Source organism: Bifidobacterium pseudolongum subsp. globosum (assembly GCF_004155535.1).
Taxonomy (GTDB): domain Bacteria; phylum Actinomycetota; class Actinomycetes; order Actinomycetales; family Bifidobacteriaceae; genus Bifidobacterium; species Bifidobacterium pseudolongum_C.
This window is the reverse complement of record NZ_RYUH01000014.1, coordinates 57,672-115,342: the sequence shown is the minus strand read 5'-3', so window position 1 is coordinate 115,342 and position 57,671 is coordinate 57,672. Positions and strand designations below refer to the sequence as shown.

The following is a 57,671-nucleotide window of genomic DNA, read 5'->3' as shown; positions in this document are numbered from 1 at the left end:
GGTGCTGCTCACGTGCCTCGGCTGGATCCTGTTCGGCCTTGGCCCGCTCGCCGCGATTGTCTGGTCGATCGTCGAAGGCGTGCAGATCCTCACGTCGGACTACGGCACGCCGGCCCACCGCGACGCCCGCGGCGTCGAACTCGTCGACTGACCATCCCATGCCCGCAATCGGCGAAGTCAAGATTCCCGGCGGCAAGCTCGTGCGCGTGACGGTTGCAGACGCGGCCGGCACGCGCACGTGCCATATCGACGGCGATTTCTTCGCCGCCAGCGAGCAGGCGTCCGCCGCGGCGATCACGCAGGCCGAAGCGGTGCTCGCGGCGCGTCTCGACGCGCTCGATGCGCCCGGCACGGCGATCGAACCGTGGTACCGCGCCACCGTGCGCGCGCTCGAACCGATCGTCGAGCGTGCGCTGATCGGCGCGAACGCCCAAGCCATTGCGCTCGCCGCATTGCGCGCCCATGCACAGCACGCGCCCGAGCTCGCACGGTTTGAGGCCGAGCGTAGCGCGCGCATCCGCCGCCAGTGGCAGGCCGCGCAGCACGACGAGCGGACCCAGCCGCCGTTGATCGACCCGCGCAATGTGCGCGAGCGCTGGCGCGCGCTCGCCCCCGTGCTCGTGGAGGACGGCCCGCGCATGCCCGAAGAGCAGATGCGCGTGGAGCGCGCGTGGTCGAGGGAAGTGGCGCGCGGCGAACGCCCGGCCACGCTGCGCGTGTGGGATTGGGCCGCGCCCGCGGTGGTGTGCGGGGCGTACCAGTCGATCGAAGACGAAGTGCGCCTCGACCAGGCGCGGGCGCGCGGCGTGCATGTGGTGCGCCGCGATTCGGGCGGCGGCGCGATGTACATCGAGCCCGCGCGCACGATCACGGTCTCGTTGTACGCGCCACTCGGTTTTGTGCACGGGCTGAGCATGGCGCAATCGTTCCAGTTGTGCGACATGTGGCTCATCGAGGGGCTGCGCGCGTGCGGTGTGCGCGCGCGGTTCGCCGGCCTCAACGACATCGCTGGCCCGCGCGGCAAGATCGGCGGGTCGGCGCAGCAGCGCGTGCATGGGGACCCCGGCTGTGTGCTGCACCACACGACGCTCGCGTACAGCATCGACGCGCGCGCGATGGGCGCCGTGCTGAACACGAGCGCTGAGAAGATGTCTGACAAAGCGGTCAAATCGGCGGCGAAACGCGTGGAGCCGCTATGCGCGGGCACGCGGCGCACGCGCGCGCAGGTCGTGGCGCGCCTCGTGCGCACGGCACGCGAATTCGGCGCCGTGTGACGCGCGGCTGGACTACAATGGGACAACCGTGCGCCCATGGACGGCCAGGGCGCAGGCACACGGTTCGAGCATGAGGTGGTCATGGCGACGCACAACGACGATCAGACGCACAACCCGCTGCTGCACACGGCCCTGTTCAAGCAGGTCTCCGCGCAACAGGCGGAGGAGCTGCTGCCGTATATGCACAGCGCTGTGGTGAACAAAGGCGACACGATCTTCCGCGAAGGGGACACCGATCACCGCATGTATGTGATCGAGCAGGGGCGCGTGAAGCTGATCCGGCAGTCGGCGGACAACCGCGTGCAGCTGCTCAGCATCCACACGCGCGGCGAGATGCTCGGCGAGATCCCGGTGTTCGACCCCGACGGCGGCCCGCGCACGGCGACCGCGGTGGCGATGGTCAACGGCACGAAAGTGGTGTGGCTTGAACACGACGCGCTGTTCGCATGGCTCAACGCGCACCCGCGCGTGGCGGTCGACATGTTGCAGGTGCTGGCGAACCGGCTGCGTCTGAACAACGAGCGGATCGCGGACCTGGTGTTCATGGACGTGCCCGCGCGCCTCGCGAAGACGCTGCTCAACCTGGCGGCGCGCTTCGGCAAGCCGGTGGAGGCGGGGCTGCAGGTGCCGCACGACCTGACGCAGGAGGAGATGGCGCAGCTCGTGGGCTCGTCCCGCGAAACGGTGAACAAGGCACTGATGGACTTCGCCAACCGCGGTTGGATCGCGCGCGAAGGGCGCACGATCATCATCTACCAGCCGGGCAAACTGATCCGCCGCTCGCAGCGCTAGCGCGCGTGGCGGGCCGGTTGCGTGCATTGCGTGAGCATTGTGGGGAAACTGTGGACGCAGTAGAGCCGACCATTTAGAATGGTCAGCATGCCGAAGCCGAACAAGAAGAAATCCTTGACTGGAATGCGCGTGCTTGCGCTTGCGCTCGCGTTCATCACCCTGTGCATCGCGGGTGGTGTGACGACGAGCGTGCTGTTCCTGCCCGCCGTGATGGGCGCGAACAATGTGGCCAAAGCGGTGGCCCCCTCGATGCAGGTGGAAGGCATCGACTTCGATGTGACGAACCTGCCGCAGAAATCGACGATGTACGCGAGCGACGGCAAGACCGTGATCGCGGAGTTCTATGCGCAGAACCGCGAAGTGGTGCCGCTCAAGGACATCTCCAAGCCGATGATGCAGGCCGTGGTGGCCCGTGAGGACAAGCGTTTCTGGGAGCATTCGGGCGTGGACGTGCAGGGCGTGATGCGCGCGTTCGTGCAGACCTACATGCGCAAGGGCGATCAACAGGGCGGTTCGTCGCTCACGCAGCAGTACGTGAAGAACGTGCTCGCCACCAAGGCGCGCGACAACGACGACCCGATCGCCGCATACCACGCCACTGAGGATACGATCGCGCGCAAGCTGCGCGAGATGCTCATCTCGGTGCAGATGGAGAAGAAGTACTCGAAGCAGGAGATCCTGCAGGGGTACCTGAACATCGCGCAGTTCGGCAGCAATTCGCTCTACGGCGTGCAGGCGGCGGCGGAACGGTACTTCAACACGACCGCGGACAAGCTCAATGTGGTGCAGGCGGCCACGATCGCCATGATCACGAAGAACCCGTCGAAATACGACCCCTCGATCCCCGAGAACCAGGAAGAGGCGCAGAAGCAGCGCAACATCACGCTCCAGCTGATGCACGACCAGGGCTTCATCACGCAGCAGGAGTACGAGGAGGCCGTGAACACGCCGCTCGTCGACACACTGCACCTGACGAGCGTGAGCCGCGGCTGCATGGCCGCCAAGTACGACGCCGGCTATTTCTGCGATTACGTGGTGCACAAGATCGAGAACTCGCCCGAATTCGGCAAGACGGCGGAAGACCGTGAGCGCCTGCTGCAGGAAGGCGGCCTCAAGATCGTGACGACGCTTGACCTTGACGCGAACGCGGCGATGATGGACGTGGCGAACGCCACGATTCCGGCGGCCGATTCGAGCGGCATGGAGATCGTGATGGCATCGGTGAAGCCCGGCACCGGCGAAGTGCTCGGCTTCGGCCTCAACCGCACCTACGACGCGACCGATGCGGCGGCGACCGACCCCACCCGTTCGTCGATGAACTACGCGGTGGACCAGATCGACGGCGGCGGCCAGGGCTTCCAGATCGGTTCGTCGTGGAAGCCGATCAACCTGGTGGCGTGGATGCAGCAGGGCCGTTCGATCAACGAAAGCCTTGTGGCGCCCACCGACTTTTTGACCAACAAGTTCTCGTGCAACGGCTACCAGGGCGGCACCGACAACTGGCATGTGACGAACGCGTTGACGAACGGCACGGTGAGCCCGGAAAGCCCGTTCCTCGGCCTGGTGCATTCGCACAACACCACGATGGCGGCGATGGGCGCGCAGATCGGCCTGTGCGCGGTGGCCGACGCCGCGAAGTCGCTCGGCTACCACAATTCGAAGATCGGGCAGGAAGACGTCTACAGCGACATCTCGATGCACCCCGCGCTGCTGATCGGCGGCACCACCTCGGTCTCGCCGCTCACGATGGCCAACGTGTACGCCACGATCGCGGCGGACGGCGTGGAGTGCACGCCGGTGGCGATCAAGTCGGCCGAGGACTCCGACGGCAACAAGCTCGACGTGCCGCAGGCGAACTGCCATCAGGCGGTGGACAAGGAGATCATCCAGACGCTCGCGTACACGATGAACCAAGGTGTGACGCGCCCTGACGGCGCCGCCCGCGCGGCCCAGCTGGCCGACAACCGCAAGACCTTCGCCAAGACCGGTACGAACGAGAACATGTATGTGACCACGGGCGGGTTCATCCCGCACCAGATCGCCACGTTCGTGCTCGTCGGCGACGTGCAGGACCCGATCAACCACCCGATCGAGAACATCGCGATCAACGGCGAATACCACGGTTACTGGGACGGTTCGACGATCGCCGCGCCTGCGTTCAGCAAGACCGTGAGCCAATACGCGGCGAAGAAGAACCTGCCGATGGACAACGACTACGGCCACGCCGCGGACAAGTACATGAAGCAGGTGGGTGTGTCGAGATCGCAGAACGGCAACACCCTGCAAGGCACGCAGCAGGGGCGGTTGCAGCAGCGACAGAACCAGCAGACCCGGTGACCCCGGTTCTGTGAGCCCTGTCAACAGTGATTGAGGTGGCGGCGCATCCAAGCGGGTGCGCCGCCACCGCCATATGCGGTGTGGTAGGGTGGCGGGGTATGGGCAAAGCACAACCACATACCAAGAACATCAAGAAATCCAAGCAAACCAAAGCGGTGCAACCAGCGGCCGCGGCAACGGAGCCGGCGCTGTTCACCCCGATCACGCTGCGTGGCATGACCGCGCGCAACCGCGTATGGCTGCCGCCGATGGACATGTATTCGGCGTTCGCGTGCGACGGCCGGCCCACCGACTTCCACTACCAGCACTATGTCTCCCGTGCGATGGGCGGCTTCGGCCTCATCATCGTCGAAGCGACCGCGGTCACGCCTGACGGGCGCATCTCGCCGTGCGACCTGGGTTTGTGGGAAGACGGGCAGATCGACGCGTACCGGTGGGTCACCGACGGCATCAAACAGGCCGGCGCCGTGCCCGCGATCCAGCTCAACCACGCTGGGCGCAAAGGCTCGACCGGCTGCTTCGCGATCGGATACGATGGGCAGACCGTGCCGGTCGACAAAGGCGGTTGGCACACCGTGGGCCCCTCCGACCTGCCGTTCGGCGATCTGCAGGCGCCGCGCGCGTTGAGCGTGGACGAGATCCACGGGATCGTGCACCGCTTCCGTGACGCCGCATGGCGCGCGATGGCCGCCGGGTTCGAGGCGATCGAGATCCATGCCGCGCATGGGTACCTGCTTTCGGAGTTCCTCGATCCGCTGATCAACACGCGCGACGACGAGTATGGCGGATCGCTCGCCAACCGCATGCGCATGCTCGTGGAGGTCGTGGACGAGGTGCGCGGCGTGATCCGCGACGACATGCCGCTCTTCGTGCGCATCTCGGCGACCGACTGGACCGAGGGCGGCTGGGATGCCGACCAGAGCGTGGAGTTGGCGCGCACGCTCAAGGACCACGGCGTGGACCTGGTCGACGTGTCGACGGGCGGCCTGATCGACGGTGTGACGATCCCGGCCAAGCCGGGCTATCAGGTGCCGTTCGCCGACCGCATCCGCGCGAAGGCCGGTGTGCCGACGACGGCGGTCGGCCTGATCACCAAGCCCCGGCAGGCGCAGAAAATCGTGGCACACGGGCAGGCCGACGCCGTGGAGATCGGACGCGCCGCCCTGCGCGACCCGTACTGGCCGTTGCGCGCCGCCGCGAAACTGGGCGTCGGGCGCGCGCGGATCCCATACCCGCCGCAGTACTTGCGCGGCGCGTGGTGATCCGCGCGGTGGTCAGGCGTCGATGCCGACGGCTTCGCCCACGTGCGCGAAGCCGTCGCGCTTGAGCAGCTTCGCCAAGCCGCGCTTGAGCACGGTGATCTGCTGAGGCCCGCGGTACATGAGCGCGGTGATGAACATGACGAGCGACGAGCCGGCGCGGATCTTGTCGTAGGCCTGCTGCGGCGTGAACACACCGCCGACGCCCGCGATCGCGAAGCGCTGGCCGTAGTCGCGGTAGACGCGGCGGATCAGCTCGGTGCTTTCCACGGTACACGGGCCGCCCGAAAGGCCGCCGAGCCAGTCGCGCGGGATGTTCATGCCGGTGCGGTCCTTCTGCAGGTTGGCGATTGTGACGCCCTGCACGTTGTGCCCGGCGAGCACGTCGAGGAGCTCCTTGAACTCGGGCCACGTCTTGTTGAGCGGCATCTTGACGAGCGTGGGCTGCGGGCGGTCGATCTTGTCGAGCTCGGTGAACAGGCGGTCGAGCGCGTTGGGGTCCGCGGTGAACGGTTCGCCCACCGTGGTGTTGGGGCACGAGATGTTCACTTCGACCATCGCGGTGCGGCCGGCCGCGCGGCGCATCGAGATGCAGTAGTCCTCGATGCCTTCGTTGAGGTCGCCCACGAGCTGGTCGTTCGTGCGGGCGATCGACACGGACATCTGCATCGTCTTCGTCTTGCTCCACGCCTGCTGCGCGCGTGCGATCACCTCGTCCGACCCCAGGTTGGCCAGACCCACGTGCACCATCATCGAATCGTATTCGGGCAGGCGGTGGAACCACGGGCGCGCGTTGCCCTGGCACGGGCGTGACGTGGTCGACCCCACGGTCTCGAAGCCGAAGCCGGCGTTGTCGAGCAGCGTGGACATTTCGCAGTTCTTGTCGAGGCCGGCGGACAGCCCGAAGGGGTTGGCGAAGTGCACGCCCATCGCCGTGGTCTCGAGCACCGGGTCGGTGTAGTCGAGCATCGTGCGCAACAGCCACATGAGCGGCGGCACGCGGCGCGTGACATCGCAGAAGCGGATCATCTGGTCGTGCGCCACATCGGGCGTGTGGTTGAACACGGCGTACGGTTTGACCACGTTTTTGTAGGCGAAGGTGAAAAGGTCGGTCGTGGCCTTGTTGACGGCGTCGTGCAGACTATGCTCAGATACATAAGACATGCGTCCATTGTGCCACGAACGGCCGCGCGCGTCGAGGCCCGAGGGGCCGTGTGGCAGGCAGGGCGGCCGGTTCACGCCGGGCGGACCGCACCGCGACGCACTACAGTCGTGGCATAGCCGAAAGCAGGAGGTGGGGCAGATGACGGATCGCGTATGCGTGGTCATGCCAACGTACAATGAGCGCGACAACCTGGAGCCCACGCTCACCGGCGTCTTTGTGCAGAACCCGGGCGTGGACGTGCTCATCGTCGATGACGCCTCGCCCGACGGCACCGGCACGCTCGCCGACGTGATCTCGAAGGCCACGAACATGGCGCCGCAGCTGAGCGTGCACGTCGCGCGCGGCGCGCAGTCGAAGGACACGGGCTTCGAACGCGCAGGCAAAGACGCCAAGGTGCTCTCCGACGCGCATGTGAGCACGACTGACCTGAAGATCGCGAACCGCATCAACGGCTGCACGATGGATTCGCGCGTGTTCGTGCTGCACCGCAAAGGCAAGCTCGGGCTCGGCTCGGCGTATGTGGACGGCTTCACGTGGGCGCTCGACCACGGGTACACGCTGATCTGCGAGATGGACATGGACGGCTCGCACCGCCCCGACGACCTCAAGCGCATGCTCGACCGGATCGAGGGGAACGCGAACATCGACCTCGTGGTCGGTTCGCGGCGCGTGCCCGGCGGCACGACCGAGAACTGGCCGTGGTACCGCGACCTCATCAGCCGCGTGGGCTCGCAGTACGCGCGCCTCATGCTCGGGCTCAAGGTGCGCGACATGACATCCGGGTTCCGTGTATACCGTGCGGGCATCCTGCGCAAGGTGAGCCTGCACAGCATCGAAGACAACGGCTATGTGTTCCAGATCGACATGACCCGGCGCGTGATCGCAGCCGGCGGCACCGTGGTGGAGATGCCGATCGTGTTCCCCGAACGCGCGCGCGGCGAATCGAAGATGGATGGGTCGATCGTGCGCGAGGCGATGGACAAGGTGACGCGCTGGGGGTTCGCGCGCATGCACCGCCAGCTGCACGACCCTGACGAGATCCCACGTGAGATCACCGATGCGAAACGCCAGATTGAGGACGGCCCCGACGACGTGCTCGACGACGAGCTTGTGGACGAGGCAGAGGCGGGTATCGACTGATTGCGTGCGTGTGCGGAGCCGTGCGGTGGAAAATGTTCGAGTTGCAGGCGTGTGGATGTGCGATTACGTGCGGTTTTGTTGGAAAACACGCCGAAGCTCTCAAACTGAGTTGGTGTTTGGGAGATAATGTGCGATAATGTTCGCATGATTTCCTCACAACGTCAGCATCTGATCCTGAGCCGCCTGCGTACGCGCGGTGCGGTGCGCATCACCGCGCTTTCGAAGGAACTCGGTGTCTCGGCCATGACGATCCGCCGCGACATCGCCGACCTGGCCGACAAAGGCCTGCTCAAGCGCGTCCACGGCGGCGCCGTCTCCACGAGCACGCTGCTGAGCGAGCCGCTGTTCTCCGTCAAATCGCAGATGGAGCTCGGGCTCAAGGACGCAATCGCACAGCGCGCGATCGAGTATGTCTCGCCCGGCGATGTGATCGCGATCGGCGGCGGCACGACCGCCTACGTGTTCGCCCAACACCTGCTCGAATCGCAGCGCGCCAACGGCATCACGATCCTCACGAACTCGATCCCCGTGGCCGAGCTCGTGCAGGCGCTCGAATCCAAGGACGTCGAGGTGATCGTGACCGGGGGCGTGATCACACGCTCCAATTCGCTCGTGGGGCCGATCGCCGACAAGGTGATCGCCTCGCTGCGCGTCAACACCGTGTTTCTCGGCACGCACTCGGTCTCGGTGCCGCGCGGTTTCCTGATGCCCAATTCGCTCGAAGCGGCCACCGACATGGCCATGATGGACATCGCGGACCGCACGATCATCCTGACCGACCACACGAAGTGGAGCAGCACATCGCTTTCGCTGTTCGCCCGCTTCGACCAGGTGGACACGGTGATCACCGACGACGGGCTCGACCCGGACTCGGCGACCAAGACGCGCGACCTCGTCAAGGAACTCGTGCTCGCCCACGGCGTGGACGAGGCCGACGATGAGCTGCCCGAAGACTGAGAGACCACACCAACCCAAGTCCGGCGCCGCCTTCGCGGTGCGCCGGCAACACCACAACCAGCAGCACAACACAAGAGGACATCGATGTCTCCATTCGCCCACTACCAGCCGGGTGAATATGCTCAGGAGCATATTCGCATCACTCCCACCACGCTGTCCGACGGCCGCGAGTTCTTCTACCTGGACGACGAGCCCGACTACGTCTCCGGCAAGAAGACGCGCCAGCTCGTCGACCCGCGCGACCTGCCCTACCGCTTCGCGCCGCATCTGGACGTGGACGGCAACGAAGTGCCGTACGCCGCCCCGCAGATGCGCCGCGACCCGCTCACCGGCGACTGGATCCCGATGGCCACGGCCCGCATGAACCGCCCGATCACGATCGGCCCCGGGGCCACCGCCACCGGCAACCCGCTCGCCGCGCGCAAGTCGGGCGACCCCTACCAGGACGGCGAAGTGCCGGGCACCGATTACGACGTGGTCGTCTTCGAGAACCGCTTCCCCTCGATGGTGCAGGTGCCGGGCGTGTCCAACGAGACGGTGGAAGTGGACGGCAACCCGCTGTGGCTCCAGCGCCCGGCGTCCGGCCGCTGCGAGGTCATCTGCTTCGACCCCAACGAGCACGGCCTGCCCGCCGACCTGCCGGTCGAACGCCTGCGCACCGTCGTGGAGGCATGGGCGTTCCGCACCGCCGAGCTGAGCGCGATCGACGGCCTCGAGCAGGTCTACGTCTTCGAAAACCACGGCCAAGAGATCGGCGTCTCGCTCGCGCACCCGCACGGCCAGATCTACGCCTACCCGTTCATCGCCCCCAAGCTCGAGCAGGAGCTCAAGCACACCGAGGCCTACCACGAGTGCACCGGCGGCAATCTGCTCGCCGACATCATGCGCGCCGAGATCGACGCCGGCGAGCGCGTGATCATGCGCAACGGCAGCTGGGTCGCCTACGTGCCGGCGGCCGCGCGCTGGCCCCTCGAGGTGCAGGTGCAGCCATTGCGCGACGTGCGCACGCTCGACGAGCTCAACGACCGGGAGCGTTGGGACCTGGCGCAGATGTATTCGCAGCTGCTCAAGCGCGGCAACATGTTCTTCGACACCGGCGACGGCAAGGGCATGGACCTGCCGTACATCGCCGCATGGCACCAGGCGCCTGTGCACGACCCGCGCGGGGAGCACTACCGCCTCAACCTGCAGTTCTTCTCGTTCCGCCGCGCGGCCAACAAGATCAAGTACCTCGCCGGTTCGGAATCGGGCATGGCCGCGTGGGTGAGCGACACGACGCCCGAACTCATCGCCCAGCGTTTCCACGAACTCGGCGCGGTCGACCTCGACTAGGCGCGCATCCGCACAACAGACGACAGAAGGGACCATCATGGCCACTGCAGTGGAATTCATCGAGCCGATGGGCGACGCCGACGGCGCCGCCCGTGCCGCCGCGCTGTTCGAAGCGCGCTTCAGCACTGCGCCGGCCGGCGTGTGGGCCGCGCCGGGCCGCGTGAACCTGATCGGCGAGCACACCGACTACAACGGCGGCCTGTGCCTGCCGATCGCGCTGCCGCACCGCACATATGTGGCGCTCGCCCCGCGCGATGACACGACCGTGCGCGTTATCTCCGACATGACGCCCGACGAGATGACCATGGCCGATCTGGACGGCCTGGCCGCGGGCGGCGTGGATGGCTGGGGCGCCTACCCGATCGGCGTGGCCTGGGCGCTGCGCGAAGCCGGGTTCGACCAGGTGCGCGGGTTCGACGCCGTGTTCAGCTCGTGCGTGCCGCTCGGCTCCGGCCTGAGCTCGTCGGCCGCGATGACCTGCTCGACCGCGATCGCGCTCGACGATGTGTATGGACTCGGGTTCGGCGGCAGCGACGAAGGGCGCATCACGCTGATCGACGCGGCCGTGATGGCCGAGAACGAGATGGCGGGGGCGTCGACCGGCGGCCTCGACCAGAACGCCTCGATGCGCTGCACGGTGGACCACGCGATCCGCCTCGACTGCATGCCCGGCCTGACCGCCGCGCAGAGCGTGCGCCAGGAGCCGTTCGACCTGTCCGCCTATGGGCTGGAGCTGCTCGTGCTCGACACGCAGGCGCCGCACCAGCTCAACGACGGCCAGTACGAGGCGCGGCGCACGATGTGCGAAGAGGCCGCGCACATCCTCGGTGTGCCGAACCTGCGCGTGGTGGCCGACCAGATGAACGCTGCGGCCGACCCTGCGGCGGCGCTCGAGGACGTGCTCGCGCAGCTGGACAATGAGACGATGCGCCGGCGCGTGCGTCACGTCATCACCGAGATCGGCCGCGTGGACGATTTCATCGACGCGTTCGGCCGGGGCGACATCGAGACGGCCGGCGCGCTGTTCAACGCGTCGCATGATTCGCTGCGCGACGATTACGAGGTGACCGTGCCCGAACTCGACGTGGCCGTCGACGTGGCGCGCAACGAGGGCGCGTACGGCGCGCGCATGACCGGCGGCGGCTTCGGCGGCTCGATCATCGCGCTCGTCAACGCAGGCGAAAGCCGCCGCATCGCGCAGGCGATCGCCGACGAATTCGCGCGCCGCGGATTCGACGCGCCGCGCGCATTGCCGGCGCGCGCCTCACAGTCGGCGCACCGCGTGGACGACTGACACGCGCGCATGCACGGCGGCCGTGCGGGGGAGACCCGCACGGCCGCCGTGCATTATGCGTGGTGAGAAGTCGTGAAGATTTGGGACGCCCCATGGTGCCAGGCGCGCAAAGCGATTATGCTCACAAGGCAGAAGAGTGCCGTGGGGCGTGCGCAAGCGCGCCCCAAGAAGACATGCAGCAGGGGTGACGCACGCCAGATGAACGAACAGCCGAACGACGCGACCACACACACCACGCAGAACATGGGGCTTGACGAGTTGCCGCAGTTCGCCGACAGCCCGCAAGGCGATGTGCCGCCGGAGCCGGCGTCGCCCGAGGCCAAGGCCGCCGCGAAACGACGCAGCAACCGGCAGTTCATTGCGATCCTCGTGGCGATGAGCGTCATGCTCGTGGTGGGCGTGGGCCTGATCCTGTACCCGACCGTGGCCGACGCGTGGAACCGCCATGTGGCGAGCCGCGCGGTCGCCGGCTACGTGGAGCAGGTGGCCGACACTTCCAAGGAGGACCGCGAGGCCCAGCTCGCCCGCGCGCGCGAATACAACGAATCGCTCGTGGGGCGCGGCGTGACGCGCTTTCTGCCCAACGAAGAGGAGAAGAAGGAATACAATTCGATCCTCGACATCACCGGCACCGGCATCATGGGCTATGTGACGATCCCGAAGATCGACGCGCGCCTGCCGATCTACCACGGCACCGACGAAACGGTGCTGCAGATCGCCTCGGGGCATATGGAAGGCTCGAGCTTCCCGATCGGCGGCGAATCCACGCACGCCGTGCTCACCGGCCACACCGGCCTGCCGAGCGCGATGCTGTTCACCGGCATCGACACCCTGGAAAAGGGCGACACGTTCACCGTCACCGTGTATGACGACGTGCTCACGTACGAGGTCGAGGAGACGAACGTGGTGCTGCCCGACAACGTGAAGAACCTCGAGATCCAGGAGGGGCGCGACCTTGTCAGCCTCGTCACCTGCACGCCGTACGGCGTCAACTCGCACCGCCTGATTGTGACCGGCACGCGCATCCCCACGCCGGAGGAGGCGAAGCACGCGACGTACGAGAACAAGGCGCTGAAGCAGGACATGCTCATCACCGTCATCATCACCGTGGCCACGATCGCCGCGCTCGTGACGGTCTTCACCGTGCAGCGCAGGCGCCTGCGCGGTGCGGGCAAGCCGTCGCGCCACGCCAGGGGCAGGCACTAGAGCATTGCTCGCGCCGGTGGGCGCTGTGCACACGGCGCCCACCGGCGCGTTGCGTTCTGACATGCGGGAAAAGCGCGTGGTTGGCGCAAGCGTTCCCTATACTGGGGCATTGCCGTATAGTTTGCGACCAGGGAGTTCCATGAACAAGGCAATCATCACCGTCGTCGGCCAAGACACCGTCGGCATCATCGCGCGCGTATGTACGTACCTTTCCGAGCACCACACGAACGTGCTCGACATCTCACAGACGATCATCGACGGGTTCTTCAACATGATGATGATCGTCGATTATTCGGACGCGGACGTGGCGTTCGAGACGATTGTGGAGGACCTCGAGGCGCTCGGTGAGGACATCGGCGTGCGCATCCGCTGCCAGCGCGAGGAGATCTTCACCAAGATGCACCGCGTCTGAACGCACGGGAACGGAAGGGAAGAACCATGCTGAATATCATGGAAGTCCATGAGACGAACCAGATGATTGAGCAGGAGAAGCTCGACGTGCGCACGATCACGATGGGCATCAACCTCATGGATTGCGCGCGTGCCGACGTGGACGAGACGTGCGAGGCGATCTACGCGAAGATCACACATTACGCCAAGGACCTCGTGTCCACCGGCGAATCGATCGAACGCGACTTCGGCATCCCGATCGTCAACAAGCGCATCACCGTCACGCCGATCGCGCTCGTCGGCGCCAGCTGCTGCAAGACAAGCGGCGACTTCGTCAAGATCGCGCACGCGCTCGACCGCGCCGCGAAGACCGTGGGAGTCGACCTGATCGGTGGCTATTCCGCGCTCGTCTCGAAGTCGATGACCCCGGCCGAAGAACTGCTCATCCGGTCGCTGCCGGCCGCGCTGAGCGAGACCGACATCGTCTGCTCGTCGGTCAATGTCGGATCGACGAAGACCGGCATCGACATGAACGCCGTCGAGATGCTCGGCCACATCATCAAGGAGATCGCCGAGGCGACCGCCGACATCGATTCGTACGGCTGCGTCAAATTCGTGGCGTTCTGCAACGCGCCCGACGACAACCCGTTCATGGCGGGCGGCTTCCACGGCGTGACCGAAGGCGACGCGGTCATCAACGTGGGCGTCTCCGGCCCGGGTGTGGTCTCCCGCGCGCTCGACGCCGCGGAAGGCAAGGACTTCGAGTTCCTGTGCGAAACGATCAAGCGCACCGCGTTCAAGATCACGCGAGTCGGCCAGCTCGTGGCCCAAGAGGCCTCGAAGCGCCTCGGCCTGCCGTTCGGCATCATCGACCTTTCGCTCGCGCCCACCCCGGCCGTGGGTGATTCGGTCGGCGAAGTGCTCGAGAAGATGGGCCTGGCGCAGGTGGGCGGCCCCGGCACCACGGCGGCGCTCGCCATGCTCAACGACCAGGTGAAGAAGGGCGGCATCATGGCGTCGTCGTACGTCGGCGGCCTGTCCGGCGCGTTCATCCCGGTCTCGGAAGACAAGAACATGATCGATGCCGCGGAATCCGGCTGCTTGACGATCGAGAAGCTCGAGGCCATGACGTGCGTGTGCTCGGTGGGCCTCGACATGATCGCGATCCCCGGTGACACGCCTGCCTCGACGATTTCGGGCATCATCGCCGATGAATCGGCGATCGGCATGGTCAACCAGAAGACGACGGCCGTGCGCATCATCCCGGTCGTGGGCAAGACCGTGGGGCAGATGGCCAATTTCGGCGGCCTCATGGGCTATGCGCCGATCATGCCGGTCAACACGGCGAGCTGCGAGGCCTTCGTGACCCGTGGCGGCCGCATTCCGGCGCCGATTCACAGTTTCAAGAATTGAGCAACACCCCACAATGCGAATTGGGCGCACATCAAACGGTTGATGTGCGCCCAATCGCGATTGTGGGGTGGTTTGGTTATTGACCTCCCCTAAACCCCAATTGCCGCCACGCCTCGTAGATCGCGATCGACGCGCAGTTCGTCAGGTTGAGGCTGCGCAGGCTCGGGCGCATTGGCAGGCGCACCTGTTCGGCCACATGCGGGCCGAACATGATGTCGGTCGGGTCGGGGATGTTGCCTGGTTCGGGCCCGAACAGCAGGATGTCGGTCGGCTTGTACTCGACATCCGTGTACAGCTTGGTCGCATGCGCCGTGAACGCGATGATGCGCGACTCGGGCATCGACTCGACGAGGTTGTCGAAATCCGGGTGCAGCACCACATGCGCCATGTCATGGTAGTCCAGCCCGGCGCGGCGCAGCTTGGTGTCGCGCAGGTTGAACCCCAACGGCTCCACAAGGTGCAGGATCGTGCCGGTCACCGCGCACAGGCGGATCGCCGACCCGGTGTTGCCGGGGATGCGCGGCGAGTAATAGCACAGGTGCGGGGTCGTCGTCTCCATCGTGGCCGCGGCCTCGGGCGAGAGCATCGCGTCGACGACCGAGATCGGGTTTCCGTGCGCGTCAGTCACCAGTTCGTCGGGGCCGTAATTCGACTTGCGGTAGCCGTATTCGAACATCTTCTCCACGCGCGCCTCGGGCGCGGTATTGTCTGCATTCGTCACGCGGTCCACGATATTGCGCTCAAGCGACAGCGCGGCCTTGTGCACGGGCGGTGCGCCCCGCTAGAATAGCGGTTTTATGACAACACAGACCCGTTCCGCACTCGACGAGGCGTTCGTGCGCGAACTCGCCCACGCCGGCGTTCGTGCGCCGCTGTTCGCCTGGTGGGACGAGCACGCGCGCGCCCTGCCATGGCGCAACGGCCAGACGACGCCGTGGGGCGTGCTCGTGTGCGAAGTGATGAGCCAGCAGACGCAGATGAGCCGCGTGGTGCCGTATTGGCAGGCGTGGATGAGCCAATGGCCCACCGCGCGCGCCTTGGCCGGCGCACCGAAGGCCGACGTGATCCAGGCGTGGGGGCGCCTCGGCTACCCGCGGCGCGCACTGCGGCTGCAGGAATGCGCGCGCGTGGTGGCCAGTGAATACGACGACGAATTGCCGCGCGGATACAGCGAACTGACGGCGTTGCCGGGCGTGGGCGATTACACGGCGAGCGCCGTGATGAGCTTCGCGTACGGCGAGCGCATCGCCGTCGTCGACACGAACATCCGCCGCGTGCTGAGCCGCGTGTTTTTGGGCGAGGAGTCGCTCGGCGGCTCGGCGTCGCCGCTCGAGCGCGCGCTCGCCGATTGCGTGCTGCCGGCCGGCGCGCGCGATGCGACGACGTGGAACCAGGCGGTCATGGAGCTGGGGGCGATTGTCTGCACGGCGAAGCAGCCGCAGTGCGAGGTGTGCCCGGTGCGCGCGCAATGCCGCTTTTTCGCGGCCGGCTTGCCGAATCTGGGGGAGCGGCGCACGCGCCCGCGCCAGCGGTTCGCCGGTACGGACCGGCAGGTGCGCGGGCGTGTGCTGCACGCGCTGCGCGAACTGGAGCCTGAGGCGGGCGGCGTGCTCGTGTATGAGCGCGTGGCCGGGCTGTGGCCGGACCGCGCGCAGCTCGACCGGTGCATCGCCTCGCTCGACGAGGACGGGCTGATCGAGATCCTGCCGGGGCACGCGCTGCGGCTGCCGCAATAGCGGCGGCATGAACATGGCGGGCGCCCCCGGTAGACTGGTGCGCATGCCCAGCCAATCCTCCCCGCGCGCGACCAAGCCACGCAAACGCCGCCTGTCGAAACGGCAACGGCAGATGTACCGCCGCAGGCGCATCGCCGTGCTTGTGGGACTGGTGGTGTTCCTCGCGTTGGGCGTGTTCTGCGTGTACAGCCTGGTGCGCGGCGCCTCGCTTGTGCCGGCGTGGGTGGGCGCGGATGGGCGCATGGCGGTCACGCGCACCACACGACCGCCGGTGCCGGTGCGCAAGAGCAAGGTGCGCGTGTGCTCGGCGAACGACATCGAACTGGCGCTCGACCCGGCGTCGACGTCGGTGCCGGTCGGCGGTTCGCTGGAGTTCACGGCGCGCATCACGTACACAGGCAAGGACCCGGCCGGCTGTTATGTGGATGGCGCGGACGACGGGCGCGTGCTGCAGATCAGTTCGGGGAGCGACGTGGTGTGGCGTTCGGACGCGTGCGAGGCGGCATACCGGCCGCTGCTGATGATGCAGGGCGTGACCGACGAGCAGAAGATGACGTGGGACACCGTGCGCTCCGGATCCGAATGCGTGGCCGAAGGGGACCTGCCGCATGTGGACCGTGGCACGTATGTGGCGCAGCTCGTGCTCAAGGACGATCCAAAGGTGATAAGCAAGCCGGTCACGATCACCGTCGAATAGCGCCCCGCAATATGATATTCCTCACATTATGGAATGTGAGGGGTGTGTGAATCGTTGGAACTGGTAGTATTGTGTTTCCGTGTGTAAGTATGTCATATAGCGGGCATGCTGCCAAAGACGAAGCGCCCGCGATCAGGCATATGGTGGCCGCCGCGGCGCTTTCCCAGTTGAACAAGCAAGACAACTAGCAGCGATTAAGGAACGTCCATTGTCTGAGACTACGACGAACACCACTTCCATCATCGCGCGCGCCGACCAGCGGGACATCGACCTGCACAAGGCTTCGGATCGCGTGAACTTCGGCTCCATCGCCGAACCCATCAAGGTGCCATACCTGCTTGGCGTGCAGACCGACAGCTTCGACTGGCTCATCGGCAACGAGCGCTGGCAGCAGCGCGTGGCCGAGGACGAGGCGAACGGCACCAACACCGTGCCGCACATCTCCGGCCTCGACGAGGTCTTCCAGGAGATCTCGCCGATCGAGAACTTCGCCCAGACCATGAGCCTGACCTTCTCCGACCCGTACTTCGAGGAACCGCGCCACACGGTGCAGGAGTGCAAGGAGAAGGACTACACCTATTCCGCCCCGCTTTACGTGAACGCCGAGTTCGAGAACGGCGAGACCGGCGAGATCAAGTCGCAGACCGTGTTCATGGGCGACTTCCCACTGCAGACCCCGCACGGCACGTTCATCATCGGCGGCACCGAGCGCGTCATCGTCTCGCAGCTCGTGCGCTCCCCGGGCGTGTACTTCGACCGCCAGCCGGACCGCACGTCCGACAAGGAGGTCTTCGGCGCGAAGATCATCCCGAGCCGTGGCGCATGGCTCGAGTTCGAGATCGACAAGCGCGACTTCCTCGGCGTGCGCGTGGACCGCAAGCGCAAGCAGTCGGCGATCGTGTTCCTCATGGCGATCGGCATGACCCGCAGCGAGATCCGCAAGGCGTTCGAAGGCTACCCGCTCGTGCTCGACGCGCTCGAGAACGAGAAGATCGACACGCAGGAAGAGGCCCTCGTGGACCTCTACCGCAAGATCCGCCCGGCCGACGCCGCCACCCCGGAAGCCGGCAAGAACCTGCTCGACTCCTTCTACTTCAACACCAAGCGCTACGATCTGGCCCGCGTCGGCCGCTACAAGATCAACCGCAAGCTCGGCCTGGAGATGGACTACAACGACCGCAGTCTGAGCCGCGAGGACATCATCGCCACGATCAAGTACCTCGTCTCGCTGCACGCGGGCGCGGCCACGTTCCCGGGCAAGCGCGACGGCGAAGACGTCGAGCTGCGCGTGGACGTGGACGACATCGACCACTTCGGCAACCGCCGCATCCGCCAGGTGGGCGAGCTGATCCAGAACCAGCTGCGCACCGGCCTGAGCCGCATGGAGCGCGTGGTGCGCGAGCGCATGACGACGCAGGACGCCGAGGCGATCACGCCGCAGTCGCTGATCAACATCCGCCCGGTCAACGCGACGATCAAGGAGTTCTTCGGCACCTCGCAGCTTTCGCAGTTCATGGACCAGAACAACCCGCTCGCGGGCGTGACCAACAAGCGCCGCCTGTCCGCGCTGGGCCCCGGCGGCCTGTCGCGCGACCGCGCGTCGATGGAAGTGCGCGACGTGCACCCCTCGCACTTCGGCCGCATGTGCCCGATCGAATCCCCTGAAGGCCCGAACATCGGCCTGATCGGCTCGCTCGCCACCTTCGGCCGCATCAACCCCTTCGGCTTCATCGAGACGCCGTACCGCAAGGTCGTCAACGGCCACGTGACCGACGAGGTCGTGTACATGACCGCGGACCGCGAGGTCGAGCACGTGATCGCCCAGGCCAACCAGAAGCTCGACGAGAACGGCAACTTCGTGGAGAAGGAAGCGCTTGTGCGTGACGCCGCCGGCGAGGCGGAGGACGTGCCGGTCGAGATGGTCGACTTCATGGACGTCTCCCCGCGCCAGATGGTCTCCGTCGGCGCCTCGCTCATCCCGTTCCTCGAGCACGACGAGGGCCACCGAGCGCTGATGGGCACCAACATGCAGCGTCAGGCCGTGCCGCTCATCAAGTCGGAGCGCCCGCTCGTGGGCACCGGCGCCGAATGGAGCGCCGCGGTGGACTCCGGCGACGTGATCCTGGCCGAGAAGCCGGGCGTCGTGACCTACGTCTCCGCCGACATCATCCGCGTGATGAACGACGACGGCACGACGAGCTCCTACAAGCTCGCCAAGTTCCAGCGTTCGAACCAGACGACGTGCTACAACCAGGTGCCGCTCATCCACGACGGCGAACGCGTGGAGGAGGGCACGGTGCTCGCCGACGGCCCGGCCACCGAAAAGGGCGAGATGGCCCTCGGCAAGAACCTGCTCGTCGCGTTCATGCCGTGGAACGGCTACAACTACGAAGACGCCGTGATCATCTCGCAGCGCCTCGTGCAGGACGACACGCTCTCCTCGATCCACATCGAGGAATACGAGATCGACGCCCGCGAAACCAAGCTGGGCGCCGAGGAGATCACGCGCGACCTGCCGAACGTGGGCGAGGACGCGGTGGCGAACCTCGACGAGCGCGGCATCATCCGCATCGGCGCCGAAGTCGAAGCCGGCGACATCCTCGTGGGCAAGGTCACGCCGAAGGGCGAGACCGAGCTGACGCCGGAAGAGCGCCTGCTGCGCGCGATCTTCGGCGAGAAGAGCCGCGAAGTGCGCGACACCTCGCTGCGCGTGCCGCACGGCGAGACCGGCACCGTGATCGCCGTCAAGGAGATCACGCGCGAAGACGCCGAAGAGGACGGCGACGAGCTGCCGAACGGCGTGAACCAGATGATCCGCGTCTACATCGCCCAGCACCGCAAGATCACGCAGGGCGACAAGCTCTCGGGCCGCCATGGCAACAAGGGCGTCATCTCGCGCATCCTGCCGGAAGAGGACATGCCGTTCCTGGCGGACGGCACGCCGGTCGACATCATGCTCAACCCGTTGGGCGTGCCGTCGCGAATGAACCTGGGCCAGGTGCTCGAACTGCACCTCGGCTGGGTCGCGCACTCCGGCTGGGACATCTCGCTCGACCCCGACCTCGAGGCGGAGTGGAAGAAGTACGTGCCGAAGGGCGCCGAGAAGGGCGAGCCGGGCACCCCGGTGGCCACCCCGGTGTTCGACGGCGTGCGCCAGGAGACCCTCAAGGGCCTGCTGTCCACGACGCTCACGGACCGCGACGGCAACAAGCTCGTAGGCGACAACGGCAAGGCGCAGCTGTTCGACGGCCGCACCGGCGAACCGTTCCCCAAGCCGATTTCGGTGGGCTACATGTACATGCTCAAGCTGCACCACCTGGTCGACGACAAGATCCACGCGCGTTCCACCGGCCCGTACTCGATGATCACGCAGCAGCCGCTGGGCGGCAAGGCCCAGTTCGGCGGCCAGCGCTTCGGCGAGATGGAGGTGTGGGCGCTCGAGGCCTACGGCGCCGCCTACACGCTGCACGAGATGATGACGACCAAGTCCGACGACGTGGACGGCCGCGTGCGCGTCTACGGCGCGATCGTGAAGGGCGACAACCTGCCTCCGGCGGGCATCCCCGAGTCCTTCAAGGTGATGCTCAAGGAACTGCAGTCCCTCTCGCTCAATGTCGAGGTGCTCAACGCCGAAGGCGTGGCGATCGACATGAAGGCAGAGGATGACGATCCGGTCTCCTCCTCCAATGACCTGGGCTTCAACATCGGCGCCCGCCCGGACGCCGCCGCGAAGGCCGACCAAGTCGTTGATGAACCTGAATACAAGTGATTCACACGTCATTCAAGAGAACACAAGAACCTACAAAGACAGGAACAGTAAGTGCTGGACGTCAACGCATTTGACAAACTGAAAATCGGTCTGGCTACCGCCGACGATATTCGCGGATGGAGCTACGGCGAGGTCAAGAAGCCGGAGACCATCAACTACCGCACCCTCAAGCCGGAGAAGGACGGTCTGTTCGGTGAGCAGATCTTCGGACCGACCCGCGACTGGGAGTGCGCGTGCGGCAAGTACAAGCGCGTGCGCTTCAAGGGCATCGTGTGCGAACGCTGCGGCGTGGAGGTCACCCGCAGCCGTGTGCGCCGTGAGCGCATGGGCCACATCGAGCTCGCCGCCCCGGTGACCCACATCTGGTTCTTCAAGGGTGTGCCGAGCCGCCTCGGCTACCTGCTCGGCATCGCGCCGAAGGAACTCGAGAAGGTCATCTACTTCGCGTCGTACATGGTCACGAAGGTCGACGACGAGGCCCGCCACCAGGACCTGCCGGACCTGCAGGACGAGTTCGACACCGAGGTGAAGAACCTCGAGCGCCGCCGCGACAACGAGATCGAGGAGCGCGCCAAGAAGGTGGAGGCCGATCTGGCCGAGCTCGAAGCCGAAGGCGAGGTCAAGCAGAGCGCGAAGACCAAGCTGCGCAACGGCGCCGAGCGCGACATGGCGGCGATCCGCCAGCGCTACGACGACCAGATCGCACGCCTGGGCGCCGTGTTCGACAAGTTCAAGAACCTCAAGCCCGGCGACATGGAAAACGACGTGGACCTGTGGCGTGAGATGGAGGACCGCTACGGCGACTACTTCGAAGGCAGCATGGGCGCCGAGGCGATCAAGAAGCGCCTGCAGGACTTCGACCTCGAAGCCGCGGCCAAGGAGCTGCGCGAGGAGATCGAGACCGGCACGGGCCAGCGCAAGGCCCGCGCGCTCAAGCGCCTCAAGGTCGTGAACGCGTTCCTGACCACCGACAACAAGCCGGAGGCCATGGTGCTCGACGTGATCCCGGTCATCCCGCCGGACCTGCGCCCGATGGTGCAGCTCGACGGCGGCCGCTTCGCGACCTCCGACCTCAACGACCTGTACCGCCGCGTGATCAACCGCAACAACCGCCTCAAGCGCCTCATCGAGCTTGGCGCGCCCGAGATCATGCTCAACAACGAAAAGCGCATGCTGCAGGAGGCCGTCGACTCGCTGTTCGACAACGGCCGCCGCGGCCGCCCGGTGACCGGCGCCTCGAACCGCCCGCTCAAGTCGCTTTCCGACATGCTCAAGGGCAAGCAGGGCCGTTTCCGCCAGAACCTGCTGGGCAAGCGCGTGGACTACTCGGGCCGTTCCGTGATCGTCGTCGGCCCGTCGCTGCGCATGCACCAGTGCGGCCTGCCGAAGCCGATGGCGCTCGAGCTGTTCAAGCCGTTCGTGATCAAGCGCCTCGTGGACCTCAACTACGCGCAGAACATGAAGAGCGCCAAGCGTCTCGTGGACCGTGGCGACGCCGAGGTCTGGGGCGTGCTCGAAGAGGTCATCGCCGAACACCCGGTGCTGCTCAACCGTGCGCCTACGCTGCACCGTCTGGGCATCCAGGCCTTCGAGCCGATCCTCGTGGAAGGCAAGGCGATCCACCTGCCGCCGCTCGCGTGCGCCGCGTTCAACGCGGACTTCGACGGCGACCAGATGGCCGTGCACCTGCCGCTGAGCGCCGAGGCGCAGGCGGAGGCGCGTTCGCTCATGATGGCGTCCGACAACATCCTCAAGCCGGCCGACGGCCACACCGTGACGATGCCTTCGCAGGACATGATCCTGGGCCTGTACTACCTGAGCACCGTCGTGGACGGCGCCAAGGGCCAGGGCCGCGTGTTCTCGTCGCTCGACGAGGCGCAGATGGCGCTCGACAAGCACGAGATCGACATGCAGGCCAAGGTGCTCATCCGCCTGCCCGAGGACTTCGTGCTGCCAAAGGATTGGGAGCCGGGCGAGCTCACGGTCGTCGACCCCGAGCCGGGCAGCCCCGACGTGGTCAAGGAGGAGCGCTTCACCGACGGTTCGGTGCTGTTCGCCACCTCGATGGGCCGCATCCTGTTCAACGAGACGCTGCCGGTGGACTACCCGTTCATCAACGAGCAGGCGCCGAAGGGCAAGCTCTCCAAGATCGTCGACGACATCGCGACCCGCTACTCGACGCAGCAGGTGGCCGCGACGCTCGACGCCCTCAAGGACCTGGGCTTCACCCGCGCGCCGTGGTCCGGCGTGACGATGGCGTTCTCCGACATCGTCGCCCCGCCGGAGCGCACCGAGATCATCAAGGGCTACGAGGATGAGGCCGCCAAGGTCAACAGCCAGTACGACCTTGGCCTGCTCACGGAAGAGGAGCGCCGCCAGGAACTGATCAACCTGTGGACCGAGTGCACCGACAAGGTGGCCGAGGCCATGCGTGAGAACTTCCATGACGACAACAACGTGAACATCATGGTGCAGTCGGGTGCACGAGGCAACTGGATGCAGATCCGCCAGATCGCGGGCATGCGAGGCCTCGTGGCGAACCCGAAGGGCGAGATCATCCCCCGACCGGTCAAGTCGAACTACCGCGAGGGCCTGTCCGTGCTCGAGTACTTCATCTCGCAGCACGGCGCGCGCAAGGGCCTGGCCGATACGGCACTGCGTACGGCGGAGTCGGGGTACCTGACCCGCCGTCTGGTGGACGTCTCGCAGGAGGTCATCGTGCGCGAAGAGGACTGCGGCACCAAGCGCGGCCTGACGATGAAGGTGGCCGAGCGTGATGACGCCGGCAACCTCGTGCTCGTCAAGGCGGCCGACGGCGGCCCGTACTCGCGCCTGCTCGCGGCCGACGTGACCGACCCGGCCGACGGCGAGACCGTGCTCTACCACGCGGGCGACGCGCTGTCGATGGACGTGCTCAACGACCTTGTGGCGCACGGCGTCGAAGAGGTCAAGGGCCGCTCCGTGCTCACGTGCGAATCGAAGCGCGGCGTGTGCGCGAAGTGCTATGGCTGGTCGCTCGCCACGAACAAGCTCGTGGACGTCGGCGAGGCCGTCGGCATCGTCGCGGCGCAGTCGATCGGCGAGCCCGGCACACAGCTGACGCTCCGTTCGTTCCACTCCGGCGGCGTCGCCTCGGCGTCCGACATCACGCAGGGTCTGCCGCGTGTCACCGAGTTGTTCGAAGCGCGTACGCCGAAGGGCGAGGCGCCGATCGCCGAGTTCGCCGGCACGATCAAGGTCGAGGACACCGAGCGCGGCCGTCAGGTGATCCTGACGCCGGACGACGGTGCCGAAGAGCCGATCACGTACGGCGTGACCCGTCGTGCGCCGATGCTCGTCAAGGACGGCGAACATGTCGAAGCCGGCACGCAGCTCATCGAGGGTTCTGTGGACCCGAAGAAGATCCTGCGCATCCTCGGCCCGAACGCCGCCCAGCAGAACATCGTCGAAGAGGTGCACAACGTGTACCGCTCGCAGGGTGTGGACATCCACGACAAGCACATCGAGGTCATCGTGCACCAGATGCTGCGCCGCATCACCGTGATCGACTCCGGCGACACGAGCCTGCTCCCGGGCGAGCTCGTGGACCGCAGCCGCTTCCTTGAGGCGAACCGCGCCGCGGTGGCGTCGGGTGGCCGTCCGGCCGCCGGCCGCCCGGAGCTCATGGGCATCACCAAGGCCTCGCTCGCCACGGATTCGTGGCTGTCCGCGGCCTCGTTCCAGGAGACGACGCGCGTGCTCACCGAAGCCGCCCTGAGCGAGAAGGAAGACGACCTCAAGGGCCTCAAGGAGAACGTCATCATCGGCAAGCTCATCCCGGCCGGCACCGGCCTGGCACGCTACCGCAACGCGGTCGTGGAGCCCGACAAGGCGATCCGCGAGACGATCTACCCGAACTTCGGCCTCGGCGACGACGCGCTCGGCGCGAACTTCTCCGACTCCGACCTGAGCGATGTCGACTTCTCGAACATCGATTTCGGCGACCTGAAGCTCGGCGACGACTTCAACCCGGACGACTTCCTGAACGACGACGGCGGCCAGGCCGACCTCGGCTCCGACTTCGGTGACGACTTCAACGTCTGATCCGGCACGGTCCGACTGACATGGACAGCGGGCGGCGCACCACAACGGTGCGCCGCCCGCTGTCCGCATATGCCGTGCCGGTCCACCGCCGCGTTCATAACGTGAGGCGGGGGCTGGGCGAGGCGCGCGGCGTGTGGTAAGAATGCAGGTATGCAGAAGTTACCTTATCCTCCCGCGCCTGAACCGGGCTGGTACGCCGACGACGAAGCCGCCGGCCAGATCCTCGGCGCCACCGACGACTTCCATCCCGACCACCCCGAGATCCAGCCGGCCGCGCCCGAACCGCTCCAGACGGCCGATGCGCACGCGGCCGAGCTCAACGACGATTCGTTCATCCCGCAGGGCGCCGACCTCGAATACACCGCGGCGTCCGACGCGCAGGGCAGTGAGGAATGGGACGGCACCGTCCTCTCCACGGCGTTCATGAAGCAGCCGCGAGCGAACTACCGCATGACCAACGAGATCACCGGGCAGACGATCCTCGTGGACATGGGCGTGCTGATGGGCCGCCGCCCCTCGCAGGACATTCCGGCGGGCGCGAAATCGGTGCGCCTCATCGACCCCACGCGCACGGTCTCACGCAACCACGCGGCCATCAGCTTCGACGAGGACGGCTCGATGTGGCTCGAGGACTTCGGTTCGCTCAACGGCACCGCGATCTACGAGGGGGACACCGAGACGCCCGTACACAAGGGCGCGCCCGTGCAGCTGCACGCCCCCGCGCGCATCCGCATCGGCGACCAGATCTTCGATTTCGAACAGGCCTAGGGGATTGTTCTTTATACGCGTGAGGCCCATGCACAGTGTGCATGGGCCTCACGCGTTGTATGGCGTCACTGGCGGTGCGAGAGGACCTCGTTGACGGCGGGGTTGCCCAACATGCCGAGCCACGCCCGCAGTTCGGGGTAGAGATAGGGGTTGCCGGCGAGCGCCGCATGCAGTTCGGGCGCATACTGCGCGATCTGCTGCATGACGGCCGGGTCGTTGGTGGTGGCCGCCTGCTGCGCCGTGAACCCGTATGCGTTCGCGGCGGCCGGCTGGGCCTGTGCGCCGGCGGCGGCTTGCTGCCGCGCCGGATCGTACGACTGTTCGGCCGGCTGCTGCGGCTCATAGGCCTGCGGGGAGCTTTGCGCGGCGTCATGCGCCATGGCCTGCACGTCCGCGGAAGTGACGAACGACGGCAGCACCGATTCGTCGGGCAGGCTGTTGAACTGTTCGTCGAGCATCTCCACGCCCGAATACCCTTGCGGCTCGAACGAGGCCGGCGTCTGCGCCACCGCGGCGGCTTCGGCCACCACGGCCGGTTCCGGCTGCGCGGCTTCCTCGCGGTCCTCGATGGGGGCGAGCGGCGACTCATAGCCCTGCTGCGCCACCATGCGCCGCGCGCGCTCGTCGCCGAACTGCGCAATCCAGCGCTTCAGGCCCGGGTAGGCGCGGGGGTGCGCCGCCACGTTGGCACCGAACTCCGGGTTCTCGTAGGCCACTTTGGCCAGCATCACGGGGTCCGCCTGCGGGTCCTGCACGATCGCAACCGCCTCGTCGTAACTCACCATGCTTGTTGTTCCTCTCTGTGTTCTCTGCTGAGCCGGGCATCTGCGCATGCCCGGCCCCCATCACGTGGCGGTGTGCGCCGCCACGCATTCAGGTCCAATTGTTGTGCGCCGGTTCGGGTCTGCACCGTGGCGTCGTCGAGCCCATGCACGTCGCCGAGGTCCTCATCGTCCTCCAGACGCGCGCCCAGCGCGGCGCGGCCGGCCGGCATATCCACGACCACCACAGTCACATTATCACTGCCGCCCGCGTCGAGCGACGCCTGCACAAGCGCGCGGGCCGCGCCCGCCGCGTCGTCGTGCGCGGCGGCGATAGAGGCAATCGTAGCGTCTTCGAGCTCGCCATGGCACCCATCGGAACATATAATGAACCGCCCGCGCGCCGGCGCCATGAACACGTCGGCGCGGGTGCCGTGCGGCGCGCCGATGCAGCGCGTGATGACGTTGCGCGCGATCCGGCGCCCGGCCTCGGCTTCGTCCATGCCGGCGTCGATCGCCTCCTGCCTGCTCGAATGGTCATGCGTGAGTTGTGTGAACGTGCGGGCGTCCCACGTCATGACCGCCGAATCCGCGCGTTCCATATGGTAGGTGCGCGAATCGCCGATGTTGACGACGTAGCATGGGTCAGCACACCCGCCGCGCGCCGTCTGCCACTCACCGGTGATCGTGCTGTCGTCGAGCGTGGCGCCCGGCTGTGTGGCATCCCAATCGTCGATGACCGGCTCGGCATCCACGCCAGGCATATGCGCGGCTGCATGCGCGCCGTGCGGGGCCGCGCCGGTACCCCACTGCGGCAGCACGATGCCGCTGATCGTGGTGCCGGCGATGCCGCCGAGCCGCACGCCAAGCGCGCGGGCACGGCGTTGCGCGCGCTGCACGGCCGCGTCGATGGCGACGCGTGTGCGTTCGCCGCCCGCCGCCAGACGCGCGAATTCCTCGACGGCGATGGCGCTCGCGCGCTCGCCGCCCGACTCGCCGCCCATGCCGTCGCATACCACATACACGCCGCGTTCGGCGAGGAACGCGTCCTGGTTCGTGGCGCGCCGCATGCCGACATCGGTGAGCGCGCCCACCGCAATCGCCTCGTTCATCGCTGCTCCTTGCCTCGTGTGCCTGATTGGCGGCTGTGCCACAGGCCGCGCAACGACAGCCGCGTGCGCCAGCGGCGCCACCGCGGCAGCGCGGCGAGCATGCTGCCACGCAGGGCGTCGATGCGCTTCCAGTACGCCTCGGCCGCGCACTCATCCGCCGGCACGCCCGAGAACGCCGCATAATCCGCCTCGCGCACCGCTTCGTTGAACGGTGCGGGGTCGAGATGCAGTTCGTCGGCGATCTGCTGGGACTGTTCGCGCCGCGTGCCGTGCACCTGCACGCCGCTCTGCCTGGCGAGCGTGGCGGCGGCGCGCCAGCCGGCCGCGATGCGCGCGCCAGGGCGCCCATGCCGGCGCAGCCAGGCGAGCTGCGCCGCCTTGACGGCCAGGATCAACGCGCACACGAGCAGCACGATCCACACGGGCGAGCCATAGACGGCCACGGCGCGCGCGACCTGCGCGACGCGCGCCCACCGCTCGTCGCGCGGCGTCTCGTCGGCCTCGTCACCGTCGAGCGACGACTGGCCGGTCGTGTTCTGCTCGTCGCGCAACGGGTCGGTCAGCGGCACCGGCGGCTGCCGGACGAGCGACTGCGGATTGGGCGGCGTGAGATTCTGGTTGTCGTCGGGCGTCTTCGTTTCTTTCGGCGTGGGGTAGAACGGCACCCAGCCATGGCCTACGAGGTTGATCTCGACCCATGCCGTCACATCGTTGCCGGTGAAGTCGATCGTCGTGGTGCCGCCCGCGGTCTGTGCGCGCTCGTCGGAGATCTCGCCGTCGCCGTCTTTGGGTAGGAACCCGAGCACGACGCGGCTGCTCAGGCCCAGTTCGCGCGCCATCAGGGCCATCGCCGAAGCATACTGTTCGCTGTCGCCGACCATCGCCGTGCCCGCGAGCAGGCGCGTGAGGCGGAAATTGCCGTGCCCGGGCAGCGACGGGTAGTCCGAGGCGAGGCCGTGCGAGAACCAGCCGCGGTCCTTGAGCGTCTCGGCGAGTGCCTGCGCCGCCTCGCCGCCGTTCGACCGGCCGCCGGCGATCGCCGTGGCGAGCTCGCCCACCGACTGCGGCACGTCCTGCGCCTGCGGCTGGGCCACCGCGGCGCCTTTCGCCCCGGCGATCTGCTGGTCGGTGGGCATGGCGGGCACCACGCCGCTTTCGGTGTAGGTGAGGCCATCGCGCACGCCGCTCGCCAGCAGTCCGGTGTCGGTGCCGGTGTTGTAGTAGAACGCGCGCGTGAGCCCCTCGTCGGCGAACCGCACGCCGGTCGCGGCGCCGGCGAGCGGCAGCCAATCTTCGTGCAAGCCTTCGTGCACGGTGAACGTGGCGTCGAACGTGCGGCCGGTGTCCTGCGTGGGGATGCGCGTGCCGACGCGCACGTAGTTCGACGAGTCGCGCGCCTCGCGCTGGTCGGACAGGTTCCACACGTTGCCGTCGAAGCGGTCCATCACGGCGAGGCGCACCGGTGTGCCCGCGGGCAGGCCCTGCACGGTGAGCAGCGTGGTGTCTTTGTGCTCCTTGATGTAGGCGCGCATGCCGCTCAACGGGCTCACGTAGTCATAGGGGCTCAGCGGCGGGTCGTAATGGTCGCGCAACGTGACGCGTTGTTGGCCCACGAGCAGGCAGCCGCCGCACGCCACGGCTGCGGCGAGCACCATGATCACCGCGGAGCTGAGCCAGCGGCCGGCTTCGAGCACGCCCCACTTGTAGGCCATCCAGACGATGAGCACGAGCGCGGCGATGATGCCGGCCGGCACACGCATCCAGCCGTCGTCGGTGCCGAGCAGCGCGCTCGCCGCGCTGATGGCGAGCAGGAAGGCCACGGTGACGAAGGACCAGTGCCTCTCGCGCATCACCGCGAAGAACCCGGCGAGCGCCGTGCCCCACAGGCACAGCGTCCACACGGCCATCAACGCGCCCTGTCCGGAGCCGACCGGCGGCGCGATCGAGATGAGGTATTTGAACGAGCCGAATGTGGCCGACCAGCCGTCACGCAAGGTGGCAGCCGTCGGCACCACATGGGCGAGCGTGGTGCCGTTGCAGCAGATGACCGGCCCGAGGATCCATTGGGCCACGACGAGGGCCACGAGCTGCCACCAGACGCGCAGCGCGGGCAGCACGCTCATCGCGGCGACGCCCGCGCCGATCAGGGCGGCGGGGATGGCCGCGGCCGCCCACAGGCCGAACGAGCCGTAGACGTCCACCAGATTGGCGCATGCGAGCAGCACGGTGAGCGCGACCGCAGCACAGGCGATGAGCGTGGGGCGCCACGGGATGCGTTCGCCCACCATGCGGTGCGACGGCGTGCCGGTGTTGGTGCGCCAGATCACCGAATGGGTCGATTGCGCCCATGAGCCGGTCGTCGTGCCGGTGCCGGTCGTCATCGAACGGTCGAGGTCGGGGGAGTGCATGGGGTTGAGGTTCATCGCATCGCTCCCATGACGAGCGGCAGGTCATTGAGCTCGCCGATCGTGGCGAGCGTGAAATCGCCGAAATCACGCAGGCCGCGCGTGGCCCCCGGCGCGGTCTGCACGACGACGACGCGCGCCGACTGCGGCAGCGTGGACGCCATGCGCCGGATGTCGTCGAGCGGTTTGAGCGAGCCGACGGTGAAGCAGTACAGCGAGGCGTCCGGCGTGAACGCGAGCGCGCCCTGCGCGAGGTTGCGCGCGTCGCCGAGCCGCGGCTCGACGGCGCTGCACTCGTCGAGGAACACCATGGGATTGGCCGGATTGGTGTGTGTGGCGCCCACGTGCGCATACAATGGCCGGTCCTCGCGCAGCGCCTGCACGCCGATCGACGCGTGGGCGCTGACGGCAAGCTCGAATTCGCTGGCATCCACGTAGTCGTCGGGGTTCACGCCGAGGCTGAGCGACGTGTCGGTGCGCCGCGTGGCTTCGAACTGGCGGATCATCAACATGCCGGTCTTCGCGCTACTCAGCCAGTGCACATTGCGCACGTCGTCACCCGGCTCGTATTCGCGCAGGCCGTAGAAATCGAGGTCGTCGTCCACGATGTCGCCGGTCGGGTTGCCTTCGAGGTCGCGCGGAATGCCGGCGTGCAGCATGCCGAGCGCCACCACGGTGGGGTGGATGTAGACGGTCACGCGTTCGGCGAGCCGCCGCTCGTGGCGCATGAGGCCGAAGGGGTCGCCCTTGCGGATCATCAACGGGCCGATCGGCAGCACGGCGCGTTTGATCGTGGTGAAACTCACCGTGGTGCGCTTCGACTGGTGGCTCGCGAGCATCGGGATGCCGAAACGCTCGTGTTCGTCGCCCATCGGCAGGTCGGCGCGTGCGCTCGCGGTCGGCGTGGCGCCCGGGTTCTCCACCGTCACCTGCACATGCACGGCGTCATGCACGCTCACGCGGCGCTGCGAGACAGCGATCGACGCGTGGAACGACGTGTTGCCGAGCGAGAGCACGAGCGCGGCGAGCAGCATGGCCACGCACACGAGGCCCGCGGCGAGCATCTCATGCCAGCCGAGCGTGGCGAACATGGTCAGGCAGATGGCGGCGCACGCGATCGTGGCCCAGCCGAGCGGCGAGATGTAGGCGGTGAGCGCGCGCTGTGCGCGCCTGCGGGCCCGGCGCGCGCGTTGCTGGAACGCGCGCCGGCGCAGTGCGCGTGCTGCGGGATCGGTCATGGTGCTGCTTTCGTGGATGGTCGTGTGGGTGTCAGAGTGCGGCGGATTGCGCGGGCGCGGGCACTTCCTCGAGGATCTGCGCCACCACCTGCTCGGCGGTCAGCGCCGTGAACAGCGCTTCGGACGTGAGCAGCACGCGGTGGGCGAGCACCGGCACCGCCAGGGCCTTGACGTCGTCGGGGATCACGTAGCCGCGGTTGTCGGCGGCGGCCCAGACGCGCGCGCACAGCGTCAACGCGAGCGCGCCGCGCATCGACGAGCCCACGGCGATGCTTTCGTGGTGGCGCGTGCTCTCCACGAGGCGCACGATGTACTCGTAGATCGCGTCGTCGATGTGCACGGATTGCGCGAGCGTGCGCATCGCGAGCACGTCGGCGCCGGTGGCCACCGGCGACACATGCGTGGCGCGGTCGCCGATGTTGATCTGCCGCAGGATGTCGACGCTCGACTCGTGCGAGGGGTAGCCGATCGTGGTCTTGATGAGGAAGCGGTCCATCTGCGCTTCGGGCAGCTTGTAGGTGCCGAGCTGTTCGACCGGGTTCTGCGTGGCGATGACGACGAAGGGCTGCGGCACGTCGTAGGTGGCGCCGTCCACCGTCACCTTCTGCTCCTCCATCACCTCGAGCAGCGCGGACTGCGTCTTCGGCGAGGCGCGGTTGATTTCGTCGGCGAGCACGATCGACGCGAAGATCGGGCCTTTGCGGAAGCTGAACTCGCCGGTCTTCTGGTCGTAGAACGTGACGCCGACCACGTCGCTCGGCAGCAGGTCGGGCGTGAACTGGATGCGCTTGAACGACGTGTCGATCGAGCGGGCCAAGCCGCGCGCGAGCTGCGTCTTGCCGGTGCCCGGGTAGTCTTCGAGCAGGATGTGGCCGCCGGCCACGAGCGCGGTGACGCACTGGCGCACCGGCTGCTCCTTGCCCACCACGACCTGCGAGACGTTGCGCACGATCGCCTCGAACTGCGTGCTGAACCGCGTGATCTGGTCCGCCGTCAGCGTGGAGGCGCCGGCGGCTGGCTGCGGCATCGCCGTCGGGCGGCTTGGCGTGCGTGGCGTGGTGGCCGGCGCCACCGGCGACGTCACCGATGGCACGGCAGGCGCCGCCGTGCGCGGGGGCAGTCCGGGCACCGGCATCGCCGTGGCCGCGGGGCGCACCTGCACCGGCGACTGGCCGAGCACGGTCGCGTCGGCCGCCGCCGCAAGCGGATCGGCGGCCAGACCGCCGGCCTCGGTGGAGAGGACCGTCTCCTCGGTGATCTGCGGCTGCTCTGGTTCGTGGTTCGCCATGGCTTATGCTCCTTGGGTGTTGGTGAATGGCATGAGGATGTGGATCAGGTGGGTGTGCGCCATGCGCGCGAAGGCCGCGCTGGGCTGCACCGGATCGGTCGTGCCGGTCGGGGAAGGGGATGGCACCGGTCCGGGCGTCGACGGGTCGGGCGTGGGCATGACCGGCAGCTTGTGTCGCGTGCCGGAGATGCGCGCCCACTCGGTCTGCGACGACTTTTCGCCGTTGATCGTGACCTTGACGAACCACTGGGCGTCGTCGGGCACCCCGTCGGGCACGGTGACGGCCGTGCTGGTGCCGTCCCAGCCCACGAGCACCGGGTTGGACGGCGAGCCCACGTACAGGTTCGTCTCGTTGCCCATGCCATACGTGTCGATCGCGTTGTTGTTGGTCACGAGCACCTTGTGCTCGTCGTTCTGCGACCATTGCACGCCCAGCTGGCCCGCGTCGATCCTGGGGTCGACCTTGTGGACGTGGGGGCTTTCGCCGGTGGCCACGGCGCCGCCATGGTCCTTGACGAAGGGCTGCACGGTGGCCACGGGGCACGACTGCCAGGGGCCGATCGACGTGGAGACCTCGCCGTCGCGCCCTTCGCGCCGGTCGATGTCGCCGAACCGCACATGCACTTCGGTCGCTTTGCCGCCGTCGGTGGACCAGCTCGCGGTGCATGTGCCGCCGTCGCCGCTGACCGTGACGCTCGACGTGCCCACGCCCACACTCACCGGCACGGGGTTCGAATCGGCGGAAGCGGGGGTGACGCCTGGCTTGGCCGGGGCGATCGTGGCCTTGATGGTGACGTCGGTGAAATACATGTCGTTCGTGATGGGGACGAGCACGGAACCACCCGAGCAATCCATGCCCGAGCCGTGCGACAGCGTGACCGCGGTGCAGCCGGTGCCGCGCAGATGGCCCGGCGTCATGCTCACGCGCAGATGCTCGTCGTCCACCTGCTCGAGCTTGACCGTCGGGGCCTCCGGGTCGCCCCACACGTCCGACGTGCCCTTCGAGACGCCTTCCTTGCTGTTTCCGACGGGGTTGTGCGCGATCACCGTGGCGGTGAACGAGCCTTCGCCAATCACATTGTTGGGGATCTCGAAATTCGCCGGCGACGACGTGACTCCCGACTGCTGCTGCGTCCAGCCGCGCGGGCCGACGAGCCTGACCGTGTAGGAATCGGGGCGGGTGCCTTCGTAATTGCCGGTGGACCACGAGACGGACGCGCTGCGGTAGCCGCCCTTGACCTCCACGTTCGCCGGCGCTTCCGGCGCGCGGTCCGGCTTGCCTTCCACCTGGTTCGAATCGGCGGACCAGCCCACGGCGTTCCTGGCGCGCACGGTGAACAGGTAGGTCGTGCCGTTCTTGAGTCCGGTCACCTGGCATGTCGTGACCGCGCCGCACACCTTCTGTCCGCCGTTCCAGCGCACCTCGTATTCGGTGATCGGGCTGCCGTTGGCGTTGCCCGGCGTCCACTGCAGCGCCACCGCGCCGTCCTGCGCGTCACCGCCGACCGGCGACAGCCGCGGCGCGTCGGGCACGGCGGCGATCATGAACGTGAACGTGGCCGTCACATGGCGCGCCGCACTGCCGGTCGCGTCCTCGACCGTCACGACGACGCGCGCGCTCTGCGCGGACGTGTCTTGCGGCGCGGTGACCGAAAGCGAGTCGCCGCTTGTGGCGAGCGTCAGCGTGGACCCCGACTCCATGGCCGCGTCGACGATCTTCAGCGGTTCGTCGGGGAACGGGTTGTAGGCGCCCTGCAACACCGGCACGGTCACCGTCTCGCCGGCATTGATCTTCGTCGTCGTGCCGCTCACTCGCGCGAGCGGGCGCAGTGACGCCACGACGCGCACGGTGATGCCGGCGTTCACCTCGCCATGCCCGTAGCTGATCGTGATCGGCACCGAGGCTGTGGCGCCGGGCTTTGCACCGGCTTCGGCGCTGACGACGAGCTTGCCTTCGGCGCTCAGGTTCGCGGTGATGCCAGACGCGGTGGCGCCGCCGCGGTAGGTGTACGGGTCGTGGCCGCCCGGCGCGGCGCTGTGCGTCAGGGCCGTCAGGTCGATGGTGATGGGGGATTCGCCCGCCACCACATCCACCGCGGTGGATGAGAATGTGGGCGGGGGCGTCTGGCCGCCCACAACCGTGATCGGCAGCGTGATCACCGCGGAATTGATGAGTTTGACGCCGCTTTGGCGCCCTTCGCGCTTGCCGTCGGTCGCGGTGAACGTGATCGAGGCGGGGCCGCTGTAGTCGTCGGGTGCGGTGAACGAAAGCGTCTGGTCGTCCACATAGAGGTCCGCGTCCGCGGCCTTGGTGGCGCTCACCGAATCCCGGCTTTCGACGACGGCCGTCTTGCCGGCGCCCACGCGCACGTAATCGGCGATGCTGATCGTGATCGTCGAGCCGGCGTTCACCGTGAGCGCCGGCGCCTTGGGGCGCAGCGTCGGCGGGAACACGCCGTATGCGGGCACTTGGATGAACGCGGTCGACGTCACGTTGTGCGTCGTGTTCGTGACGGTGTACGGCACGGCGCGCGCCTCGTCCGTCAGATCCACGGTGATCGTCGTGCCGCCGCGCACGCGCGCGCTGCCTGCGGCCGAGGGGTCGATGCCCACCTCGAGCTCGTCGGCGCCGCCTGAAGGGTTCGCGATCCATGGCGAGACATCCACATCGACCGACCGCTTGTCGATCGTGGCGATCGCCGGCACGCGGTAGTCGTAGGCGGTCGGCGGGGCGATCGGCGCCTGCGGGTCCGTCGTCACCGTGAGCGTGGCGGTGTCGCCCAGCCCGGCCGCGTTGCTGATCGCATACACGATGAATGCGGTGCCGGCCTTGTCGGGCGTCGTGAACGTGATCTGGCCGTCGTGCACGCTCGCTTCGCTGATGCCCTGCAGCTCGAGGTGGTCGGACACGGTGAGCTCGCTGTCGTCGCTCGCCACGTCGTTGATCAGCACGGGCACGGTCGTCGTCGTGTTCGGGCGCAGCGTGATCGTGTCGTCGCGCGCATACACGGTGGAATTGGCGCCGCTTTGGAAGATGCCGACGCGCACGCTCGCCTGCGCGCGCCGTCCGGTCCAATCCTCGACCGCGTACGTGAACTCGTCGGTGCCGGTGCTGTCGGTGTACGCCTCGTAGATCAGGTAGTCGGCGCCCACTTCGGCGATGCGCCCCTTGGTGGGCGCGGTGTTGCCCAGGCCCAGCAGCTGCACGTCGTCGCCGTCGGCGTCGATGCCGCGCAGCGTGATGGGGATGCGGATCTTCTGGCCCGCCGCCACCTGCGCGTCCACGTCGACCGGATTGGCCTCGGCCTTGGTCTCGGCGTTCGCCTCATGCACGGCGAAGGTGATCGTGGCGGAGGCCGCGTTGCCGAGGTTGTCGCGCACCGTGTACGTGACGGGGTAGGATCCGGGCTCGGCGGGCGCCTGGTAGCGCACGATGTCGGAGGCCACGAACACGAGCCCACGGAAGGTCTCGGGGTCGTACTGCAGGTCGTTGCCGAGCGTGATCGTGGTGCCGTCGCTGTAGCTCACGTGGTCGGGCACGTCGACCGAGACGATGCCGCCGGTACGCACGGAGACGTTCACGTTCGACGCCTTCGGCGCGCTGCTCGCATGCGAGGGCGCCGGCGGCTGCAGCACGATCGTGCCGTTGGACGCGCCGACCTCGTTCGCCACCGTGTATTCGATCGGGATCGGTTCGGTCGGCATGCGCACGGCGGTCAGGTAGACGCGCTTGTTCGACACGAGCCCCACTTTGACGTTGGTGTTGGCGGGCGCCTTGACGGAGGTCACCGACAGCACGCCGCCCATCGGGTCCACGTCGTTGGCGAGCGGTTCCACGATCGCCGTGTTGTCGGCGCCCAGCAGCGCCACGTCGTTCGCGGCCACCGGCTTCGAGGTGTCTTCGGTCAACGCCTCCACCTCGATGCGCGCCAGGCCCGTGGCCGGGATCGTGCCTTGCGTGACCGTGTACGGCACGTAATACGTGCCGGGGGTCTGCGCGGTGAACGAGAAGCTCATGTCGGAGGCGTTGAGCGTGGTCGTGGCCTTGTCGGGCGTGTCGACCTGCGTGAGGCGCGCCGGTTCGGCCGACGTGCCGTGCACATACTGCTTGAGCGACACGCGCATGGCGGTGCCGGGCGTGGTGCGGCGGATGAGCGGGTCGATCACGGCGGGCAGCGTGTTCGCCGGCCGCACCGAGAAATACACGGTGCCGGTGGCCGTCTCACGGCCGTCCGAGACGGTCAGGCGCACGGTGGCGCGGCCCACGGCCATCGACCCGGCGTTGAACGTGAGCAGGCCGTCGGCGCGCGTCGAGACCGTGGCCTCGTCGGTGTTCTCGACCGTGGCGTTGACGAGCGTGAGCGGGTCGCCGTCGTCGTCGGTGAACGCGCCGAGCACGTTGCCGGTGTAGCTCGCGCCCTGCTCCACGTCGATCTGCTCGGGGGCGTCGGTCTGGCGCGGCGCGCGGTTCTCCGCGCCGGTCACATTGAGCGTGACCGTGCCTTGTGAGGTCTGGTCGCGGCCGTCGCCGATCTCGTACGTGAACGTCACGGCGCCGGCGCCGGCATGGCTCGCGTCGAGCTGCAGGTAGCGTCCGTCGTAGATCGGCGAGATGGTGATCGTGCCGTTCTTCGGCGCGCTGACCGAGGTGATGCGCAGCACCGAGCAATCCGTCTGCTCGTCGTTGCGCAGCACGTCGAGGATCTGGTGCGCGCCGGCGCGCACGCCGAACGTGTCGTCCACGGCCTTGATCTGCCCGGACTGCGTGGAGCACGTCTTTTCGAAGGTGTGCTTGTTGCTCGTGCTGTCGTCGTTGCTGCGCTCGGCCTCGTTCTGCCGCGTCTCGATCGTCTTCCACTGGATCTTGATGACGTCGGTCGACTCGTCCGGATTCCAGATGTTGCCATTCGCCACGTCGTTGAGCACCACAAGCCGGTGGTTGACGCGGAACTGCAGCTGCGAGGTCGGCGTGACCTCCTCGAGTGTGGCGTAGGCCGGGTTGTCGGCGGCCGAGCATGCGCGCACAGAGTTGTTCGCGTGCTGCGCGAACGCCGCGTATACACAGCCGCCGCTCGAGGCCGGCTGTGCGGGCTCGCCCTGGCCGCCCGACGCGATGAGGCGCGCCTCGCCGCCGCGCTTGGTCAGGTCGACGAGCGCAAGCCCGCTGGGCGCACCGGCCGCGACCCACGCGCCCTGCTTGCCGTCGGCGCTCGGCGCCTGCAGCACGAGCGGCGCGGCGTCGGCGAACGTGGCGCGCCCGCCGTTCCAGATGATGTCGTCGCCGTCGCTGATGACGCCCTGGCCGTCGACGACGGTGAACGAGTCGGCGCTCTGTGCCTTGCCGTCGCTCAGCGAACCGGCCTCGCGCACATGGTCGGGCGCGCCGCGGTCGTCGATGGCGAGCACCATGCCGTCTTTCGGCCGGTAGCCGTACACGGTGCCGTCGGCTGTGACGGCGGCCAGGCCGCCGACGCCGAGCTTCATGTGCGCAGGCGTCTCCGCCGCGTTCAGGGCCTTCACATCGCCGGCATCGCCCACCCACACGTCGCCGCGCGCACGGTTGAACAGCGCGAGCGTGCCGTTCGCCACGAACGACTGCATGGCCGCGCCGGTGGGGGCCGCATCGGCCAGGCTGATCGTGGAGGGGTGGATCGCGCTCACCTGCGTGCCTTCGGCGAGCACCGTGCTCGCCCCCTGCTGCGCCACGTCGAACTTCGGGGCGCTCGCCGCCACGGCCGTGTCGGGTTCCTGCAGGCGCACGTTGTAGCGCGCCGCCTTGCCGTCCTGCAACGATGTGACCCATACGGTGCCGTCGTCGAGCTGCAGGTGGCGCTGGGTGACCGAACTGACGAGGACCGCGCCGGCGATGACCGCGACCACCGCGAGCAGCGTGACGAGCGGCACGAGCCACGGCCGGTGGCGCGCGCCGACGAACTGGCGCACGCGGGCGTTCAGGTCGTGCGTGCGGCGGCGTGCGCCGCCGGCGTCACCGCCGGGGTGCGGCTGGGGGTGCGGCGTTCGGGCCATGGCATGCCTTTCCTCGTCGTAACTGTTCGGTGTGGGGCCCAAGTGGTGGATGGGTCAGCGCGCGGCGCAGATCGTGGCCGGGCTGGTGGACATCTGCCGGTCCTCACGCACGATGCTCACGCGGATGCAGGTCTGCGTGCGGTCGCCCGCCTTCACCACAACACGCTGGTCGGCGGTGAGGGCGGAGTTCGTGAGCCCTTCCGAATCGTCGTCGATGATAACCCACGCATACCGGTCGCCGGGCTGCGGATCGGGATTCTTCCACGTAAATATCACGGAATCGCCGCTGTACCTGCCCACCACGTTGGTGGGGGAGGGCACGGCGCCGCCGGCGGAGGGCTGCGCGCCGGCGCTTGGCGTGGCCTGCGAGCCGAAGCTCGGGTTGACCACCTGCGCCTCGCCGCCGTCCACATGGTCGAGGTTCGGCAGCACAAGCGTGCAGAACAACGCCACACCGGCGGCCACCACGGCCACGGCGGCGCCGATCGCGATCCACGCGCCGCGCGAGGGGCCGCGCTTGGCGGTGTCGGCGGCGGCCGGCGCGGCGGTGTGCGCGCCACGGCGCTGCAGCACGGCCTTGCCGAAGCGGTCCACGCCTTCCACCGTCAGCGGCGTGGCATGGCCGTAGCAGTCGATCTGCGCCTGTTGCATGGCGCGCGCGAACTCGACGGCGGAATAATAGCGGTCCTCGGGGTTGTGGCTCATCGCCTTGGCGAGCACACGCTCCACCTGCGCCGGCACGTCGGGGCGGTTCAGCGGCGGCACCGGGTCGTTCATGATATGCGCGCCGAGCTCCTGCATCGTGCGCGGGCGGTAGCCGTGTTCGAACGGCGATCGCCCCGCGAGCATCGCATACAGCGTGGCGGCGAGCGAGTAGATGTCGCTCGCGTCGGTGCCCGAGCCGTTGGAGGCGAGCACCTCCGGCGGAGCCCATGGCAGCGAGAAGCCGGTGCTGCGCTTGTCGTACACCGAAGCGGAGATGCCGAAGTCGGCGAGCGCGGGCAGCCCTTGCTCGGTGATGAGCACATTGCTCGTCTTGATGTCGCGGTGCACGATGCCGTTGCGGTGCGCGGTGGCCAGCGCGCTCGCGAGGTTGACGCCGATGTCGAGCGTCTCCTCGGCGTCGAAGCGGCGTGTGGCCAGCAGGTCCTTGAGGTTGCCGCCGGGCGCGTATTCGAAGACGATGTAGCTGCGGCCGTCGGCGGTGATGCCGGCGCCGTAGATCGACAGGATGTAGGGGTGCGCGGAAAGCCTGGCCATGAAGTTGGCCTCGGTGCGGAAGCGCGCGCCCGCCTTGGGGTCGAGCCGCGCCGTGCTCACCTTGACCGCCACTTCGCGGTTGGTGCCGTGCTGCAGGTAGCGGTACACGGTGGCCGTCGACCCGGACCCGAGGATGCCGCGGTACTCGTAGCCGTCCAATCGTGGTGGGGCTGGTGCCGAGTCTGGCGTGGCGCCATGCGCTGTGTGGTACATCTCATCCCCTCATCGGTGCGGGCGGCCGCTGTTCGCGAATGAAGTCCATTGTGCTGGAGCGGCCGGCTGCTGTCTACCCCGTGGCCAATATGTGACATCGTTCGCATTGGCGTCATACTGCCCTTTCGACGCGCCTGTGCAACCGAGGCGCTGGCATGCGCGTGCGCGCCACGGTATGCTGGGAGGCCGGGTGCCTCCGCCCTGCGCGGGCACTGGTTGGACCGGAAGGGATGGACGGGCGATGACGCACAACACAGCTTCTGCGGCGGCTCCACAGGCGGGGCGCGCCGCATCGATCGACGACGTGCTCGCACAGGCGCGCGCCACGCTGGACGACGCGCGGTTCGCGCCGCTGTTCGAGGCCGGGAGTGCCCCCGGGGCCCCGGCCGTGCTCGTGACGGCGCCGCCGCGCCGCGGGCGCACGATGCTCGCCGTGGCCGCGGCGATGCGCGCGATGGACGTGTTCGGCGAATCGGCGGCAGTGCTCGCCGTGCCGAACCGTGTGCTCGCGGACGAGTATTCGCCGCTGCTCATCCGCCATGCCGGCGTGAGCACGCAGGCGCGCCCCGCCACCACGCTCAACGCGCTCGCGTTCCGCCTCATCACGCAGGCGCGTGCGCGCGCGGGCCTGCCGCTGCCCAAACTGCTCAACGGCGCCGAACAGGACGCGCTGCTGCGCCGCGTGCTCGGCGTGCACCTGGCCCATGTGCAGGCCGGTGAGATGTGCGCCACATGCCAGCTGCTGCGCGACTACTTCGCCAACGAGCACTGGGCGCGCTACGTGGCCGAAGACATGCGCGAAGGGGAGCACGGCGGCGACCCGGCCACGACCGAGGCGCTGTTCTCGGCCGGTGTGAACGGCGCGTTCACCGCGCAATTGCGCGACATGCTCGCGCGCATGGACGAATCGGGCGCAGGCCCCGACTGCGAGCAGCGCGTGCTCGCCGCCACGGACGGCGCGGGGATCACCGGCGCGCGTCTCGCGATCCAATGGCGGCTCGCGTTCGCGCTGCGTGCCGAATACATCGCGATGATCGGCGCGCAATACCCCAACGATTACCGCCTCGATTCGTCGTACCTGCAGGTGGCCGGCGCCGCCGCCGCGCGCGAGGCCGAACCCGGTGACCTGCCGGCCATGCTCGTCGTCGACGACTTCCACGACACGACGCTCGCCGGGCTGGCGTTCCTCGAGGCGCTGCACGGCCGCGGTGTGCGGCTGCTGCTCACCGCGAACCCGGACGAATCGGTGCAGACCTTCCGCGGATCGTACCCGGAATATGTATGCCGCCAGGCGCAAGAGCGGCTGCATGCCGAGCCGGTCGACTTGGGACCCGCACAGCAGACCGGTCCCACGATGCGCGAACTGCTGGCCTCACGCGTGAGCCTGTCGATCGCCGCGAGCGAAGCGCAGGACCAGCCGTTGCCGCAGCGCCCCGGCAAACTGCCCGGACTCGCCAACGCGTTCCCGATCCGCACCCTGCCCGAAGACGCGCCGCAACGCGCCGACGGCACGGTGCGCGCGCATCTGTACCGTTCGGCGAACGAAGAACTCGATGATGTGGTGTGGCACATCAAGACCGAACGCCTCACGTTGGGCCGCTCGTGGAACAGCATGGCCGTGATCATGCACGACAACGGCGCGATCCGCACGCTCGGCGACCGCCTGCGCCGCGACGGCGTGCCGGTGCGCTTCTCGTCGGTCACGCGCCCCCTCGCCGAAGAGCCGTTCGTCCAGGCGCTGTTCGCGCTCATCGAACTTGCGCAACTGCGCAACCAGGGGCTCGCCAACCGCACGCTCGCCCCCGCCGCGCTCGCCGCCTGGGTCGGCGCGCGCGTGCGCATGATCGCCGCGAGCCCGCTGCTCGACGCCCCCGCAAAGGAACCGCCGCGCCCCATGGACATGGGACCGGTGCAGGCGGCGATGCGCTCGCTGCAGGCCCTCGCACAGGTGGCGCAGGCAGAAGGCGGCGATGGCGCGCTCGCCGGACTGATCGCGCAATGGACCGACCTTGCGGCGCAACTCGAAGCCGCCCGCGCCGCCCGCGAAGAGGAGGCGCACGTGCGCGTTGACGAATCGATCGTCGACCCGGCGGCGCGCGCCGTTCCCGATTTCGGCGAAGACGCGATGATGCTCATGCTCGCGCACGACGGCGCCCCGCAGGTCATCGACAGCATCGAACGCATCTGCGGCACATGGCGCGGCGAAGGCGACGGCCGCTATGTCAACCCGAACGCGCCCGCGCGCCGCTTCGCGCGCCTGTGGAGCCGGGTGGGGCAAATCGCCGGCGCGTTGCGCGAGCTGCGCGACCCCGGCCCGCAGTTCGCGCTCGAGGCCGCCTGGGAGGCGTGCGGCGTGGCGCGCGACTGGCAGGGGCAGGCGCTGTTCAACACGCCCGCCGGCCGCGCCGCCAACGACCGGCTCGACACGGCGATGCGCCTGTTCGAATACGCGCGTACCGAAGGCGCCGCCCACACGATCGGCGCGTTCATCGAACAGGTGCGCGGCCTGCAGATCGAAGCCGACTCGCTCGCGCATGTGGCGCCGCTCGACGAAGCGGTCACCGTGACCACGCCCGCCGGCGCCGCGGGCCACGCATGGCCGCTCGTATGGCTGCCGGGCGTGCAGCAGGACGTCTGGCCCAACCTCGCCGCGCGCAACACGATGTTCGGCGGCGAAGACCTCGTGGACGTGCTGCTGCACGGCCGGCTCGACGCGACCCAGGACGGCGCGCCCGGCGGCACGGGCCTGCAGGAGGTGCTCGCCTCGGAACAGAAAAGCCTCCTCGTGGCGCTCACGCGAGCGGGCGAGCGCGTCACCGTCAGTGCCGTGCTCAACGACGACCTCGCGCCGTCCGACTTCCTGTACACCTACCTGCCCGAGCACTTCGACCGCAGCCGCGACGCCAATCCGCGCTCGCGCCGCTACACGCAGCTCGGCGATGGTGCGCACGAGGCGCTCGACGCCGACGTGCGCGGGCTGATCGCGCTCGCCCGCACCACGCTCGCCACGCACAGCGCCGATGCGCCCGAAGCGCGCGACGCGATCGAGGCGCTCGCCGTGCTGGCGAAGAACGGGTTCGCCGCGGCGGACCCCGGCACATGGCCGTTCCTCGATGAGTGGAACGACTCGGATGATGGCGCCGCCGAACCCGCGCGCACGGCCACGCACCGGTCGCGCGCGGCGCACCACACCGCGTCGCCCGAAGCGCGCACCGCGGCCACCCCAGCCGACCCCTTCGCGCAGCAGGAGGGCAACGTCGTCACCCTGTCGCCGTCCAAGGTGGACCGCCTGTGGAACTGCCCGGTCTGCGCGCGCATGGAGCAGCAGTTCTTCGGCCCTCAGCGCTCCACCGCGGACCAGAACTTCGGCACGATCGTGCACGACATCGCGTGCGAGGCCACGCAGCGCGGATGGGACAGGCCCGGCCACCTGCCCGACCTTGCGCCCGATGAGCGCATCGAACGGATCGCGGACGCCATGTTCGCGCTGTACGAGCAGGGGCGTGACGACCCGCTCGACGTCGAAGACATGGAGGAGCGGTTCCGCGCGCTCGCGAAAGACGACGACGCGCGCGGCACGTTCGGGAACATCGCCGCGTATTTCGTCAATTCGAACCTGCCCGGCCGCTATGGGCTGGGCAGCACGGCGCAGTTCGAGGTGGGCACGCTCATCGACGCGAGGGCCGAAGTCGAGTTCACGGCCCGGTTCGGTGTGCCCGAGGTGACGCGCGCCTACAACGCGATCGACGGCGTGGACGCGGTCAGTGAATCCACGATGGTCGCGCTGATGGGCGCCCTCGTGGGCGGCTGGCCGGACGGCATGAGCGCGGATCTGGTGGTGCGCCTGACCGGGCGCATCGACCGTGAGGAGACGCGCGTGCTCGCCGACGGCACGCATGTGGCGCGCCTCATCGATTACAAGACCGGCCGCAGGCATTCAGGGGCGGACAATTTCAACGACCTGCAACTCGTGTGTTACCAGCTTTCGCGCATGTTCCCCGAAGACGGCGAGCAGGCCGGCATGCCCATCGCGCAGAGCACGCTGTTCGACGTGCAGGAGGCGCCGGCCCCGGCCATGCGTGGCGCCAACGCCGAAACCTACTTCCAGGAGCCGCTCTTCCGTGATGGCGCGATCAATGCGCATGCCTTCACCAAGCGCCCCTATGTGACGGCGGTGGGCAAGCTCTTCACGCTCGACCTGCCCGACGAGGCGCCGGCGGGCGTGCCACACGAGGCATGGCGGCAGTTCATGGCGTTGCGCGGCACGATGGCGGTGTGGGCGCTCACGATGATCGCGCGCGTGTTCTACACGGCCGCGGCAAGCCGGTCGGTGCGGATCGAGGCGCACCCGACGGCCGCCCACGCCGCGCATTGCCGGCTCACCGCGCTGTGCCCGGCGTGCAACGGGCGCATATCCACCGTGTTCGAGACGAGGGAGGACTGAACCATGGCGGCATTCGTTCCCAGCGCCCAGCAGCAGCGCATCATCGGCGCGCCGCAAGACGACGACGTGCTTGTCGTGGCGGGCGCGGGCTCCGGCAAGACCTTCACGATGACGCAGCGCATCATCCACCTCATCGAGACCGGTGTGGCGCCCGAAGGCATCCTGGGCCTCACGTTCACGCGCAAGGCCGCGGCCGAACTGCTCGCGCGCGTCTCGGCGGCCGTGTCGGCGCACGCCGGCGCACGGTCGGCCTTCATGAAGCCCGACGTCTCCACATACGACGCGTTCTTCCAGTCGATCGTGCGCCAATACGGCCTGCTCGTCGGGTTCGACCAGGAGACGCAGCCGCTCAGCGCGGCCGGCGCCGTGCAGCTCGTCAGTGAGGTCATCGGCGCCCATATGGGCGTCGTGCTTGACTCAGGCGAGGATTTCGGCGGGTTCACGAGCCTCGTGGGCCAAGTGCTGCAGCTGTCCAACGGCATCGCCAACGCGATGATCGGCGAGGGGTGTGAAGACATCGACACGGCGATCGCGCGCATCCGCGCATGGGACAGCCGGTTCATCGCGCGCGCCGACGCGATGCTCGACGGCCTCGAGGTGCCGGCCGAACAGCCGCAGCGCCCCAAGCGGCCCACGCAGCGTGGCAAAAAAGGGCCCACCGAGCTCGACAAAGCCAATATGGCGCGCTACGAGGAGAGCCTGCGCGACTACGCGGCCGCCCTGCCGCTGTGGCGCGCCGCGCAGCTGCGGTCGGTCGCGCGCCGCCGCGACACGCTGCTCACGCTCGTCGCGCTGTTCCAGCAGGCCAAGCGCGAGCGCCACATGGCGGAGTTCAGCGATTTCACGATCGCCGCGTTCCAGCTCGTCTCGCGCTTCCCTTCGATCGGCGCGCGCTACCGCCGCCGCTACACGCATGTGCTGCTCGACGAATACCAGGACACGTCCACCACGCAGTCGGCGTTGCTCGCCAAACTGTTCCATGCCTCGCCGTCCGACCGCGCGGCGGTGAGCGCCGTCGGCGACCCCTATCAGGCGATCTACTCGTTCCGTGGGGCGAGCCCGGGCGCGTTCCGCCTGTTCCAGAAACAGTTCGGGCTGCGGGAGGACGTCGATCCGCTCCCGCTCACCCAGACGCGCCGCAACGCGCGCGTCGTGCTCGAGGCGGCGAACGATATCACGCGCGTGCTGCGCCGGCACCATGCGCGCCCCGGCAGCGCGTTGACGCGCGAAGTGGGCGTGCAGCCGCTGACGAATGTGGACGATGGGTCGGCGCTCGTCGAAGAGGGCACGGTGGGTGTGCTCGGCTATGCGTTGCGCGGGCAGGAGATCGACGGTGTGGTGCGCTTCGCCCACGAGGCGGTGCTGCGGCACCGCCATCTGGACGTGCAGTACCGCCACCTGCATTGGACCGTCAGCGCGGATGCGGCGCCGAATGAGGGCCCGCATGTGGCGGTGCTGTGCCGCAGCAAGAAGATCATCCCGCTCATCCAGACGGCGCTCGAACAGTCCGGGCTCTCCACGCTCGCGGTCGGCGCCTCGGCGCTGCTTGCGCGCCCCGAGATCATCGACGTGCTCGGCGTGCTGCGCGTGGTGGCCGACCATGCCGACTCACAGGCCCTCATGCGCCTGCTCGCCACGCCACGCTTCGGCCTCGGCGCGCGCGACCTGCGCCGGCTCGCGCGCCTCGCCGAGCGCCTCAACACGCAGTACCGCTACCGCGCACTCGTGCAGGCCGGGCTTGCGCAGCCGGACGCCGACTATCAGACGCAATACGCGGCGGTGCGCGAGCATGCGCAGCGCGTGCCGAACGCGGTGTTCGTGGCCGATGTGCTGATGGGCGACGACGCCGACCATCTGATCGACACGAGCACGCTCTCCGATGCCGGCAAGCGCGCCGCCAAACACGCGGGCGCGGTGCTGCGACACGTGCAGCGCGCCGCGTACGAACCGATCGCGCATGTGATCCGCGCCGCGGTCCAGGCGCTCAACCTCGATGTGGACATGCTGCTCGCCGCCGGCATCCACGCCGGCGAGACGCCGAACACGGCGGCGGTGCGTGCGCCGATCGACGCGTTGCTCGCCACCGTCGACACCTTCACGCAGGAGATCGCGGTCTCGCAGACGCCCACATTGCGCGGGTACCTGGCGTGGATCGACGCGATGGGCTCGCTCGAGGACGAACAGCCGGTGGCGCCCGACGTGCCGGTGGATGTGGTGCTGATGACCGTGCACCAGTCGAAGGGGCTCGAATGGGACGCCGTGGCCGTCGTCGACATGCGCGCGGGCACGTTCCCCAGCAAGCAGGGCGACCATCTCGCCATCGAAACGGTGCCGGAAAGCGGCGATGACGAGATCATCGCCACCCACGAAGGGGCATGGCGGCCGCCCGAATACCTCGAGCGCGCCCGCACATGGCTGTCCGACCCGGCGGCGGTGCCGGTGCCGGTGCGCGTCGACGCCGGCATCCTGCCGCGCTTCCCGCGCACGATGGCGCCGGGGGCCGACCCGTTGGACGCACTCGACGCCATGGAGTCGGCCGAGGAACTCGAAGACGAGGTGTTCGGCGAACTGCGCGGCGTGCAGGTCGAACTCGGCGAGGCCGGTGAGGACGACGCGCGCCGGTGGGCGCTGACGCAGGAAGAGGAGTACGGGCGCATGGCCCACGCCGACGAACGCCGGCTCATGTATGTGGCGCTCACGCGTGCGCGTTCGGAGGTGTTGCTCACGTACAGCCGCAGCAACGGCGATGGGTTGGCCACGAGCGGCGACGAACGGCAATCCGGCAAACCGTCGAATTTCTGGGACGAAGTGCGCGATGCGCTGGGCAGGCGTGGGGATTGCGCCACCGGACCAGGCAATCTCCATACGGAAGGCGAGTCGCTCGCGGCACGAGGCGAGGACCTGCCGGAAGGCTTCTTCGTGGGCGCGCATGCGCAGGAATTCGAAGACGCGGTCGTCGGCGGCGCATGGAACGCGGACGCGGGCGGCCAGGGCCAGACCCTGCACCTGCCATGGCCGTTCACACTGAGCGCGCCGATGCTCGCATGCCTGCGCAACGGCGTGGATGAGGTGCGCGAGGCGATGGCCCAGGAGGGCGCGCCGGTCGAGCCGACGGGCGTGTTGACGCACCATGCGCTGCGCCTCGCCGGCGACGCCGACCTGGGCCCGATGCCAGACATGCCCACCGAGCAGATCATGCGGCTGCTGCGCGCCAAGGCGCAGCGTGTGCTCGCCGCGCAACGGCTCAACGCCACCACGATCCAAGCGAACGCGAACGATCGCGACGACTACGCGCGCCGCGATTTTGTGCGCGGCGTGCTGCGGCCGATCCCGCAGATGTCGTCGCCGGCCGCACAGGCGGGCACACGCCTGCACGCGTGGGCCGAGCGCTTCCTGCTCGCCGGCAGGCCCGGTGAAACGGCCACGCGCGCGTCGATGGAAGCCGATGTGCGCGCGGCGCTCGCCCAAGCCGACGGCGCGCGCGGCGAGGACCACGATGTGCTCGTGTGGGCCGAGCGGCTCATCGGTTCGCCGTGGGCGCAACGCGAGTTGGCGGGTGCTGAACAGAGCATCGTCGCGGCGCTCGACGGCGTCGGCAATCTGGTGCAGGGCAAGCTCGACGCGGTGTTCGCCGGCGGCGTCGACCCCACGGACGAGTCCAAGGACTACACGGTCGTCGACTGGAAGACCGGCGCGCGCCCGCGCAACGCGGCCCAGCGCGCGCAGAAGCTCAAGCAGCTCGACTTCTACCGCCTGCTGCTGTCCAAGGAACGCGGCGTGCCGCTCGAGCGCATCGATGGCGCGCTGTATTACCTGAGCGAACCGGACGAGGCGCGCCGGCAGATCGTGGCCGAACCGAAGGGTGAGGCGCAGATCATGGAGGAGCTGCGCCAAGGCGTGCCCGAGGTCTCCGACGTGGACTGAGCGGGGCGCCGGGCGCATCGACCCTGCTGGGTACACTCGAGCGGGAGCGCGCCGATGAACCGGGCGGCCACTGCAGGTGCAGGGGCGCCCGGAGTGCAGGGGAACGCACTGCACTGGCTGCGCGGCACAACTGAACCACCGGCATGCGTGGGCGGGCACACATGCGCAATGCGAATCCAAAGGAGCAATGCACATGGGCGCCAACAGCGAACCACATACCTCAGCAGACGCATACACCGCAGGCACACCCGCCGTGAGCTACCGGCCGATGGACTGGAACGACCTCGACACCGTGGCCGCGTGCTTCGACCGCGTATGGCCGCAGGGGCCCGCGCTCGCCGGCACGCCGACCGCGCTGCTCGTGGCCCGTTACCTGACCCTGCACTATCTGGAGCAAAGCACATGGTCGAACGTGGCGGTCACGGCCGAAGGCGACATCGCGGGCATCACGCTCGCCCGTGTGGTGGGGCAGCACGCCCTGTTTCCGCAGGCGCATGACGAGTTCATGCGCACGCGCGCGCTGCTGCTCGCCGATCCGCGTGGCGCCGCGGCCGTCACGATGCTCGAAGACGGGTTCTTCGTGCGCGAAGGCATCCTCGAGGAGGACAGCGACGTGACCGCCACCACGCAGGCGGAACTCGAACTGTTCATGGTCAACCCCGATATACGTGGGGCCGGCGTCGGCGGCGCGCTGTGGCGCCAGTTGCTCGCCGCCCTGCGGTCGATGGGCGTGCACGCGTTCTTCCTGCACACCGATTCGAGCTGCGACTTCGGGTTCTACGACCACAAAGGCCTTGATCGCGTGGCCGAGCGCATCGCCGCCGACCACCCGGAAGACGCCGATCTGGCGCCCGGCATGAATACCGACGACCAGTTCATCTACCGCGCCGACCTCGCGAACGGCGCGCTCGGCGGCGCGTTCCGCGGCGCACAGGGCGAGGTGTGCGGCGCATGAGCACGACCACCGCAACGCGTTCCCCGTACGCGCGCATGTTCGCGCTGCCCGGCGCCAAGGCGTTCTGCCTCTCCGCCGCCCTCGCGCGCCTGCCGATGAGCATGATGAGCCTCGGCATCGTGCTCGCGCTCAACCACCTGTACGACAACTGGACGATCGCCGGGTCGATGAGCGGCGCGTACATCCTCGCCGTCGCGGCCGTCACGCCGTTCTACGCGCGCCTGTTCGACCGCTTCGGCCAGCGCAAGGTGGGCCGCACCGCGCTCGCCGTGCAGGTCGTGGCGATGCTCGTGTTCGCGTTCAGCGCGCTCGCCCGCGTGCCGATCCCGCTGCTGTTCGTGCTCGCGCTCGTCATGGGCGCCACGCAGTTCTCGTTCGGCGCGCTCGTGCGCACACGCTGGACGTACCTGCTCGAACGCACCGGCAACATGGACCTGCTCAACACGGCCTACGCGCTCGAATCGGCGATCGACGAGATCGTGTTCATCTTCGGGCCGATCCTCGCGGCCACGCTCGCCACCTCGGTGCACCCCGTCTCGCAGCTGTTCGTGCCGACCGCCGCGTGTGCGATCGGCGGCACGGTCTTCTTCTCGCTCAAACGCTCGGAGCCGCCCGTGCTGCGCGCCGTGGCGACGACCCCGGTGGCGCCTGACGACATGGAATTGCGCATCGCGCGCGGCGAATTCGACGACGGCGGCGCGCCGCAGGATTCCCTGCGCAAACGCAACTCGCTCGCCGCGTCGTCGCGCAAGGCGACGCGCAACGTGCTGCTGTACGCCGGCATCCTGCCGCTCATGCTCACGTTCATCTGCTTCAACATGAGCTTCACGACCTTCGACGTGTCGATCACGGCGGCGATGGAACACGACCACCTCGACCAGTTCCTTGGCCTGCAGCTCGCGATGATCGCCGTCGGCTCGTGCATCGGCGCGCTGTATTTCGGCTCGCGCCAGCACCGCGGCCCGCATTGGCGCCGCATGATCGTGTGCCTAGCGATCCTTGTGGTCGGCTTCGCGTGCATGCGCTGGACGATGGACAACTACTTCGTGCTCGGCGCCGTCGAACTGCTTTCGGGCCTCGTCGTCTCGCCGCTGTTCGCCACCGGCAACCTCATCGTCAGGGAGACGGTGCCGGAGCAGTCGCTCACCGAAGGCCTGTCGTGGCTTACCACAGCAGGTCAGATCGGCGCTTCGCTCGGCTCGCTGCTCGGCGGCGTGATCCTCGACCACGTCGACGCGCACGCCGGCGTCATGATGACGTGGGTGTACACGGCCGCCGCGATCCCCTTCGCCCTGCTCGGCTGGTGGGTGTTCACGCGCAAGGCCGCTACACTGGACGTGGAACAAGACGCACCCACGCATACAACAGAAAGGCATGCATCATGATTCGAGTTTCGGTGGTAGGGGCCAAGGGCCGCATGGGATCGCACGTCGTGGCCGCGGTGGAAGGCGCCGCGGACATGCAGCTCGCGCTCGCGCTCGACGCCGGCGACGACCTGACGGCGATCGGCCCGGAGAACACCGACGTCGTCGTCGAGTTCACCGTGCCGTCGGTCGCGCTCGGCAACGTGCTCACACTCGTCAAGCAGGGCGTCAACGTCGTCGTCGGCACCACGGGCTGGACCGAAGACAGGCTCAACCAGGTCTCGGCGGCGCTCACCGACGCCGGCAACCCGGACCAGAGCGTGTTCATCGCGCCGAACTTCGCGATCTCCGCCGTGCTCGCCGACCACTTCGCGCGCGTGGCCGCCCCGTATTTTGAATCCGCCGAGGTCGTGGAGCTGCACCACCCGAACAAGGTGGACGCGCCGAGCGGCACCGCGATCCACACCGCGCAGGGCATCGCCGAGGCGCGCGCCGCGGCCGGTCTGGGCCCGGTGCCCGACGCGACCGAGACCGACGGCGGCTCGCGCGGCCAGGTCATCGACGGCGTGCACGTGCATGCCGTGCGCCTGCGCGGCCTCAACGCGCACGAAGAGGTGCTGTTCGGCAACGCCGGCGAACAGCTCACGATCCGCGCCGACAGCTTCGACCGCATCTCGTTCATGCCCGGCGTGCTGCTCGCCGTGCGCAACGTGGACGGCGCAGGCCACCCGGGCCTGACGGTCGGGCTCGACAAATTCCTCGATCTGTGACGCGCGGGATGCGCGCGGGGCGCGGCACCGCACGCTTTTTCCGGCAGTGAATCGCCCCGCGCGCGTCCTAACCCAACAGTACCGTTGCACGTATGACTGACGGAACCATGCACCTTCTTGACCCAGCCCCGTTCGGGCGCATCCTGCCCGCGATGGTCACCCCGATGAAGTCCGACGGCGCGGTGGATTATGACGCCGCGCAGACGATCGCCCGCCAGCTGGTGGCCGACGGCGCGGACGGCATCGTCGTCAACGGCACGACCGGCGAATCACCCACCACGCACATGGACGAAAAGGTCGAGCTGGTGCGCGCCGTCAAGGACGTGGTGGATGTGCCGGTCATCTCCGGCGCCGGTTCCAACGACACCGCGCACACCGTGCGCATGGTCGAACAGACGCAGGAAGCGGGCGCCGACGCGGTGCTCGTGGTCTGCCCGTACTACTCGCGCCCCTCACAGCAGGGCATCTTCTACCATTACCGCGCCGTCAACGAGTCGGCGGACAAGCCGATCATCGTCTACGACGTGCCGGGGCGCACCGGCGTGCGCATCGCGCTCGACACATACTGCCACATCTCCGAACTCGACCACGTGTGCGCCGTCAAGGACGCGACCGGAGACATCGCCGGCGCCGTGCGCAAGCGCCTCGAAACCGGCCTGACGTGGTATTCGGGCGACGACGCGCTTTTCCTGCCGTTCCTCTCGATCGGCGCCGTGGGCATCATCTCGGTCGTGGCCCATGCCGCCGCCGGTCCGCTGCGCGATCTGGCGAATGCCTTCGACTGCGGTGACGTGCACCGTGCGCAGGCGCTCGCCAACCGCATCGCCCCCGCGATCGACGCGATGAACGGCACCGGCTTCCAGGCCGTGATGGCCAAGGCGGCGCTCAACGTGCGAGGCCTGCTCGAATGCACCGAGATGCGCCTGCCGAACGTGGGCCCGAGCGCCGAGCAGATCGACGTGGTCAAGGCCGGCCTCAAGGCGTCCGGTCTGCTGTGACACAATGGCCGCGTGTGCCCGCGGCCGCACTGATTCCTTGCCGTTCGCATAGGCGGACGGCACTTATTGAAGAAAACGAAGACACCATGACAGAAACACAAGAACAAGCGCCGCGCAAACATGTGCGCGGATCGAAGAAGAAGACGGCCGCCAAGACCACCGCGAAGACGGCCAAGTCGGGCGCCAAAGCCACTGCCACGCGCAAGCGCGCCGGCAAGGGCGCCAACACCACGCCGCAGTACGGCGACAACGCCGCCAAGGGCAAGAAGCTCGCCACATCGGACACCAACGACACCAACCGCATCGCCCCGCCGAAGTACCGCAAGGGCTCGATGCGCATCGTGCCGCTCGGCGGCCTTGGCGAAATCGGCCGCAACATGAACGTGATCGAATACAACGGCCACATCCTGCTCATCGACTGCGGCGTGCTCTTCCCCGAAGAGGAGCAGCCGGGCGTCGACCTGATCCTGCCTGACTTCAACTACATCAAGGACCGCCTCGACAAGGTGGACGCGCTCGTGCTCACGCACGGCCACGAAGACCACATCGGCGGCGTGCCGTACCTGCTCAAGCTGCGCAAGGACATTCCGCTCATCGGCTCCAAGCTGACGCTCGGCTTTGTGGAGGCCAAGTGCAAGGAGCACCACATCGAGCCCGAGACGATCCAGGTCGAAGGCCGCGACAAGCTCAAGGTGGGCCCGTTCAACCTCGAATTCGTGACGGTGACCCACTCGATCCCCGACGCGCTCGCCGTGTGCGTGCGCACGCCCGCCGGCTCGCTCATCGACACCGGCGACATCAAGCTCGACCAGCTGCCGCTCGACCACCGCGTCACCGACCTCGTGGAGTTCGGCAAGCTCGGCGAACAGGGCATCGACCTGCTCATGATGGATTCGACGAACGCCGAGGTGCCCGGCTTCGTCAAGCCCGAGACCTCGATCGGCCCGGCGCTCGACCAGGTGTTCGCCACCGCCACGCGCAAGATCATCGTGGCGAGCTTCTCGAGCCATGTGCACCGCGTGCAGCAGGTGGTGGACGCCGCCCACAAGTACGGCCGCAAGGTCGTGTTCGTCGGCCGTTCGATGGTGCGCAACATGGCCATCGCCGCCGACTTGGGCTACCTGCACCTGCCGGAGGACACGGTGATCGACCTGAAGAAGGCCAAGGATTACCCCGACAACAAGCTTGTGTACATGTGCACCGGTTCGCAGGGCGAGCCGATGGCCGCGCTCGGCCGCATCGCCGACGGCAACCACCGCGACATCACGATCAACGAGTTCGACACGGTCATCCTGGCCAGCTCGCTGATCCCCGGCAACGAGCATGGCGTGTACAAGGTGATCAACAAGCTCGTGCAGCTCGGCGCGCGCGTCGTCAACCGCGACAACGCGGCCGTGCACGTCTCCGGCCACTGCAACGAAGGCGAGCTGCTGTACATGTACAACATCGTCAAGCCGAAGAACGCGATGCCGATCCACGGTGAGAACCGCCACCTCGTGGCCAACGGCCTGATCGCCGTCAAGACCGGCATCGAGCCGGAGAACGTGGTGCTCGCCGAAGACGGCGACGTGGTCGACCTCTACCACGGCAAGGCCGCGATTGTCGGCTCCGTGCCATGCGGCTACATCTACGTGGACGGCGATTCGGTGGGCGAACTGACCGACGACGAGCTTGAAAAGCGCCGCATCCTCGGTTCCGAAGGCTTCGTCTCATGCTTCGCGGTCGTCGACACCGACGCGAGGGACGTGATCTCGGGGCCTAAGGTGTATCTCAACGCAGTGGCCGAAGACGAGAAGTCGTTCGAAAAGGTGCGCCACCAGATCATCGAGCAGTTGCAGGACGCGATGATGGGCGGCACGAAGGACGTGCACAAGCTGCAGCAGATCATGCGGCGCACACTCGGCAGCTGGGTGGCGCGCGAACTGCACCGCAAGCCGATGATCGTGCCCGTTGTGGCGGATGTCGCGGCCGACATGGAGAGCATGGAGACATACTCCGACTAACAGGCGGCACGCCGGCGCGCACAGGTCCCCGACCGTGCGCGCCGGCGCTTTGCGTGGAAGAACCATCAAGAAGAACCTACGGGGAAACAGGACAGAAGACAGTGAGGAGCCAACTATGCCGGGAGCGAATCTGACCCGCGTCGAAGCGGAAGAACGCAAATCCATCGTGCAATACCCCATCCACTACAGTGTGGACCTCGACCTGACGCAAGGCGACACGACCTTCGTCTCCACGTCCACGATCCAGTTCGGCGCCAAGGCGGGGGAGAGCACGTTCCTCGACCTCATCGCCGACGAAGTGACGTCGGTCACACTCAACGGCGAGTCCGTGGAGCCGGGCGAGGTGTTCGCCGACGACCGCATCGCACTCAACAACCTGCGTGAGCGCAACGAGGTCGTCGTCACCGCCGTGTGCCGCTATTCGACGACCGGCGAAGGCCTGCACCGCAGCGTGGACCCCTCCGACGGCAACGTGTATCTGTATTCGCAGTTCGAAGTGCCGGACGCGCGCCGCGTCTACGCCGTGTTCGACCAGCCCGACCTCAAGGCCGTGTTCCGCTTCTCCGTGCTCGCGCCGTGCTCGTGGATCGTCACGTCGAACATGCCGGTCGAGAGCACCGAAGACACCGACCGGATGACGCTCGACGGCACGCTCGGCACCAAGCCCGCCGAGCACGCCAAGCGCTGGACCTTCGCGCCCACACCCACGATGAGCTCGTATCTCACCGCGATCTGCGCCGGCCCGTACGCCGAATGGCACACCACGTACCAGAACGAGGACGGCCGCACGATCCCGATGGCGCAATACTGCCGCCAGGCGCTCAAGGACGACTTCGCGAAAGACGTGGACTACCTGTTCGACATCACCAAGAAGGGCTTCGCGTTCTACGCGAAGACGTGGGGCGTGCCGTACCCGTACGCGAAGTACGACCAGATCTACGTGCCGGAATACAACGCGGGCGCGATGGAGAACATCGGCATGGTCACGATCCGCGACTCCTACGTCTTCTCCTCGAAGGTGACCGACGCGCTCGCCGAGCGCCGCGTGGTGACCGTGCTGCACGAGCTCGCGCACATGTGGTTCGGCGACTACGTGACGATGAAGTGGTGGAACGACCTGTGGCTCAACGAGTCATTCGCCGAGTTCACCTCCACGCTCGCCACCGCCGAGGCGACCGAATGGCACGACGCCTGGGCCACGTTCTGCTCCGGCGAGAAGAGCTGGGCGCTCAACCAGGACCAGCTGAGCACGACCCATCCGATCGTCGCGCCGATCAACGACCTCAACGACACCTACGTGAACTTCGACGGCATCACCTACGCCAAGGGCGCGTCCGTGCTCAAGCAGCTCGTCGCCTACGTGGGCCGCGACGAGTTCTTCGAGGGCATCAACCACTACCTGTACCGCCACGCGTATTCGAACGCGACGCTCGACGACCTGCTCGCCGAGCTCGAAGGCACGTCCGGCCGCGACCTCAAGACGTGGAGCAAGCAGTGGCTTGAGCAGGCCGGCATCAACACGATCGCCACCGACCTGCACACGAACGACGACGGCACGATCAGCGCGCTCACCTTGCACCAGTTCGCGCCGACCGACCATCCCGTGCTGCGTGACCACCGTCTCGCCGTCGGCTTTTACAACGAGGACGAGGCGACCGGCAAGGTCGTGCGCACCGACCGCATCGAGCTCGATGTGCGCGGCGAACAGACCGACGTGAGTGAGGCGGTGGGCAAGGCGCGCCCGCAGTTCCTGCTTGTGAACGACGACGACCTGACCTACACGAAGTTGCGCTTCGACGACGATTCGCTCACGTTCGCCAAGGCGAACCTGTACCGCTTCGACGATGCGCTCGCCCGCGCGGTCATCTGGCTCGCGCTGTGGGACATGACCCGCGACGCGCAGCTCGCGGCGCGCGACTTCATCGACACGACGCTCAAGCTGTTGAGCACGGAGACGGAATCCACGACGTTCCGCTACGCGCTCGCATGCCTCTCCACGACCGTCTGGCACTACACCGACCCGAAGAACCGCGCCGTCATCGCGCGCCGTACCGCGGAGGAGCTGCTCGATCTGGCGAAGCAGGCGCCCGCGGGTTCCGACATGCAGTTCCAGCTCATCAGCGCCTACCTGAGCTACGGCGTGGAGGGCGACAGCCTCTTCGCCGACACCGTGCGCGGCCTGCTCGACGGCTCGCTCGTGTTGGAAGGCCTCGAGCTCGACAACAACTTCCGTTGGTCGCTGACCCGCGCGCTCGCGTCCATCAACGCGATCGACGAGGCCGACATCCAGCAGGAGCTCGAGAAGAAGGACACCACGGAGAACCGCGAGTTCGCGCTCGCCGCACGTGCCGCGCGCGCGACCGCCGACGCGAAGGCGTGGGCGTGGAACGAGGCGATCCACGACGAGGTGCTCACCAACAGCCAGCTCGAATCCGTGGCCTCCGGTTTCGCCTCCACGCCGAGCCAGGAACTCGCCGAACCGTATGTCAAGGAGTACTTCGACTCCGCGGAATGGATCTGGAACCACAAGACGTTCCACATGGCCGAGGCGTTGCTTGAGGGCCTGTACCCGAGCTATGCCGATCCGGCGACGCTCGTGGAGCTGGGCGATAAGTGGCTCGCCACGCACCAGGACGCCGACAACGCGCTCAAGCGCCTGATCAGCGGCAACGTGGAGAGCTCGCACCGCACCAAGATGGTCGCCGACTTCAACGCGTCGCTCAACGGCGACATCGATGGGTGATGCGCCGCATTAGACACAACGATCGGTGATGTTGGGGCCTGTGCCGTCATGGACGGCACAGGCCCCAACGGTATCGCGGCTGATACTTCGATAATTCCTAGTAGCATATCCACGACACAATGTGGTGCCTCGGTATGCTGTCAAAGAAAAACAGCTCATCGTGTGATGGCGGAAAACCTTGTTCCATTACGCTGACAAGGTACTTTTGTGAAGCAAGAGGGCATTAAGGAGAAGTGATGACCGGGCCACAGCCGCCGCGCGGAACACCCCCACAGCAGCCACGACAGGGCACGCCACCTCAGCAGCCGCAACCGCTGCGGGACCGTCAACCTGACAACGGCAGGCCACTGCCCAAGGCGGGGTGGTACCAACATCCACGAACCAAGACGATCATGTATTGGACCGGAGCCCAATGGAGCGAGCGGCCCATGCCCGCCATGCAGGGAGCCGGCTATGCCCCGTCTGCGGCGCTTGCATCGCCGAAGGCCCCCAAGAAGCGTATCTGGATCATTCTGCTGAGCATCATCACGGCTCTGGCGGTGCTCGTCGGTGGC

The 57,671-nt window shown here is 67.8% G+C and carries 35 protein-coding genes (2 of these 35 cut by a window edge); 26 read left to right on the top strand and 9 right to left on the bottom strand.

All coding sequences use genetic code 11. The features are described from left to right. From PG2093B_RS07440 to PG2093B_RS07420, 5 genes are all read left to right on the top strand, one after another. On the top strand, window positions 1–151 hold the 3' end of the coding sequence (locus PG2093B_RS07440; protein WP_242502863.1) for a TM2 domain-containing protein. The gene continues 524 nt to the left of window position 1, outside the view; 151 of the gene's 675 nt are visible here — the last part of the coding sequence; the start codon falls outside the window, past its left edge; it ends in the stop codon at window positions 149–151. 7 nt (window positions 152–158) lie between these two features. Next, window positions 159–1,274, top strand: coding sequence for a lipoate--protein ligase family protein (locus PG2093B_RS07435; RefSeq protein WP_129897948.1), 1,116 nt, complete (start codon window positions 159–161; stop codon window positions 1,272–1,274). 81 nt (window positions 1,275–1,355) lie between these two features. After that, window positions 1,356–2,066, top strand: coding sequence for a Crp/Fnr family transcriptional regulator (locus tag PG2093B_RS07430; RefSeq protein WP_129898038.1), 711 nt, complete (start codon window positions 1,356–1,358; stop codon window positions 2,064–2,066). A 78-nt stretch (window positions 2,067–2,144) separates the two neighbouring features. Next, on the top strand, window positions 2,145–4,403 hold the full coding sequence (locus PG2093B_RS07425; protein ID WP_431520220.1) for a transglycosylase domain-containing protein: 2,259 nt from the start codon (window positions 2,145–2,147) through the stop codon (window positions 4,401–4,403). Between the two features lie 128 nt (window positions 4,404–4,531). Further along, window positions 4,532–5,665 carry an NADH:flavin oxidoreductase/NADH oxidase gene (locus PG2093B_RS07420; protein ID WP_129898037.1) on the top strand — a complete coding sequence of 378 codons (1,134 nt, stop codon included), beginning with the start codon at window positions 4,532–4,534 and terminating at the stop codon, window positions 5,663–5,665. 12 nt (window positions 5,666–5,677) lie between these two features. Here the strand turns inward: PG2093B_RS07420 and PG2093B_RS07415 are convergent, their stop codons facing one another. Beyond that, complete coding sequence (locus tag PG2093B_RS07415; RefSeq protein WP_129897946.1) at window positions 5,678–6,826, bottom strand: quinone-dependent dihydroorotate dehydrogenase; 1,149 nt, start codon at window positions 6,824–6,826, stop codon at window positions 5,678–5,680. 139 nt (window positions 6,827–6,965) lie between these two features. Between PG2093B_RS07415 and PG2093B_RS07410 the strand changes: the two genes are divergently transcribed. The 7 genes from PG2093B_RS07410 (at window position 6,966) to PG2093B_RS07380 (ending at window position 14,559) form a co-directional block, all read left to right on the top strand. Then, complete coding sequence (locus tag PG2093B_RS07410; protein WP_129897945.1) at window positions 6,966–7,967, top strand: polyprenol monophosphomannose synthase; 1,002 nt, start codon at window positions 6,966–6,968, stop codon at window positions 7,965–7,967. Between the two features lie 144 nt (window positions 7,968–8,111). Continuing rightward, window positions 8,112–8,924, top strand: coding sequence for a DeoR/GlpR family DNA-binding transcription regulator (locus PG2093B_RS07405; protein ID WP_039172392.1), 813 nt, complete (start codon window positions 8,112–8,114; stop codon window positions 8,922–8,924). Window positions 8,925–9,008: 84 nt separating this feature from the next. After that, on the top strand, window positions 9,009–10,256 hold the full coding sequence (galT, locus tag PG2093B_RS07400; RefSeq protein WP_129897944.1) for a galactose-1-phosphate uridylyltransferase: 1,248 nt from the start codon (window positions 9,009–9,011) through the stop codon (window positions 10,254–10,256). A gap of 37 nt (window positions 10,257–10,293) precedes the next feature. Then, window positions 10,294–11,550 (top strand): galactokinase, encoded by a 1,257-nt coding sequence (gene galK / locus PG2093B_RS07395; RefSeq protein WP_129897943.1) that lies wholly within the window; start codon window positions 10,294–10,296, stop codon window positions 11,548–11,550. A gap of 357 nt (window positions 11,551–11,907) precedes the next feature. Beyond that, window positions 11,908–12,756, top strand: coding sequence for a class C sortase (locus tag PG2093B_RS07390; RefSeq protein ID WP_129898036.1), 849 nt, complete (start codon window positions 11,908–11,910; stop codon window positions 12,754–12,756). Window positions 12,757–12,895: 139 nt separating this feature from the next. Further along, entirely contained in the window at window positions 12,896–13,168 is a 273-nt protein-coding gene (locus PG2093B_RS07385) for an ACT domain-containing protein (protein WP_022858672.1), read from the top strand. A gap of 26 nt (window positions 13,169–13,194) precedes the next feature. After that, window positions 13,195–14,559 carry a PFL family protein gene (locus PG2093B_RS07380; protein WP_022858673.1) on the top strand — a complete coding sequence of 455 codons (1,365 nt, stop codon included), beginning with the start codon at window positions 13,195–13,197 and terminating at the stop codon, window positions 14,557–14,559. A 76-nt stretch (window positions 14,560–14,635) separates the two neighbouring features. Here PG2093B_RS07380 and PG2093B_RS07375 read toward each other — a convergent pair whose 3' ends face one another. After that, on the bottom strand, window positions 14,636–15,235 hold the full coding sequence (locus PG2093B_RS07375; RefSeq protein ID WP_129898035.1) for a tRNA (cytidine(34)-2'-O)-methyltransferase: 600 nt from the start codon (window positions 15,233–15,235) through the stop codon (window positions 14,636–14,638). A gap of 121 nt (window positions 15,236–15,356) precedes the next feature. Between PG2093B_RS07375 and PG2093B_RS07370 the strand changes: the two genes are divergently transcribed. The 5 genes from PG2093B_RS07370 to PG2093B_RS07350 all read left to right on the top strand — a co-directional run bounded on the left by PG2093B_RS07370 (window position 15,357) and on the right by PG2093B_RS07350 (window position 25,612). Next, the gene (locus PG2093B_RS07370; protein WP_129897942.1) at window positions 15,357–16,295 is read left to right on the top strand and encodes an A/G-specific adenine glycosylase; all 939 of its coding nucleotides are present in this window, start codon (window positions 15,357–15,359) and stop codon (window positions 16,293–16,295) included. Between the two features lie 43 nt (window positions 16,296–16,338). Next, window positions 16,339–16,992, top strand: a complete 654-nt coding sequence (locus tag PG2093B_RS07365; RefSeq protein ID WP_129897941.1) for a hypothetical protein — start codon at window positions 16,339–16,341, stop codon at window positions 16,990–16,992. 208 nt (window positions 16,993–17,200) lie between these two features. Continuing rightward, a complete protein-coding gene (locus PG2093B_RS07360) occupies window positions 17,201–20,761 on the top strand; it encodes a DNA-directed RNA polymerase subunit beta (protein ID WP_022858677.1) in 3,561 nt (1,186 codons plus the stop codon). A 51-nt stretch (window positions 20,762–20,812) separates the two neighbouring features. Beyond that, a complete protein-coding gene (locus PG2093B_RS07355; RefSeq protein WP_129897940.1) occupies window positions 20,813–24,844 on the top strand; it encodes a DNA-directed RNA polymerase subunit beta' in 4,032 nt (1,343 codons plus the stop codon). 150 nt (window positions 24,845–24,994) lie between these two features. Continuing rightward, window positions 24,995–25,612 (top strand): FHA domain-containing protein, encoded by a 618-nt coding sequence (locus PG2093B_RS07350; RefSeq protein WP_129897939.1) that lies wholly within the window; start codon window positions 24,995–24,997, stop codon window positions 25,610–25,612. A 65-nt stretch (window positions 25,613–25,677) separates the two neighbouring features. On the opposite strand, the gene PG2093B_RS07345 is transcribed toward PG2093B_RS07350, so the two are convergent. Genes PG2093B_RS07345 through PG2093B_RS07315 form a run of 7 tightly spaced genes read right to left on the bottom strand, consistent with a single transcriptional unit; the run spans window position 25,678 to window position 39,916 of the window. Then, window positions 25,678–26,397 (bottom strand): hypothetical protein, encoded by a 720-nt coding sequence (locus PG2093B_RS07345; protein WP_129897938.1) that lies wholly within the window; start codon window positions 26,395–26,397, stop codon window positions 25,678–25,680. Continuing rightward, entirely contained in the window at window positions 26,391–27,485 is a 1,095-nt protein-coding gene (locus tag PG2093B_RS07340; protein WP_129897937.1) for a PP2C family protein-serine/threonine phosphatase, read from the bottom strand. The genes PG2093B_RS07345 and PG2093B_RS07340 overlap by 7 nt, the downstream gene beginning before the upstream one ends. Beyond that, window positions 27,482–29,908 (bottom strand): transglutaminase domain-containing protein, encoded by a 2,427-nt coding sequence (locus PG2093B_RS07335; protein ID WP_129897936.1) that lies wholly within the window; start codon window positions 29,906–29,908, stop codon window positions 27,482–27,484. The genes PG2093B_RS07340 and PG2093B_RS07335 overlap by 4 nt, the downstream gene beginning before the upstream one ends. Then, the gene (locus tag PG2093B_RS07330; protein ID WP_129897935.1) at window positions 29,905–31,128 is read right to left on the bottom strand and encodes a DUF58 domain-containing protein; all 1,224 of its coding nucleotides are present in this window, start codon (window positions 31,126–31,128) and stop codon (window positions 29,905–29,907) included. The genes PG2093B_RS07335 and PG2093B_RS07330 overlap by 4 nt, the downstream gene beginning before the upstream one ends. A 31-nt stretch (window positions 31,129–31,159) precedes the next feature. Next, complete coding sequence (locus tag PG2093B_RS07325) at window positions 31,160–32,416, bottom strand: MoxR family ATPase (protein WP_129897934.1); 1,257 nt, start codon at window positions 32,414–32,416, stop codon at window positions 31,160–31,162. A 3-nt stretch (window positions 32,417–32,419) separates the two neighbouring features. Then, complete coding sequence (locus PG2093B_RS07320; RefSeq protein WP_129897933.1) at window positions 32,420–38,443, bottom strand: Ig-like domain-containing protein; 6,024 nt, start codon at window positions 38,441–38,443, stop codon at window positions 32,420–32,422. Between the two features lie 54 nt (window positions 38,444–38,497). Beyond that, on the bottom strand, window positions 38,498–39,916 hold the full coding sequence (locus tag PG2093B_RS07315; RefSeq protein ID WP_129897932.1) for a serine/threonine-protein kinase: 1,419 nt from the start codon (window positions 39,914–39,916) through the stop codon (window positions 38,498–38,500). Window positions 39,917–40,157: 241 nt separating this feature from the next. On the opposite strand from PG2093B_RS07315, the gene PG2093B_RS07310 reads away from it, so the two are divergent. From PG2093B_RS07310 to PG2093B_RS07270, 9 genes are all read left to right on the top strand, one after another. Further along, on the top strand, window positions 40,158–44,360 hold the full coding sequence (locus PG2093B_RS07310; RefSeq protein ID WP_242502861.1) for a PD-(D/E)XK nuclease family protein: 4,203 nt from the start codon (window positions 40,158–40,160) through the stop codon (window positions 44,358–44,360). Window positions 44,361–44,363: 3 nt separating this feature from the next. Beyond that, a complete protein-coding gene (locus PG2093B_RS07305; protein ID WP_129897931.1) occupies window positions 44,364–48,284 on the top strand; it encodes an ATP-dependent DNA helicase in 3,921 nt (1,306 codons plus the stop codon). Between the two features lie 193 nt (window positions 48,285–48,477). Then, window positions 48,478–49,239, top strand: coding sequence for a GNAT family N-acetyltransferase (locus PG2093B_RS07300; protein WP_165369740.1), 762 nt, complete (start codon window positions 48,478–48,480; stop codon window positions 49,237–49,239). Then, entirely contained in the window at window positions 49,236–50,624 is a 1,389-nt protein-coding gene (locus PG2093B_RS07295) for an MFS transporter (protein ID WP_242502859.1), read from the top strand. Before PG2093B_RS07300 ends, PG2093B_RS07295 begins: the two co-directional genes overlap by 4 nt. Then, entirely contained in the window at window positions 50,621–51,373 is a 753-nt protein-coding gene (gene dapB, locus PG2093B_RS07290; protein ID WP_129897929.1) for a 4-hydroxy-tetrahydrodipicolinate reductase, read from the top strand. Before PG2093B_RS07295 ends, dapB begins: the two co-directional genes overlap by 4 nt. A gap of 92 nt (window positions 51,374–51,465) precedes the next feature. Then, a complete protein-coding gene (gene dapA / locus PG2093B_RS07285) occupies window positions 51,466–52,371 on the top strand; it encodes a 4-hydroxy-tetrahydrodipicolinate synthase (protein ID WP_129897928.1) in 906 nt (301 codons plus the stop codon). Between the two features lie 86 nt (window positions 52,372–52,457). After that, window positions 52,458–54,374 carry a ribonuclease J gene (locus tag PG2093B_RS07280; protein ID WP_129897927.1) on the top strand — a complete coding sequence of 639 codons (1,917 nt, stop codon included), beginning with the start codon at window positions 52,458–52,460 and terminating at the stop codon, window positions 54,372–54,374. A 115-nt stretch (window positions 54,375–54,489) separates the two neighbouring features. Further along, on the top strand, window positions 54,490–57,117 hold the full coding sequence (gene pepN, locus PG2093B_RS07275) for an aminopeptidase N (protein WP_129897926.1): 2,628 nt from the start codon (window positions 54,490–54,492) through the stop codon (window positions 57,115–57,117). A 392-nt stretch (window positions 57,118–57,509) separates the two neighbouring features. Further along, window positions 57,510–57,671, top strand: the 5' end (the start) of a protein-coding gene (locus tag PG2093B_RS07270) for a transglutaminase domain-containing protein (RefSeq protein ID WP_129897925.1). It continues 2,094 nt past the right edge of the window; only the first 162 of its 2,256 coding nucleotides appear in the window; the start codon lies at window positions 57,510–57,512; its stop codon lies beyond the right edge, outside the window.

Excerpts from the sequence above, each read along its gene's own strand:
- PG2093B_RS07435 (WP_129897948.1), top strand. The coding sequence starts at position 159 with ATGCCCGCAATCGGCGAAGTCAAGATTCCCGGCGGCAAGCTCGTGCGC.
- PG2093B_RS07430 (WP_129898038.1), top strand. The coding sequence starts at position 1,356 with ATGGCGACGCACAACGACGATCAGACGCACAACCCGCTGCTGCACACG.
- PG2093B_RS07425 (WP_431520220.1), top strand. The coding sequence starts at position 2,145 with ATGGTCAGCATGCCGAAGCCGAACAAGAAGAAATCCTTGACTGGAATG.
- PG2093B_RS07415 (WP_129897946.1), bottom strand. The coding sequence starts at position 6,826 with ATGTCTTATGTATCTGAGCATAGTCTGCACGACGCCGTCAACAAGGCC.
- PG2093B_RS07410 (WP_129897945.1), top strand. The coding sequence starts at position 6,966 with ATGACGGATCGCGTATGCGTGGTCATGCCAACGTACAATGAGCGCGAC.
- PG2093B_RS07405 (WP_039172392.1), top strand. The coding sequence starts at position 8,112 with ATGATTTCCTCACAACGTCAGCATCTGATCCTGAGCCGCCTGCGTACG.
- galT (WP_129897944.1), top strand. The coding sequence starts at position 9,009 with ATGTCTCCATTCGCCCACTACCAGCCGGGTGAATATGCTCAGGAGCAT.
- galK (WP_129897943.1), top strand. The coding sequence starts at position 10,294 with ATGGCCACTGCAGTGGAATTCATCGAGCCGATGGGCGACGCCGACGGC.
- PG2093B_RS07385 (WP_022858672.1), top strand. The coding sequence starts at position 12,896 with ATGAACAAGGCAATCATCACCGTCGTCGGCCAAGACACCGTCGGCATC.
- PG2093B_RS07380 (WP_022858673.1), top strand. The coding sequence starts at position 13,195 with ATGCTGAATATCATGGAAGTCCATGAGACGAACCAGATGATTGAGCAG.
- PG2093B_RS07375 (WP_129898035.1), bottom strand. The coding sequence starts at position 15,235 with ATGTTCGAATACGGCTACCGCAAGTCGAATTACGGCCCCGACGAACTG.
- PG2093B_RS07370 (WP_129897942.1), top strand. The coding sequence starts at position 15,357 with ATGACAACACAGACCCGTTCCGCACTCGACGAGGCGTTCGTGCGCGAA.
- PG2093B_RS07365 (WP_129897941.1), top strand. The coding sequence starts at position 16,339 with ATGCCCAGCCAATCCTCCCCGCGCGCGACCAAGCCACGCAAACGCCGC.
- PG2093B_RS07350 (WP_129897939.1), top strand. The coding sequence starts at position 24,995 with ATGCAGAAGTTACCTTATCCTCCCGCGCCTGAACCGGGCTGGTACGCC.
- PG2093B_RS07345 (WP_129897938.1), bottom strand. The coding sequence starts at position 26,397 with ATGGTGAGTTACGACGAGGCGGTTGCGATCGTGCAGGACCCGCAGGCG.
- PG2093B_RS07340 (WP_129897937.1), bottom strand. The coding sequence starts at position 27,485 with ATGAACGAGGCGATTGCGGTGGGCGCGCTCACCGATGTCGGCATGCGG.
- PG2093B_RS07335 (WP_129897936.1), bottom strand. The coding sequence starts at position 29,908 with ATGAACCTCAACCCCATGCACTCCCCCGACCTCGACCGTTCGATGACG.
- PG2093B_RS07330 (WP_129897935.1), bottom strand. The coding sequence starts at position 31,128 with ATGACCGATCCCGCAGCACGCGCACTGCGCCGGCGCGCGTTCCAGCAA.
- PG2093B_RS07325 (WP_129897934.1), bottom strand. The coding sequence starts at position 32,416 with ATGGCGAACCACGAACCAGAGCAGCCGCAGATCACCGAGGAGACGGTC.
- PG2093B_RS07320 (WP_129897933.1), bottom strand. The coding sequence starts at position 38,443 with ATGGCCCGAACGCCGCACCCCCAGCCGCACCCCGGCGGTGACGCCGGC.
- PG2093B_RS07315 (WP_129897932.1), bottom strand. The coding sequence starts at position 39,916 with ATGTACCACACAGCGCATGGCGCCACGCCAGACTCGGCACCAGCCCCA.
- PG2093B_RS07310 (WP_242502861.1), top strand. The coding sequence starts at position 40,158 with ATGACGCACAACACAGCTTCTGCGGCGGCTCCACAGGCGGGGCGCGCC.
- PG2093B_RS07305 (WP_129897931.1), top strand. The coding sequence starts at position 44,364 with ATGGCGGCATTCGTTCCCAGCGCCCAGCAGCAGCGCATCATCGGCGCG.
- PG2093B_RS07300 (WP_165369740.1), top strand. The coding sequence starts at position 48,478 with ATGGGCGCCAACAGCGAACCACATACCTCAGCAGACGCATACACCGCA.
- PG2093B_RS07295 (WP_242502859.1), top strand. The coding sequence starts at position 49,236 with ATGAGCACGACCACCGCAACGCGTTCCCCGTACGCGCGCATGTTCGCG.
- dapB (WP_129897929.1), top strand. The coding sequence starts at position 50,621 with ATGATTCGAGTTTCGGTGGTAGGGGCCAAGGGCCGCATGGGATCGCAC.
- dapA (WP_129897928.1), top strand. The coding sequence starts at position 51,466 with ATGACTGACGGAACCATGCACCTTCTTGACCCAGCCCCGTTCGGGCGC.
- PG2093B_RS07280 (WP_129897927.1), top strand. The coding sequence starts at position 52,458 with ATGACAGAAACACAAGAACAAGCGCCGCGCAAACATGTGCGCGGATCG.
- pepN (WP_129897926.1), top strand. The coding sequence starts at position 54,490 with ATGCCGGGAGCGAATCTGACCCGCGTCGAAGCGGAAGAACGCAAATCC.